Annotated in this window: 51 protein-coding genes (1 of these 51 running past the window's edge); 25 read left to right on the top strand and 26 right to left on the bottom strand. The window is 44.9% G+C overall.

Annotation, left to right across the window (positions count from 1 at the left end):
• A protein-coding gene (gene ppk1 / locus BMX95_RS17400; RefSeq protein ID WP_081202946.1) for a polyphosphate kinase 1 crosses the window boundary here: on the bottom strand, positions 1 to 1,789 show its 5' portion. It extends 332 nt beyond the left edge of the window; only the first 1,789 of its 2,121 coding nucleotides appear in the window; its start codon is at positions 1,787 to 1,789; its stop codon lies off the left edge, out of view.
• A 490-nt stretch (positions 1,790 to 2,279) separates the two neighbouring features.
• Here ppk1 and rpmB point away from each other — a divergent pair, with 490 nt between their 5' ends.
• The 4 genes from rpmB (at position 2,280) to ftsY (ending at position 4,105) form a co-directional block, all read left to right on the top strand.
• A complete protein-coding gene (gene rpmB / locus BMX95_RS17395) occupies positions 2,280 to 2,516 on the top strand; it encodes a 50S ribosomal protein L28 (protein ID WP_014218836.1) in 237 nt (78 codons plus the stop codon).
• A 23-nt stretch (positions 2,517 to 2,539) separates the two neighbouring features.
• Entirely contained in the window at positions 2,540 to 2,722 is a 183-nt protein-coding gene (gene rpmG, locus BMX95_RS17390; RefSeq protein ID WP_014218835.1) for a 50S ribosomal protein L33, read from the top strand.
• 95 nt (positions 2,723 to 2,817) lie between these two features.
• Positions 2,818 to 2,991, top strand: a complete 174-nt coding sequence (locus tag BMX95_RS17385; protein ID WP_014218834.1) for a DUF4295 domain-containing protein — start codon at positions 2,818 to 2,820, stop codon at positions 2,989 to 2,991.
• A 151-nt stretch (positions 2,992 to 3,142) separates the two neighbouring features.
• Positions 3,143 to 4,105, top strand: coding sequence for a signal recognition particle-docking protein FtsY (gene ftsY / locus BMX95_RS17380; protein ID WP_081202764.1), 963 nt, complete (start codon positions 3,143 to 3,145; stop codon positions 4,103 to 4,105).
• Positions 4,106 to 4,172: 67 nt separating this feature from the next.
• On the opposite strand, the gene BMX95_RS17375 is transcribed toward ftsY, so the two are convergent.
• The gene (locus BMX95_RS17375) at positions 4,173 to 4,658 is read right to left on the bottom strand and encodes a hypothetical protein (RefSeq protein ID WP_081202765.1); all 486 of its coding nucleotides are present in this window, start codon (positions 4,656 to 4,658) and stop codon (positions 4,173 to 4,175) included.
• Between the two features lie 221 nt (positions 4,659 to 4,879).
• Here BMX95_RS17375 and rimO point away from each other — a divergent pair, with 221 nt between their 5' ends.
• From rimO to bshC, 7 genes are all read left to right on the top strand, one after another.
• On the top strand, positions 4,880 to 6,190 hold the full coding sequence (rimO, locus tag BMX95_RS17370; protein WP_081202766.1) for a 30S ribosomal protein S12 methylthiotransferase RimO: 1,311 nt from the start codon (positions 4,880 to 4,882) through the stop codon (positions 6,188 to 6,190).
• An 803-nt stretch (positions 6,191 to 6,993) separates the two neighbouring features.
• Positions 6,994 to 8,475: an aldehyde dehydrogenase (NADP(+)) gene (locus tag BMX95_RS17365; RefSeq protein ID WP_081202767.1), complete on the top strand. Its 1,482-nt coding sequence runs from the start codon at positions 6,994 to 6,996 to the stop codon at positions 8,473 to 8,475.
• A 173-nt stretch (positions 8,476 to 8,648) separates the two neighbouring features.
• On the top strand, positions 8,649 to 9,650 hold the full coding sequence (locus tag BMX95_RS17360; protein ID WP_081202768.1) for a 4-hydroxyproline epimerase: 1,002 nt from the start codon (positions 8,649 to 8,651) through the stop codon (positions 9,648 to 9,650).
• Positions 9,651 to 9,662: 12 nt separating this feature from the next.
• Positions 9,663 to 10,910: an NAD(P)/FAD-dependent oxidoreductase gene (locus BMX95_RS17355; protein ID WP_081202769.1), complete on the top strand. Its 1,248-nt coding sequence runs from the start codon at positions 9,663 to 9,665 to the stop codon at positions 10,908 to 10,910.
• A 57-nt stretch (positions 10,911 to 10,967) separates the two neighbouring features.
• Complete coding sequence (locus BMX95_RS17350) at positions 10,968 to 12,044, top strand: acyltransferase family protein (RefSeq protein ID WP_081202770.1); 1,077 nt, start codon at positions 10,968 to 10,970, stop codon at positions 12,042 to 12,044.
• A complete protein-coding gene (locus BMX95_RS17345; protein ID WP_081202771.1) occupies positions 12,041 to 12,871 on the top strand; it encodes an SMP-30/gluconolactonase/LRE family protein in 831 nt (276 codons plus the stop codon). Before BMX95_RS17350 ends, BMX95_RS17345 begins: the two co-directional genes overlap by 4 nt.
• Positions 12,872 to 12,949: 78 nt before the next feature.
• Positions 12,950 to 14,545: a bacillithiol biosynthesis cysteine-adding enzyme BshC gene (gene bshC, locus BMX95_RS17340; RefSeq protein ID WP_081202772.1), complete on the top strand. Its 1,596-nt coding sequence runs from the start codon at positions 12,950 to 12,952 to the stop codon at positions 14,543 to 14,545.
• A gap of 52 nt (positions 14,546 to 14,597) precedes the next feature.
• Here the strand turns inward: bshC and BMX95_RS17335 are convergent, their stop codons facing one another.
• The 6 genes from BMX95_RS17335 to BMX95_RS17310 form a co-directional block, all read right to left on the bottom strand.
• Complete coding sequence (locus BMX95_RS17335) at positions 14,598 to 15,464, bottom strand: DUF6929 family protein (protein WP_081202773.1); 867 nt, start codon at positions 15,462 to 15,464, stop codon at positions 14,598 to 14,600.
• A gap of 35 nt (positions 15,465 to 15,499) precedes the next feature.
• The gene (purE, locus tag BMX95_RS17330; protein ID WP_081202774.1) at positions 15,500 to 16,012 is read right to left on the bottom strand and encodes a 5-(carboxyamino)imidazole ribonucleotide mutase; all 513 of its coding nucleotides are present in this window, start codon (positions 16,010 to 16,012) and stop codon (positions 15,500 to 15,502) included.
• 103 nt (positions 16,013 to 16,115) lie between these two features.
• Complete coding sequence (locus tag BMX95_RS17325) at positions 16,116 to 17,444, bottom strand: TolC family protein (RefSeq protein WP_081202775.1); 1,329 nt, start codon at positions 17,442 to 17,444, stop codon at positions 16,116 to 16,118.
• Between the two features lie 91 nt (positions 17,445 to 17,535).
• A complete protein-coding gene (locus BMX95_RS17320) occupies positions 17,536 to 20,628 on the bottom strand; it encodes an efflux RND transporter permease subunit (RefSeq protein WP_081202776.1) in 3,093 nt (1,030 codons plus the stop codon).
• A gap of 13 nt (positions 20,629 to 20,641) precedes the next feature.
• Positions 20,642 to 21,700: an efflux RND transporter periplasmic adaptor subunit gene (locus BMX95_RS17315; RefSeq protein WP_081202777.1), complete on the bottom strand. Its 1,059-nt coding sequence runs from the start codon at positions 21,698 to 21,700 to the stop codon at positions 20,642 to 20,644.
• A gap of 204 nt (positions 21,701 to 21,904) precedes the next feature.
• A complete protein-coding gene (locus tag BMX95_RS17310) occupies positions 21,905 to 23,026 on the bottom strand; it encodes a 5-(carboxyamino)imidazole ribonucleotide synthase (RefSeq protein WP_081202778.1) in 1,122 nt (373 codons plus the stop codon).
• Between the two features lie 75 nt (positions 23,027 to 23,101).
• Here BMX95_RS17310 and BMX95_RS35685 point away from each other — a divergent pair, with 75 nt between their 5' ends.
• The 6 genes from BMX95_RS35685 (at position 23,102) to BMX95_RS17285 (ending at position 30,829) form a co-directional block, all read left to right on the top strand.
• The gene (locus BMX95_RS35685) at positions 23,102 to 23,233 is read left to right on the top strand and encodes a hypothetical protein (RefSeq protein WP_262493609.1); all 132 of its coding nucleotides are present in this window, start codon (positions 23,102 to 23,104) and stop codon (positions 23,231 to 23,233) included.
• 94 nt (positions 23,234 to 23,327) lie between these two features.
• On the top strand, positions 23,328 to 24,455 hold the full coding sequence (gene hppD, locus BMX95_RS17305; RefSeq protein WP_207631666.1) for a 4-hydroxyphenylpyruvate dioxygenase: 1,128 nt from the start codon (positions 23,328 to 23,330) through the stop codon (positions 24,453 to 24,455).
• 362 nt (positions 24,456 to 24,817) lie between these two features.
• On the top strand, positions 24,818 to 26,008 hold the full coding sequence (locus BMX95_RS17300; protein WP_081202780.1) for a L,D-transpeptidase family protein: 1,191 nt from the start codon (positions 24,818 to 24,820) through the stop codon (positions 26,006 to 26,008).
• Between the two features lie 479 nt (positions 26,009 to 26,487).
• A complete protein-coding gene (locus BMX95_RS17295; protein ID WP_081202782.1) occupies positions 26,488 to 29,175 on the top strand; it encodes a 4-alpha-glucanotransferase in 2,688 nt (895 codons plus the stop codon).
• Between the two features lie 72 nt (positions 29,176 to 29,247).
• The gene (locus BMX95_RS17290) at positions 29,248 to 30,270 is read left to right on the top strand and encodes a mandelate racemase/muconate lactonizing enzyme family protein (RefSeq protein WP_081202783.1); all 1,023 of its coding nucleotides are present in this window, start codon (positions 29,248 to 29,250) and stop codon (positions 30,268 to 30,270) included.
• A gap of 31 nt (positions 30,271 to 30,301) precedes the next feature.
• Positions 30,302 to 30,829 (top strand): hypothetical protein, encoded by a 528-nt coding sequence (locus BMX95_RS17285; protein ID WP_090519492.1) that lies wholly within the window; start codon positions 30,302 to 30,304, stop codon positions 30,827 to 30,829.
• 746 nt (positions 30,830 to 31,575) lie between these two features.
• On the opposite strand, the gene BMX95_RS17275 is transcribed toward BMX95_RS17285, so the two are convergent.
• The gene (locus BMX95_RS17275) at positions 31,576 to 31,911 is read right to left on the bottom strand and encodes a DUF6686 family protein (protein WP_081202785.1); all 336 of its coding nucleotides are present in this window, start codon (positions 31,909 to 31,911) and stop codon (positions 31,576 to 31,578) included.
• A 233-nt stretch (positions 31,912 to 32,144) separates the two neighbouring features.
• Here BMX95_RS17275 and BMX95_RS17270 point away from each other — a divergent pair, with 233 nt between their 5' ends.
• From BMX95_RS17270 to BMX95_RS17255, 4 genes are all read left to right on the top strand, one after another.
• Entirely contained in the window at positions 32,145 to 32,678 is a 534-nt protein-coding gene (locus tag BMX95_RS17270) for a hypothetical protein (RefSeq protein WP_081202786.1), read from the top strand.
• 87 nt (positions 32,679 to 32,765) lie between these two features.
• The gene (locus BMX95_RS17265) at positions 32,766 to 33,179 is read left to right on the top strand and encodes a hypothetical protein (protein WP_133053992.1); all 414 of its coding nucleotides are present in this window, start codon (positions 32,766 to 32,768) and stop codon (positions 33,177 to 33,179) included.
• Positions 33,180 to 33,212: 33 nt separating this feature from the next.
• Positions 33,213 to 33,686: a hypothetical protein gene (locus tag BMX95_RS17260; RefSeq protein WP_081202788.1), complete on the top strand. Its 474-nt coding sequence runs from the start codon at positions 33,213 to 33,215 to the stop codon at positions 33,684 to 33,686.
• Between the two features lie 29 nt (positions 33,687 to 33,715).
• Complete coding sequence (locus tag BMX95_RS17255; RefSeq protein WP_081202789.1) at positions 33,716 to 34,189, top strand: hypothetical protein; 474 nt, start codon at positions 33,716 to 33,718, stop codon at positions 34,187 to 34,189.
• A 62-nt stretch (positions 34,190 to 34,251) separates the two neighbouring features.
• Here the strand turns inward: BMX95_RS17255 and BMX95_RS17250 are convergent, their stop codons facing one another.
• Positions 34,252 to 35,097, bottom strand: a complete 846-nt coding sequence (locus tag BMX95_RS17250) for a sigma-70 family RNA polymerase sigma factor (RefSeq protein WP_081202790.1) — start codon at positions 35,095 to 35,097, stop codon at positions 34,252 to 34,254.
• Positions 35,098 to 35,209: 112 nt separating this feature from the next.
• Here BMX95_RS17250 and lepA point away from each other — a divergent pair, with 112 nt between their 5' ends.
• Together lepA and BMX95_RS17235 are read left to right on the top strand one after the other, a co-directional pair.
• Positions 35,210 to 37,003 carry a translation elongation factor 4 gene (lepA, locus tag BMX95_RS17245; RefSeq protein WP_081202791.1) on the top strand — a complete coding sequence of 598 codons (1,794 nt, stop codon included), beginning with the start codon at positions 35,210 to 35,212 and terminating at the stop codon, positions 37,001 to 37,003.
• 721 nt (positions 37,004 to 37,724) lie between these two features.
• Positions 37,725 to 38,360: a PH domain-containing protein gene (locus BMX95_RS17235; RefSeq protein WP_081202793.1), complete on the top strand. Its 636-nt coding sequence runs from the start codon at positions 37,725 to 37,727 to the stop codon at positions 38,358 to 38,360.
• A 3-nt stretch (positions 38,361 to 38,363) separates the two neighbouring features.
• On the opposite strand, the gene BMX95_RS17230 is transcribed toward BMX95_RS17235, so the two are convergent.
• From BMX95_RS17230 to BMX95_RS17185, 10 genes are all read right to left on the bottom strand, one after another.
• Positions 38,364 to 39,404, bottom strand: a complete 1,041-nt coding sequence (locus BMX95_RS17230) for a hypothetical protein (RefSeq protein ID WP_081202794.1) — start codon at positions 39,402 to 39,404, stop codon at positions 38,364 to 38,366.
• Between the two features lie 95 nt (positions 39,405 to 39,499).
• Positions 39,500 to 40,057 carry a D-glycero-alpha-D-manno-heptose-1,7-bisphosphate 7-phosphatase gene (locus BMX95_RS17225; RefSeq protein WP_081202795.1) on the bottom strand — a complete coding sequence of 186 codons (558 nt, stop codon included), beginning with the start codon at positions 40,055 to 40,057 and terminating at the stop codon, positions 39,500 to 39,502.
• A 12-nt stretch (positions 40,058 to 40,069) separates the two neighbouring features.
• Positions 40,070 to 40,774 (bottom strand): nucleotidyltransferase family protein, encoded by a 705-nt coding sequence (locus tag BMX95_RS17220; protein ID WP_081202796.1) that lies wholly within the window; start codon positions 40,772 to 40,774, stop codon positions 40,070 to 40,072.
• A gap of 6 nt (positions 40,775 to 40,780) precedes the next feature.
• Positions 40,781 to 41,359 carry a D-sedoheptulose-7-phosphate isomerase gene (locus tag BMX95_RS17215; protein WP_081202797.1) on the bottom strand — a complete coding sequence of 193 codons (579 nt, stop codon included), beginning with the start codon at positions 41,357 to 41,359 and terminating at the stop codon, positions 40,781 to 40,783.
• 25 nt (positions 41,360 to 41,384) lie between these two features.
• Positions 41,385 to 42,404: a GHMP family kinase ATP-binding protein gene (locus BMX95_RS17210; protein WP_081202798.1), complete on the bottom strand. Its 1,020-nt coding sequence runs from the start codon at positions 42,402 to 42,404 to the stop codon at positions 41,385 to 41,387.
• A gap of 41 nt (positions 42,405 to 42,445) precedes the next feature.
• The gene (locus BMX95_RS17205) at positions 42,446 to 43,564 is read right to left on the bottom strand and encodes a glycosyltransferase (protein WP_081202799.1); all 1,119 of its coding nucleotides are present in this window, start codon (positions 43,562 to 43,564) and stop codon (positions 42,446 to 42,448) included.
• Between the two features lies 1 nt (position 43,565).
• A complete protein-coding gene (locus BMX95_RS17200) occupies positions 43,566 to 44,510 on the bottom strand; it encodes a glycosyltransferase family 2 protein (RefSeq protein WP_081202800.1) in 945 nt (314 codons plus the stop codon).
• A 3-nt stretch (positions 44,511 to 44,513) separates the two neighbouring features.
• Positions 44,514 to 45,059 carry a DUF4199 domain-containing protein gene (locus tag BMX95_RS17195; RefSeq protein ID WP_081202801.1) on the bottom strand — a complete coding sequence of 182 codons (546 nt, stop codon included), beginning with the start codon at positions 45,057 to 45,059 and terminating at the stop codon, positions 44,514 to 44,516.
• A 12-nt stretch (positions 45,060 to 45,071) separates the two neighbouring features.
• Complete coding sequence (locus tag BMX95_RS17190; RefSeq protein ID WP_081202802.1) at positions 45,072 to 46,334, bottom strand: dihydroorotase; 1,263 nt, start codon at positions 46,332 to 46,334, stop codon at positions 45,072 to 45,074.
• A 126-nt stretch (positions 46,335 to 46,460) separates the two neighbouring features.
• The gene (locus BMX95_RS17185; protein ID WP_207631668.1) at positions 46,461 to 47,411 is read right to left on the bottom strand and encodes a D-2-hydroxyacid dehydrogenase; all 951 of its coding nucleotides are present in this window, start codon (positions 47,409 to 47,411) and stop codon (positions 46,461 to 46,463) included.
• 145 nt (positions 47,412 to 47,556) lie between these two features.
• On the opposite strand from BMX95_RS17185, the gene BMX95_RS17180 reads away from it, so the two are divergent.
• Together BMX95_RS17180 and BMX95_RS17175 are read left to right on the top strand one after the other, a co-directional pair.
• Positions 47,557 to 47,790: a hypothetical protein gene (locus BMX95_RS17180; RefSeq protein ID WP_081202803.1), complete on the top strand. Its 234-nt coding sequence runs from the start codon at positions 47,557 to 47,559 to the stop codon at positions 47,788 to 47,790.
• Positions 47,791 to 47,885: 95 nt separating this feature from the next.
• Complete coding sequence (locus BMX95_RS17175) at positions 47,886 to 48,875, top strand: NAD-dependent epimerase/dehydratase family protein (protein WP_081202804.1); 990 nt, start codon at positions 47,886 to 47,888, stop codon at positions 48,873 to 48,875.
• Between the two features lie 71 nt (positions 48,876 to 48,946).
• Here BMX95_RS17175 and BMX95_RS17170 read toward each other — a convergent pair whose 3' ends face one another.
• From BMX95_RS17170 to BMX95_RS35315, 6 genes are all read right to left on the bottom strand, one after another.
• A complete protein-coding gene (locus tag BMX95_RS17170) occupies positions 48,947 to 49,360 on the bottom strand; it encodes a hypothetical protein (protein WP_081202805.1) in 414 nt (137 codons plus the stop codon).
• Between the two features lie 144 nt (positions 49,361 to 49,504).
• Positions 49,505 to 51,145, bottom strand: coding sequence for a DUF5689 domain-containing protein (locus BMX95_RS17165; protein WP_081202806.1), 1,641 nt, complete (start codon positions 51,143 to 51,145; stop codon positions 49,505 to 49,507).
• 25 nt (positions 51,146 to 51,170) lie between these two features.
• Positions 51,171 to 52,757 (bottom strand): SusD/RagB family nutrient-binding outer membrane lipoprotein, encoded by a 1,587-nt coding sequence (locus tag BMX95_RS17160; RefSeq protein ID WP_081202807.1) that lies wholly within the window; start codon positions 52,755 to 52,757, stop codon positions 51,171 to 51,173.
• 42 nt (positions 52,758 to 52,799) lie between these two features.
• Positions 52,800 to 56,282 (bottom strand): SusC/RagA family TonB-linked outer membrane protein, encoded by a 3,483-nt coding sequence (locus tag BMX95_RS17155; RefSeq protein WP_242673199.1) that lies wholly within the window; start codon positions 56,280 to 56,282, stop codon positions 52,800 to 52,802.
• Between the two features lie 83 nt (positions 56,283 to 56,365).
• Positions 56,366 to 57,214, bottom strand: a complete 849-nt coding sequence (locus BMX95_RS17150; protein WP_081202808.1) for a FecR family protein — start codon at positions 57,212 to 57,214, stop codon at positions 56,366 to 56,368.
• Positions 57,215 to 57,467: 253 nt separating this feature from the next.
• The coding region (locus BMX95_RS35315; protein ID WP_244898114.1) for a sigma factor-like helix-turn-helix DNA-binding protein at positions 57,468 to 57,671 on the bottom strand (204 nt) is incomplete at its 5' end.

Below are 57,671 nucleotides of genomic sequence, written 5' to 3'. Positions count from 1 at the left end.
GAAAAATAAACACCCGGGCATGTTCAAGGTACTCGTCGATTATACTAATAGCCTTTACGGGTTTTACGAATTTGGTGCTTTCTGAATACATACAGAAGATACCCCTGATGATGAGTTTCAATTCAACACCCGCCCGGGCTGCCTCATACAGTTTTTCAATAAGCGCTTCATCGCTCAGCGAGTTCATTTTTAAAATGATCTCAGCCGGCTTTCCTTCTTTGGCGAATTTTATTTCCCGGCCTATCAGTTTCAGCAATTCCTTGCGCAGATCGGTGGGGCAGGGGATGATCGTTTTACACGCCTTCAGGAAGCGCATACCAGTCTTGGGCGATTCCAGGAAGTTAAAGATGCGGTTCACGTCGGCCATAATATGCCGGTCGCTCGTTAACAAACAATGATCACCGTAGAAATTGGCCGTTTTTTCATTCAGGTTACCGGTACTGATAAAACCGTAATGAATGGTGTGATTAAGCACCCGCTTTTTTATAAGGCAGGCTTTGGCATGCACCTTCATGTCGGAAATGCTGATCAGTACTTTAACGCCTTCTTCTTCCAGTCGCACTTTCCACTCCAGGTTGGCCTCCTCGTCGAACCGGGCCCGCAGTTCCAGCATCACCGTTACCTGTTTGCCGTTTCGCACGGCATTGATAAGGGCGTTCACTATTTTTGAATTGGTGGCCAGCCGGTAGGCCGTTATTTTAATAGCCGTAACATCGGGGTCAATGGCCGCTTCACGAAGCAGCTCAATTACAGGGTTGAAGGAGTGGTAGGGGTAATTCAGCATGATGTCTGTATACAGCACCACATCCGTTACCCGGGGTGCATTTTTCAGCATCGGGTGCATAAATGGCTTTTTCCGGTGCCCCTTCTTTTCAAATACATCCGGAAAATCCATAAAATGCCTGAAGTTATGGATGCGGCCGCCGGGGATCAGACTGTCCTTGCGCGACAGGTTCAGTTTCCGGATCAGGTAATCGAGCAGACCAGCATCCATTTGCTTGTCAAATACAAACCGCACTGGTTTGCCCTTGCGACGGTTTCGTACGCCCTTTTCAATTTTTTGAATAAGGGTGGTTGAAATGTCGCTGTCCATATCTATTTCGGCGTCCTTGGTTATTTTAAATACCCACGACTCAAAACGGTCGTACCCGAAATAGGAGAAAATGCTTTTCAGGTTAAACCGGATCACATCTTCCAATAATATAATATGGTGTTGCCCTTGCGGCGATGGTAATATTTTAAACCGGCCGATGGATTTGGCAGGGATTTCAATGATGGCATATTTGCGTTTCATGCTGCCGTCTTTCCGCGATAGCACCACGCCCAGGTAAAGTGACTTTTCGCGGAGGTAGGGGAAATGCGGAATACTTTCCACCATCAGCGGAATGGTATTCATGCGCACATCTTCCTCAAAAAAAGTATGAACAAACTTTTGCTGCTCTTTATTAAGGCCTTTTTCGGAAACCAGGAAGATCTTTTCCTTTTCCAGTTCTTTATTTATGCCTTCCCATATACGGTTGAACTGGCTTTGCTGGTCAAGCACGATCTGTTGTATTTCGTCGAGGATCTTGTTGGGCGCCACCTCCATGTGCATGTTCTTTTTACCCACTTCGGTCATGCGTTTAAGGGTAGCCACCCGAACCCGGAAGAACTCATCGAGGTTATTGGAGAAGATGCCTAAAAACTTTACCCGTTCCCGTAATGGTACACTGGGATCGGCGGCTTCCTGCAATACACGGGCATTAAAAGATAACCAGCTAATGTCCCTGGCGATTGTCTTTCGTTTCATCTGTGTGCTCAAATTTGTATTGGCAGAATTCACCGTGATACTCCTTTTTTAAGGTTAAAGAAACAGTTTCCATTTCTGTGCCCGGATCATGCCTTCATACAACTGGGTATGAAGAAGTTCTGCCAAAGGTGAGAAGGCGTAAATTAAAATTAAATTAAGTAATTATTAAATCGGTTGGCCAGAAAGTATCAAAAAGCCTATCATACTTACCAAAACACCCGTACCAACCCAATACGAACCCGAATGAGGAAGTTTTGTCGGCAATTTAATTTATGGATTAGCCATGGAGACCGAACTTTGGTGGGACTGATTTGTCATTAGTGATGCCAGAGCGGCCCGAAAAATGTGAATAACTGCCCATTTTCGCCTGTTTTACACATTTCCAAACCCATAATATCCACAGATGTTGAAAAGTGGCTAAAAAAAGTTTGGTATTAGTTTGTGAATTACCTAGATTTTCCGACCTTTGCCGTCCTAAATTTTATGCGTCATGTCAAGAGTATGTTTGGTGACAGGTAAAGTTCCCGTAACAGGACACAAAGTATCGCATTCCAATATTAAGAGCAAACGTAGGTTTTTACCGAATTTGCAAACTAAGCGTTTTTACCTGGCCGAAGAAGATAAATGGATCACCCTCAAGTTATCAACTGAAGGTATTCGTACAATTAACAAAAGAGGTTTATTGCCCGTAGTGAAAGAACTGCGTGCAAGGGGTGAAAAAATCTAATTAACTTTTAAAGCGTTATAACAATGGCAAAGAAAGGTAACCGTGTTCAGGTAATCCTGGAATGTACTGAGCACAAAAACAGCGGCCTGCCTGGTACCAGCCGGTATATTTCTAATAAGAACAAAAAGAACACTCCAGAACGTCTGGAGCTGAAGAAATACAACCCGATCCTGAAAAAGGTAACGGTTCATAAAGAAATTAAGTAAGGTTGACAATTAGCAAATTTGCCATTGTGCAATTGCTAAACGCAGCTTGTATTAATTTTGGAATTTGCTAATTATCACATTATCAATTTAGAGTCATGGCAAAAGCAGCTTCAAAGAACGCGAAAACCAAAGATGCTAAGGCAGCCGCTGAAGCAAAGAACTGGACGAAAGTAATTCGTGCTGTACGCAGTGAGAAGACTGGTGCATATACTTTCAAAGAGAATATCGTACACAAAGACAAGGTTAAGGATTTCTTAGCCGGTAAATAATTTGGGTAAGGAAGTATCTTATCAAAAGCTCCGATCTATTGTCGGAGCTTTTTTGCGTTCACTGAAGTGAAACACCCAATAATGATGCTTTCCTATTTGATGTTCGGGTTTCACGATTACATCGTTATCTTTAGTCTTTAAAATCAGGAACATGAGTTTTTTCGGGAAGTTGTTTGGCAAAAAAGAAAAGGAATCGCTCGATCAGGGATTACAGAAAACAAAAGAGGGATTTCTATCAAAGATCACCAAAGCCATTGCCGGTAAAAGTACCGTAGACGAAGAGGTACTCGATAACCTCGAAGATGCCCTGGTGAGCGCCGATGTAGGCATTGACACCACAGTGAAGATCATTGAGCGGATAGAAGAGCGCGTAGCAAAAGATAAATATCTCACTACCAATGAGCTGAACAAGTTATTGCAACAGGAAATTGAGGCCGTATTGGTAGATGCACCGGAAAATAACAGCTATAATTTCGGCAGCGAACTGCCCGCCAAACCATTTGTGATATTGGTGGTAGGCGTAAACGGGGTGGGCAAAACCACTACGATTGGCAAGCTGGCCTATAACTTTAAAAAAGCTGGTAAATCAGTTTTGCTGGGTGCCGCTGATACCTTTCGCGCAGCCGCGGTTGATCAGTTAACCATCTGGAGCGAACGCGTAGGTGTTCCCATCGTAAAACAGGCCATGGGTTCAGACCCGGCTTCCGTTGCCTTCGATACCGTACAAAGCGGATTAGCCAAAGGCGTTGATGTGATCATCATCGATACAGCCGGTCGTTTGCACAACAAAGCTCACCTGATGGATGAATTAGGAAAAATTCGCCGGGTTGTTCAGAAACAGATCCCTGAAGCACCGCATGAAGTTATGCTGGTGCTCGACGGTTCAACAGGACAAAACGCCCTGGAGCAGGCGAAACACTTTACCGCCACTACCGATGTATCGGCCCTTACCATTACGAAATTAGATGGAACCGCCAAAGGTGGGGTAGTGCTGGCCATTGCCAACCAGTTTAAAATACCAGTGAAATTTATAGGCGTGGGAGAGAAGATGGAAGATCTGCTGGTATTCGATAAACATGAATTTGTGGACAGTCTTTTCAAATTAGGCAACTAAGAACAACTTCAAAATAAAAAAAGCGCCCCGATCATATCGGGGCGCTTTTTTATAATATGATTCTTCCTTAGAATGCGAACTTAATACCTAAGCCACCCCATACGTCAACGTATGCACCGTGGAGGATTTCCAGGTAAGGATTTACGTCAAGGCTCAATGCTATAGGAGCGCCTTTGATCTTATAATCCAAACCTAATACGCCATCAACACCCAAAGAGGCTGATCCTTTATCATAATAATGATCTCTATCGCGATAGTAGTAATCATTGTACCAGCCAATGTGAGCACCGGGTCCTACATACCATTTTAAACCAGGGGCGCCATTGATATCACCATGAAACTCATACAATCCGGTAAAACGGAAACCGTGGTTCCAGAAGTTGAGCAAACCTTCCAGAGCTGCGTCATCTTTAATAAAATGTTTAATTGTTAAAGCACCAGGCCAGAACTTTACACCTACAGCGGTGCGATAATCAGAGCCTAACGCCTGGGCTTGGGTACGATTTACCGTAAACAGTGCCAGTAAACCTAGTACAACTACGATTTTTTTCATAAATATTCCAATGTTTGGTCTAATACAATTTTAAAAAACTATGCCAAACTCGCATAGCTGGATAAGATTCTAAATAATTAATTCTCAATTCTTTTTTGTAAAAGAACCGCAATATTACGGCTAAACACCTAAAACACAAAGGCATTAACAATTGTTAGGCCACATGCAGGGTATCAGAAGCTTGTAGCTTGCAGCTTTTTACAGTACCTTTGCGCCCTTATATGAAAGTTAGATCCCATAAAAAAGACAAGGTAAATATCATTACCCTGGGTTGCAGCAAGAACATGGTAGACAGTGAAGTATTGAGTGGCCAGTTGCAGGCGAATGATATCAATGTGATACATGAGAATGAAAAATCTGATCACAATATTGTAATTGTAAATACCTGTGGCTTTATAGATAAGGCCAAAGAGGAATCTATCAATACCATTCTTGACCAGGTAGAACTCAAGCGCCGCGGTAAACTCGACAAAGTGTATGTGACAGGTTGTTTGAGCGAGCGCTACAAGAATAACCTGGAACAGGAGATCCCTGAAGTGGATGCCTATTTCGGTACCATGGAATTACCCCTGATCCTGAAAGCATTTGAAGCTGATTATAAAGCAGAATTGTTGGGCGAACGCTTACTGGCAACGCCTCAGCACTATGCCTATTTGAAAATATCGGAAGGTTGCAACCGCACCTGCTCCTTTTGCGCTATTCCGTTGATGCGCGGACAACACGTAAGCCGGTCAATTGAAGACCTGGTAAAAGAAGCGGAAGGCCTGGTAAAGAAAGGCGTGAAAGAAGTAATGCTGATTGCCCAGGAACTGACCTATTACGGTTTGGACATATACAAAAAACGGATGCTGGGCGATTTAATGAACCGTCTGGCTGATGTAAAAGGACTGGAATGGATCAGGCTGCATTATGCGTATCCTTCTAAATTTCCTTTAGACGTCCTGGATGTAATGCGCGAACGGGATAATATTTGTAATTACCTGGATATGCCGCTGCAACACGCCAGTGACAATATGCTGAAGGCTATGAAGCGCCAGATCACCCAGTCAGAAATGAATGAGCTCATCAGTGCTATTCGTGAAAAAGTTCCGGGTATTGGCTTACGTACCACGCTGATTGCCGGTTTCCCCGGGGAAACAAGAGAGGATGTGGAATCGTTAAAATCATTCCTGCAACAACACCGCTTCGACCGCGCCGGTATCTTCACTTACTCACATGAAGAGAATACCACCGCCTACGATCTGGAAGACAATATTCCACACGAAGAAAAAGAAGCCCGTGCACAGGAGATCATGGAAGTGCAGCAGGAGATCAATTTTGAAAAGAACCAGGAAAAGATCGGTAAAACTTTCAAAACGCTGATCGATAAAAAAGAATCGGGCCGTTACCTGGGCCGTACAGAATTTGACAGTGTGGAGGTAGACAATGAAGTGATCGTTAACAGCAGCAAAAAATTACCTATCGGCGAATTCGTAAATGTAACGATCACCAAAGCATACGATTTCGATCTGGAAGGGGAAGTAGTTGAATAATATCCCTATATAATAAGATTTTTACCTATAAATAAATACGCTGTTCGCTATAAACGAACAGCGTATTTATTTATACGTTAGTCATAAAATCAATTACCACAAAGTTGTATTGCCAGCCCCTTCTGCAAACAATACCTTTGTGTCGATGATATTGTCATTTTTTTTCATTGACAACATCGTTTACTCCTTATCATTCTTTCCAACAAAACATTCATCAGTCGGCTTAATAATAAATTGGCTCAACGGAGGCAATGGCAGATGTGGATAGCACTGAGCGATCGGGGCTATACGCATCGTGGATAATTAGGTAGTGCGACAAAATTTACTGATTATTATCCACTCTGGCAGGCACACAACCTCTTGTGCCTGCTTCTTTCTTTACATACGTGCTAAATATTGTTTGCATTCCTAATTAATTAAATAAAAACAACATACCAGTAATAAAAAAATCTAATAAACAGGCTGAGAATGTGTACAAAATCATCTAATTGCCGGTAAATTTGAAACAGGTTAATGGTAGCAACTCTCAACACGAGGGTTTAGGTTCTGATTATTCTAATGCTGCGTTGCAGCATTTACCGGAGGTAAATAACAGCGAAAGAAAGGACCAACTTTCTTTCCTGTTAGATCCGGCCCTGGCCGCGGAAGCCTCGGCGTAGGCGGTCAAAGAACCCAGATTTTCCCCACAGAAACAACCACTTAACCATTATTATCAAATAATCCTCAATATTTCACGCAGGTATATCGGTTAACGGAATGTATAATACCTTTGTTACCCAATACAACGGTAAAAACATTGACCTATGTTTAAAGATGCAACTTCACAGGAAATTGACCAGGTTTTGAATACCTCATGGCAGGCTTTTCACCAATACCGGAAGTATTCGTTAAAAGACCGCGCCCAATTCATGCGCAGCATTGCTGCGGAGCTGGAAAATGCAGGCGATGAACTGATTCAAACCGCCATGCGGGAAAGCAACCTGCCCGAAGCCCGGCTTCGTGGTGAACGGGCCCGCACCATGTTTCAACTAACCAGTTATGCCGATGCCTGCGAAAGAGGAGAGTGGCTGGAGGCAAGGATCGATACAGCCAATTCCACCAAAACACCCCCCAAACCCGATATACGCAAAATGCTGATCCCCCTGGGTCCTGTTGTGGTATTTGGGGCCAGTAATTTCCCATTCGCTTATTCAACGGCTGGTGGCGATACGGCCTGTGCCCTGGCAGCCGGTTGTCCGGTCATTGTAAAAGCACACCCGGCCCATGCTCAAACATCTGAAATGGTAGCGCAGGCCATTTTAAAAGCCGCCGCCAAATGCAATATGCCCAACGGGGTATTTGCGCATGTACATGGCGCTTCCCAGGAAGTAGGCAAAGCCCTGGTAACCCACCCCCATACAAAAGCGGTTGGTTTTACCGGTTCGTATTTAGGCGGTAAGGCCCTGTTCGACTGGGCTAACCAACGCAAGGAACCCATACCGGTGTTCTCTGAAATGGGAAGTGTGAACCCAGTGTTCCTGTTCCCTGAAAAATTGAAGCAGTCGGCCGTGGAAGTGGCCAAACAATATGCCGGCTCTATTACGCTGGGGGTTGGTCAATTCTGTACCAATCCGGGTTTGATCTTCGGGATCGATGGCGACGATCTGCAACAATTCATAGACACATTAGGTAGTGAAATAAAAGCAGTGAACCCGGGTACCATGCTGCACCCCGGTATTGCAAAAAATTACCTGGAAAACAAAAACAAGGCCCTGGCACAGGCACAGGTACAAACCATAGCAGAAAGCAATACACAGCCGGCCGCCAACCAGGGCGTGCCCACCATTGCCTCTGCCACCGGCGAAGCCTTCCTCAACAATCCGGTTTTACACCAGGAAGTGTTTGGTCCTTATTCATTAGTGATTCGTTGCAAAGACCTGAATGAATTGCTGGAAGTGGTTCGTCACCTCGAAGGACAACTGACCGCTACACTGATGGCCACCGACAACGACATCATTAACAATGATGACCTGGTAGAAGCTGTAAAAAACATCTGCGGCCGCTTTATTGTAAATGGCGTACCTACCGGGGTGGAAGTATGTTTAAGCATGCACCATGGCGGACCATTCCCGGCCACTACCGATTCGCGTTTTACTTCGGTTGGGGCTGATGGTATTAAACGATTTGCCCGTCCCATGGCCTATCAAAACTGGTCAGATAGTCTGTTGCCGGATGAGTTGAAGAATGGGAATCCGTTAGGAATATGGAGAACGGTTAATGACGTGTTAACGAAAGACAAGATCTAAATAAGCGAAAGGTGAGTTGTCAGTGGTGAGTAGTGAGTGGGTTCGCGATTGTTCGGAATACTTGAATTTTGGCGTGCATACTCACAACTCACAATTCACTACTCACAATGCTGTTTTCTGCGGCATAGTTAATTATTCCCGTCTATAATTTTTTACTACTTTACCCGCGATTCATGAAAAAAACCTTTTTCTGCATCGATGCACATACTTGCGGCAACCCGGTACGCCTGGTAGCCGGTGGCGGTCCTGTACTGGAGGGAAAGAACATGAGTGAAAAACGCCAGCATTTCCTGAAAGAATATGACTGGATCCGTAAAGGACTGATGTTTGAACCCCGCGGCCATGATATGATGAGTGGAAGTATTTTGTATCCGGCGCACGATCCGCAGCATGATATGGCAGTATTGTTCATTGAAACAAGCGGTTGTTTACCCATGTGTGGTCATGGTACTATTGGCACCATTACCATTGCCATTGAAGAAGGTTTGATAGTACCCAAAATACCAGGCACGGTTCGGCTGGAGACACCGGCCGGACTGGTAATGATCAACTATAAACAGGAAGGCAAAAAGGTAACAAGCGTAAAGCTCACCAATGTGCCGGCGTACCTGGCGGCTGAAGAGTTACAGATAACCTCGCCTGATCTGGGTGAGTTGACCATAGATGTAGCTTATGGCGGAAACTTTTATGCCATTGTAGATGTACAGCCCAATTTCAAAGGACTGGAACATTATGGCGCCGATCAGCTGATTGCCTGGGCGCGTACATTACGTAAACAAATAAACGCGCAATACCAGTTTGTGCATCCGGAGAACCCGACCATCAACGGTTGTTCGCATATTTTATGGACAGGTGCTGTAATAGATCAAAACGCTACCGCCCGCAACGCAGTGTTTTATGGCGATAAAGCCATCGACCGGTCACCCTGCGGAACCGGTACCTCAGCGCGCATGGCCCAGTGGTATGCCAAGGGAAAATTAAAAAAGGGCGATGCCTTTGTGCATGAAAGTATTATCGGATCGCAATTTGTGGGCCGTATTGAGGAAGAAACAACGGTAGCCGGAAAGCCGGCCATTCGCCCCAGCATTGAAGGTTGGGCTAAAGTGTATGGTTACAATACCATCACTATCGATCCGGAGGATGATCCGTATGCATATGGGTTTCAGGTTCTTTAAAAAACACATCACATGAGTAAACAGGTTACAATCATTGGCGGTGGCGTTATTGGCCTCTGCAGTGCTTATTACTTGCAAAAAGAAGGTTATGAAATTACGGTTATTGAAAAGGGGGACATTACCGATGGTACCTCTTTTGGCAATGCCGGTTATGTATCGCCCAGCCATTTTGTACCGCTAGCATCACCCGGCATAGTAGCCCAGGGTTTGCGTTGGATGCTCAGCTCAACCAGTCCGTTTTATATAAAGCCCCGCCTCAACCTCGATCTCATCAAATGGTTAATGACCTTCTGGAAACAGGCAAACGCCCAAACCGTAAAACAGAACGTACCGCCATTAAACGATATCCTGCACCTTAGCCGGGCATTAACAAGTGATATTATGCACGATCTCGGCAACCACTTCCGCATGCAGGAAGTGGGGTGTTTTATGTTGTATAAATCAGCCGCCACAGAAAAGCATGAAATAGAACTGGCCAAAGAAGCGGCCGGTCTTAACATAGAAACAAAGATCCTGAACGCACAGGAAGTACAGGCCATGGAACCCGATGTACAGGTGGATGTAAAGGGAGGCGTGTTATATCCCATCGACTGCCACTTGCACCCCGGTGATTTTATGCGCACCCTGAAGACCCATTTGCAAAAAGTGGGCGTAAAACTACAACTGAACACCATCGTAACCGGTTTTGAGAAAAAAGGCAATACCGTTTCGGCTGTTATCACCAACCAGGGCAAATTCGAATGTTCGCAGCTGGTACTGGCCAGCGGAAGCTGGTTGCCGGTTGTAAGTGATAAGCTGGGCATATCCCTGTTGTTGCAGGCTGGGAAAGGCTATAGCATGACGTATGAGAATGTGCCCCGCAACCTGCGTTACCCGGCTATACTGGTAGATAAAAGAGTGGCTATGACGCCAATGGGCGCAGACCTGCGCATGGGCGGCACCATGGAAATAAGCGGGCTGAATTCACCCGTACTGGAAAAGCGCGCCCAGGCTATTTATAACGGCGCTAAAGCCTATTATCCCGATCTGCAATTAAACATGATGCCCAAAGAAAAGATCTGGTATGGGTTACGTCCGCTCACTCCCGACGGACTTCCCTATATTGGCCATCATAGTAAATATACCAACCTGATTATTGCGGGTGGTCACGCCATGCTGGGCGTATCACTGGCTGCCGCAACGGGAAAATTGGTAGAAGAGCTGGTTGGTAAAAAGAAGACTTCACTTGATGTAGGGGCTTTTAGTCCTGAAAGATTCTAATAGTTAATCAGTTATTAAGTTTTTAGGTTATTTAGGTTCGTAGGTTGGGAAGAACCTATGAACTCAGTCACTTATGCCCTATATTTAGGGCAAATTGTTGCAGTGCAGGTAAAGGCTGATCTAACCTCTAAAAGTATTCCGGTTATAAATGGTTTACGCGGACTTGCGGCATCGATGGTTTGCATTTTTCACTTCGTTGTACCTGCCGGCTATATCCACAATACTGAGGTCAGGGATTTTTTCGATTATGGCAAGCTCGGTGTTTATATCTTCTTTGTCATCTCAGGCGTTGTGATCCCGCTTTCCATGATCCGGAACGCATACGGGTATCGCAACTGGGGAACGTTTATGATGAAACGGACGGTGCGGTTAGAACCGCCCTATCTGGCCACCATTGTATTGGCGCTTATTTATTTCCAGGTAAGGAAACTGGCGCCTACTTCAGTGGCATTGGAGGTGCCCCTGTCACTAAAAAACGTCCTGCTTCATTTGGGCTATTTAGTACCGTTCTTTAATGGGGAATGGATCTTAAAACACTTCTGGACCCTGGGCGTGGAGTTTCAATACTATCTGATTTTGTCACTGCTGTTGCCTTTCGTATCGGGTGGCAATAAAATTTACCGGTATTGCTTTTACTTAATTTTTTTAGGGGCTCCGTTTCTGTTGTCGACCTATTTGTTTATTCCGGTATATGCCCCTGTATTTCTGGTTGGCATACTATACGCATTATGGAAAACTGATCTTATTGAAAGCAGGGAATATTTTATACTGACGCTGCTTTGCATAGCCGTGGGAATAATGACATCGCCCATGAGCCGGAGTATAACCGCCTTATTAACCATTCTGGTCATTAATTTCTTTCCTTACGTTACCAATAGTGTTTTTGAATTCCTGGGAAAGATCTCTTACTCGCTGTACCTGCTGCACCCCTTAACCGGCAAATCGTTGATCAATGTATTGTCGTATAAATATAAAGCCGGGTACCAGGTAACTGTACTGATTATAGCCGGCTATATATTATCGGTAATTTCAGCCTATGTATTTTACAGAATTGTTGAAAAACCCTTTCAAAGACTATCGGGAAAGATAAAATATAATCGCACCTTTATACCCGTCAAAAAACAACACATATGAAAAAATCGGCCATTGCCTTTTCTATCCTTATGGCGGCTGGCACAGTTGCCTTTTCACAGGAACACCAGCTCGTAAAAAAATGGGAGACTGATACCCTGTTGAAGGTCCCTGAATCGGTATTATACGATGCAGAAAATAAGGTTTTATATGTTACCAACATAGATGGACAACCCTGGGAAAAAGACAATAAAGGTTCTGTTGGAAAAGTAGGACTCGATGGCAAGATCATTACCGTTGACTGGGTAAGTGGTTTCAATGCGCCCAAAGGAATGGGTTTATATAAAAACAATCTGTATGTAGCCGACGTTGACAAAGTGGGTGTGATTGATATCAAAAAAGGTGTACTTGCCCAGGTTATACCGGTAGCAGGCGCCGAAGGCCTGAACGACCTTACTGTTGATAATAAAGGCGTGGTGTATGTATCGGATTCGAAAACTAAAAAAGTGCACCGCATCGAAAACGGGCAGGTAACCACCTGGCTGGAGAACCTGAAAGGTCCTAATGGCGTGTTAATAGAAGGCAACGACCTGTACATTCTGGATGCCGGGTCTTTAAATAAAGTGGAAAAAGACAAATCGCTGACCAAACTGGCCGATGGCATGGAAACCAGTACCGATGGCCTGGAACATGTTAGCGGTAAAGATTATATTGTAAGCTGCTGGATTGGTACCGTGTATTATGTAAAAGGGGACGGCACCAAACAGCTGCTGCTCGATACCCGTGAGCAAAAATCGAACACCGCCGATCTCGGGTACGACGCCAAAAACAGGATCGTATATGTACCCACTTTCTTTAAAAATAAAATAGTGGCATATGAACTAAAGTAGCAATGGAACGTTAAAATTGACGATCAGTTATGGCAAACGTGCCGTTGATAGTACTTTTATGTTCGCATTCGCTTAATTATGGATTGTACTTCTACCAATTTATCAGTAGGGCAGACCGGTTATTTTTCGAGGATCATCCTGGATTATTTGAACCAGTCGCCTTCATTACAGCCTTTTTACAAGCATCCAGTATCTATGGAAGGGATAAAAGCCGCCATACAGGCCCGGCAATCTGTGCAACCCGACCGTAACTTACTGGTGAAGGAATTACAGCAGCAATACGCAGGAGTGAACACTTCTACCCGGGTACAGCAAAACATTCAACAACTGCTGCAGCCCAACACGTTCACCATTACCACTGCACACCAGCCGGCTATTTTTACCGGCCACCTGTATTTTATTTATAAAATAGTGCATGTTATAAAGCTGGCCGACCGGTTAAAAAAGGAATTTCCCGATAAACATTTTGTGCCGGTGTTCTGGATGGGCAGCGAAGATGCTGACCTCGATGAACTGGGCCATGTTTACCTGGGCGACGAGAAACTGGTGTGGGACACCAAACAAACCGGGGCAGTCGGTCGCATGACCACCAAGGGGCTCGATAAACTGATCCATCGCATAGATGGCGAATTATCGGTTCAGCCCCATGGCAAAGAATTGATACAACTGCTGCGCGAAGCTTATTTGGAAAGCCCCGATATACAGATAGCCACCTTCAAACTGATAGATGCCTTATTTGCAGACTATGGTTTGATAGTGATACTGCCCGATAATGCAAACCTGAAAAAGGTGATGGAACCGGTTTTCCGCGAAGACCTGTTGCAGCAAAAACCTGCCGGGATTGTAGGCAATACCATTAAACAGCTATCGCTGGAACATAAAGTACAGGCCTCACCGCGGGATATCAATCTGTTTTACCTGAAGGATAATATCCGCGAGTTGATTGAAGTAAAGAATGGCCGCTACGAAGTAAGAAATACCGCCATTCATTTTTCGGAAGAAGAAATACTCGCCGAACTACACGATCACCCGGAACGGTTCAGTCCAAACGTGATCTTACGCGGTTTGTACCAGGAAACGGTGCTTCCCAATATTGCGTTTATTGGTGGTGGTGGCGAAACAGCTTACTGGCTGGAGTTAAAAGGCCTGTTCGATCATTACAATGTGCCATTCCCGATGCTGGTTCTGCGTAACTCGTTTTTGATTGTAGAAAAAAAGTGGCAGGAAAAGATCCACAAACTGGGTTTGCAATCGAAAGACTTTTTTCAATCAGAACAGCAGTTACTTACGCAATTGGTATCGCGTCATAAGAACGGTGAATTGAAACTAAAACAGGAACTGGAAGCTGCCATGAACGTATATGAGCAGTTAAAAAATAAAGCGGCGGCCATCGATCAATCGTTGACCCAACACGTGGAAGCCTTACAGGCACGTACACTAAAGCCGTTGCAGGAACTGGAGAAGAAATTATTGCGGGCCGAAAAAAAGAAATACGAAGCCGAACAACGGCAGATCCAGGCCATTCGCACTGCCATCTTCCCGCGTAACGGGTTACAGGAGCGGGTTGATAATTTTATGCCCTGGTATGCGTTGTGGGGGAGGGAGTTTATTCAAAAAGTATACGAACACTCACCCACGTTAGAACAGGAGTTTATTATTCTCGAAGAGAAATAAAAAAAGGGTCCCGATGGTTAGTCGGGACCCTTTGTATTTGAAATAAGATCAGTTATTCTTTTATGCGAACGGAGAAGATACCATTCTTACCCGCTGTTTTATTATCGGCCAACAGGTATAATTTCACCCGCCGCGATTTATCGGCACGAATACAAACCGACTGCATATTGAAACCGGTAAAACTGTTGTTGGCTTCATTTAAATGAAACAGGGAGTTTACTTTCATTTTTTTACGCACCACCTTGCGGGATGCGTTTTCAATAACGGCCAGGTAACTATCACCAGTAGTTTGATGATCCTTATCAGCACTTTCTGAAAGCAGGCTTACTATCAGCCAATCGTTTTTATACGAATAGGCGAGGCCAGACAGTCCAACCACCTGTTTGGGGGTTTGTGGCAGATCAAAACTTACCGTAGTGATCTCGGCATTGGCCTGGTTTTTCCAAAAATCAGCATCGGTAACAATGATATGTTTTTCGGGAGCCGATTTATGATCGCGGTTACACAAAATGAGTTTACCCAGCACAATGGCGGCAGACTCAATATTGATGACGCCTACGGTTTCTTTCAATCGGTTATAAAAAACGGAAATGTCGTATTCTTCCTTGGTGAGATCATCCAGGTTAACGAGGATGGCTTTGTGGTGTTGGTCTTTTATATCGAAACCCATTACCAGCAGGCGGGGAATGCTATTCACCACTACAATGGTCGTTGCTTCAAAGTCGGATTTTGTTCCTGGCAGGATTTTGGGATCATCATAGCCCAGTAACCGATGCTTTGCCTGCACCTGCCACTTTTTAAGGGTGACAAGGTCACTGGCGTCATCATCAACCAGGTACAGGGTGTCATTAAAAAATTCAACATTTGAGCCAACGGGCAAATCCGGAACTTCTCTGTAGTCGAGCAATTTGAGTTTCATACCGCGCGCAAATTACAAGGATGAAATATATTTGCCTAATCAAATTTGTTTTCCCACCCTTGTTTTTTTAGATTTTCAATCTTTACCAATACCTCTTCTTCCAGTTTCTTTTTGTAGGCAGCTACCTGATCCCCAATATGTTCATCAAAAGAACCAATTATCGAGGCCGCCAGGATCCCGGCGTTTTTAGCAGCATTTAGCGCCACTGTTGCAACTGGTATGCCATTTGGCATTTGTAAAATGGATAATACAGAATCCCAGCCGTCTATTGAATTGGAAGATTTAATAGGAACGCCGATCACCGGTAAGGGGGTAAGCGATGCTACCATACCTGGCAAGTGGGCTGCCCCGCCTGCTCCGGCTATGATCACTTTTAACCCCCGTTCGCGGGCCTTTGTAGCATATTCCACCATCCGCATAGGCGTACGATGCGCGCTTACCACCGTTAATTCAAATGCAATATCAAGGCCCTTCAATACCTCTGCTGCTGCCTGCATAACCGGCAGATCGCTATCGCTGCCCATAATTATTCCAACCTTTGGATCCATATTAAGAGTAAGTTATATGGCAAAGAAAAGAAAATATTTGCGCACCCGCAAAGGACGGCAAATATCAAAAGGTTGTTTATGGAATATTGGTCCGTGTTTGTATCTATTTCAAAATATCGCCTTTCAATCGTAACAATTCCGTTTCGGCCATTTTGGTATTGTACTTGGCGGTGATCAGGCGAATATAAGCGTCCTGCTGACTTTTTTGCGCCTCCCGTAATTCAAGGGAAGTAGTTACCCCTTGTTTTAACCGTTGCAGGGCAATATTCACGTTCTCATCGGCCAGTAAAATGTTGTCGTATTCTACATCGAGCAGTTTTTTCTGCAATTCATAATCCTTGAAAGAATTGCTGATGCCTACATCGATCAGCGAGCGTTGTTTTTCGTAATTCACCTGCTGGTACTGCACATTCAATTGCGCCTGTTTAATAAGGCGACGGGTATTGAAGCCGTTCAAGATGGGAACGTTCAACCCAAAACCGTAGTTAAACCCTGTGTTCTGGTTATAGAACGGCTGGTTCTGGTTTACCACCACGCTGTTATTTGTTTTGGCAAAGTTGTAGGCTGAATTGAAAGAAAGGGTAGGCCACATGCCCGCTTTTTGTTCCTTTACGCTCAGGTTAGCTACATCGATGCCCTTTTTAGCAGCCAGCAACAGCGGGCTCGATTCTTCAAATTTCTGGGCAAACTCACCATACTGTAATGTGGTGTTCAGCGGTATGCTGTCTTCTACCTCGTATACAGAGCCTTGTTTAAAACCGATCAACTGGTTTAACTGATCACGCAATTGGGCCAGTATTGATTGCTGTGTTAACTGAAGGGTTCTTTGCGCATTGAAGTCAACCTTTGCCTGCAGCAGTTCGGGTTTACTGCCCAATCCTACTGATAATTTCTTGTCGGCCAGTTGTATCCGTTCCACATACACGGTATCCTGGTTCTGGAGCGCTCGCAGTAATTCTTTCTGGCGAACAATGCCATAATAACTATTGATCACCGCCGCCACACTGTTTACTACCTGTGCTTTCAGGTTCAGGGCGCCCAGCGCTTCCTGTTCCATCAACCTTTCCCGGGTAGCAAACATTTTCAACCCATCGAACAGGGTCCAGTTCAGGTTTACACCATAGTTCAGGTTGGAAGTGCGTACGCCATTGCGGGTGATCAAACTGTCTTTACCATTTACGCGGCTGGCAAACTTCAATTGTTGATTATTGGTATTCCAAACCGTGGAAGCCGTTGCATTCAACTGCGGCATAAAGGCGCCGAATGAATAATAACGGTCCAGTGCATAGGAGGTGGAGTCGTTACGGCTCAGTAAGATGTCGTAGTTGTTCTTCAAAGCAGCCGTGATAGCATCCTGTAAGGTAAGCTGCTGTTGTGCGTTAACGAGTACGGAACTAAACAACCCGATAACTAATATTGAAACATATTTCATATATGAAGAAACTGTTTGTTAATCTTGAAAATGGTACAGGTTCCAGGTTACCCCGATAAGTCCGGAGAACTTGAAACCTGTAACCTGTATTTTAAGCTCTGTGGCCTTCTTTATCATCCATCAGTTCCATTTCGCTTTTGTGTTTTGGCCGCGACAGGAATGAGTAAACGGCTGGTACTACATACAACGTTAAAATCAGCGAGAACATAATACCACCCACAATTACAATACCCAATGGTATACGGCTGGTGGAGGCTGCTCCCAGCGATAACGCCAGCGGCAAGGCACCCAGGGCCATGGCCAGGCTCGTCATCAGGATGGGGCGTAAGCGTGCACTGGCTGATTCAATTACCGCATCCCGTTTATGCAAACCAGCATGTTGTTTCTGGTTGGCAAACTCCACGATCAGGATACCGTTTTTGGTTACCAGACCAATCAACATAATCATGCCAATCTGCGAGAAAATATTGATGGTTTGGTCAAACATCCACAAACTGAGCAAGGCGCCCGCAAAGGCCATTGGTACCGTAATAATGATGATGATGGGATCGATAAAGCTCTCAAACTGCGCTGCCAGTACCAGAAAAATAAGTCCAATTGCCAGAATTAAGGCGAAGGAAGTACCTCCGGAACTTTCAGCAAAGTCGCGGCTGGGACCTGAAAGCGAGGTGGCGAAAGACTCATCCAGTAACTTTTTAGCAATGCCCTGCATTACCTGGATGCCTTCACCCAGGGTATGTCCTGGCGCTACACCTGCGGAAACCGTAGCCGATTTATACCGGTTAAAATGGTACAGCGTAGGTGGGGTTGTAGCCTCGCGCATGGTAACCAGGTTATCCAGCGAAATAATCTCATTTCGGTTATTGCGCACATAAATATTCTTCAGGTCGGTAGGGTCGTCGCGGTCGTTCCGCGCCACCTGGCCAATAACAGAGTACTGTTTACCGGAACGGTAAAAATACCCCATCTGCAGGTTACTAAGGGCCAGTTGCAGGGTTTGCGACACATCGGCCACACTTACTCCCAACTGACTGGCTTTTATGCGGTCTACTTCAATGTTAACCTCGGGTTTATTGAATTTCAGGTCCACATCCACGCCCTGGAAAGCAGGGTTCTTGTTTGCCTCTTCCAGGAACTTGGGCAGTACCTCGGCTATTTTGTCAAAGTCATTGTTTTGAATAACAAACTGCACGGGTAAGCCGGCGCGGCGGTTTACCGAAATGGTTTGCTCCTGAATGGCAAATGCTTTACCATCAGAGAACTTATTCAGGTTGCGGTTGATAATATCAACGATCTTCTGTTGTGAGCGTCCACGTTCTTCGGGATCGTTCAGCGTGGTACGTACGTTACCGGTATTGGTAGCACCGGAACCACTGAACCCGGGAGCCACCATACTAAGAACGGTTTGAGCTTCTGGTACAGAGTCCATCACCAATTGCGACAACCGGTCAATGTAGGTATCCATATAATCATACGAGGTACCTTCCGGAGCTGTAACCTGTAAACGGAACTGGCTGCGGTCTTCCATCGGAGCCAGCTCGGATTGCAGGCTGCCACCGATAAAATAGATGATGCAGAAACAACCTGCCACAATAAGCCAGGCCGTCCAGCGTATGCGCATAAACCATTTCAGCGAATTAAAATAACTTCTCTCCATCCACTGAAAGAAAGGTTCGGTCTTATGATAGAACCAACTGTGTTTATGTACATCCCGGGTAAGCTTCACGTTCAGTACCGGGGTAAGCGTAAGCGATACCACGGCAGAGATCAATACCGCACCTGCTACCACAATACCAAATTCGCGGAACAGGCGGCCTACGAAACCCTGTAAGAAGATGATGGGTAAAAAGATGATCGCCAGCGTAATGGAGGTGGCAATAACCGCAAAGTAAATTTCCTTTGATCCTTCACGGGCAGCCTGGTATTTGTTCATCCCTTCTTCCATCTTTTTAAAGATGTTTTCGGTTACCACAATACCATCATCTACCACCAGACCGGTTGCCAGTACAATACCCAGCAGCGACAACACGTTCACCGTAAAGCCGCAGACATACATGATAAAGAAGGCACCAATCAGGGATACCGGAATGTCGATCAATGGACGGAAAGCAATCATCCAGCTGCGGAAGAACAGGTAAATGATCAGTACCACCAAAATCAGTGATACGATCAGGGTTTCTTCCACCTCTGTAATGGAACGCTTGATGAATTTGGTTTGGTCGAGCGCAATACCCAACTTAATATCGCTGGGCATTTCCTTTTCCAGTTGACCAAGACGCTTATAAAACTCATCCGAAATAGCTACATAGTTGGAACCTGGTTGAGGTACCAGGGCCAGTGCGATCATGGGAATACGGCTTTCCTTCAATACAGTTTCTTCATTCTCGGGACCCAGCACCGCTTCCGCCACATCCTTTAACCGGATGTCGCTGCCATTCACATTCTTTACAATAACATTATTGAAATCTTCTTCGGTAGTTAAACGACCGAAAGTGCGTACAGTTAATTCGGTTTTATTACCAGAGATCTTACCGGAAGGCAGCTCCACGTTCTCGCGTGAGATCGCATCCTGTACGTCGCCGGGCGTTAATCCGTAAGCACTCAGTTTGGCGGGATTGAACCAGATACGCATGGCATATCTTTTCTCCCCCCATATTTGAATAGCACTTACACCGGGAATGGTTTGTAACCTTTCCACCAGTACGTTGTTCGCATATTCGGTTACCTCCAGCTGGTTACGCGTATTACTTTGTACCGTCATGGAGATGATGGCATCAGAGCTCGCGTCGGCCTTCGACACTACAGGCGGGGCCGGAAGGTCGGTAGGCAAAGAACGCGTTGCCTGGGAAACTTTATCGCGCACGTCATTGGCGGCAGCTTCCAGGTCAATGCTCAGATCAAACTCTACGTTGATGCTGCTTACGCCCTGACTGTTGGTGGAGGTAACGTTTTTTACACCCGCAATACCATTGATGGATTTTTCGAGTGGTTCAGTTATTTGTGATTCTATAATGTCTGCATTGGCGCCGGGATAACTTGTTCGCACACTTACGTTGGGCGGATCAATGGCGGGATAGTCACGAACGCCCAGGAAGGTAAAACCGATTATCCCGAACAACACGATCAGGATGTTCAGTACCGTTGCCAATACCGGTCGCCGCAAACTCAGTTCCGAAATATTCATCTGTTAATATCGCTTATTGTACTTTAACAATTTTGATTTTGCTCTCAGGACGGATAGCTAATAAGCCTGTGGTGATAACTGTATCGCCTTCCTTAACGCCGTCTAACACCTGTACATACGATGAATCGCGAATACCGGTAGTAACCACCTGAAAGTTGGGTTTGCCGCCTTTATAAACGATCACACTCTTATTACGTGCCTGAGGAATTACTGCTTGTGAAGGAACGATCAGTGAATGGTCGTTCTTTCCTAATTGCAAGGCTACTTTGGCGAAAGCACCGGGCACCAGTAACTTGTGCACACCCTGTACCACCGTTCTTACTTTCAGCGTACGGGTAGTAGCTTCAATATTAGATTCGGTAGCCAGTACAGACGCGTTGAACTTTTGATCGGTGCCTGCTATGGTAAAGCTCACCTGACGGCCTTTATGCATGGTTTCACTGTATTTTTCCGGTACGGTGAATTCCATTTTTAATTGATTAACCTGGCTGATGGTAGTAACAAGGGTAGTGGGACTGATGTAAGCGCCATTACTGATATTTCTTAAACCGATACGACCGGTAAAAGGCGCCCTGATCTCTGTTTTGCTGATGCTTACCTGGTTAAGATCGATATCAGCTTTTAAATTGCTTACCTGTAATTCGCTGAGGTCGTATTCCTGCTGACTGATACCATTGATACTCAACAATTCCTTCTGGCGTTCAGCGGTTTTTTGAGCGATCTGCAATTGCACCTGTAATTTCTTTTGCTGTGCCTGCAGGTCGCCATCGAACAACTTAACCAGCAACGCACCTTTTTGCACAAAACTTCCTTCCGGAATATTCAATGCAACTACGCGGCCAGATATTTCAGGTCGGATCTCTGTTACTTCAAAAGGCAACAGCGTTCCGGGGATCTCCAGGTTTTCACTAAGGGGTTTCGATCTTACAATAAATGCTTCAGCCTGTACGGGGCGATTGCCACCTCCGGCCTTACCGCCGGCTTTGGGGGCATCATCTTTTTTCTCGCTTTTACAGGAAATAAAAATGAAGGACAGAATAAATCCAATTACAATCCTGCTGTTACGGTTCATCTGAGTTGTTATAAGTTTAAGTCGTGAATCGGTCCCGACTAAGTCGGAAAGAAACGTGAAAGAGTTGCAATTCGTATAATATGATTTTCTATATAAACTTTTTCACAGTTCCGATTCGCGTTTACGCTAGCATATCGCCCGCAAAATTAATGTTTTACCTAAGGTTGTATATTAAAAAGAGATGAACGGCAGGCAGAACGGGGGTTAACTAACTACTTTTAATATGTTTTTAATCCTGTTCGCTTTATACGTCAAATCCTGTTTGTCCCTACTGACGATAGTTATGTGTCCCATCTTGCGGCCAGGCTTGGTTTGTTTTTTACCATACAGGTGAACAAATACATTATCCATGGCCAGCACTTCTTCCAGCCCCTGGTATTTGGCTTCGCCTTCAAAACCTTCGGCACCTACCAGGTTTACAATAGCAGCTGGCAAAATAGCATCGGTATTGCCTAATGGATATTGTAACATCACCCGCCACAACATATCGAATTGCGAACTGTAATTAGCTTCTATAGTATGATGACCACTGTTATGAACGCGGGGAGCAGTTTCATTAACAAATACATCACCGCCTTTATCGACAAACAATTCAACGGCAAAAATACCCGGGCTTTTCAGTCCTTTTACAACCGCCAGCGCAATGGCTTCCAGCTTCCACAATGTTTTCTCAATTATTTCCGCCGGACTGATCTGATAATCGAGCAGGTTCAACCGTGGGTCTACTACCATATCAACGGGTGGGTATAATACGTTTTCGCCTTTATCATTAACGGCAATGATCATGGAGATCTCGCGGTGAATGGTTACCATTTTTTCCAGCACGGCAGGTGCATCAAAACCCTTATCCAGGTCTGCAGGTGAGTTTAACAGTTGTACGCCGCGGCCATCATAACCACCTACGCCTACTTTATGTACAGCGGGTAAAAAACCGGCCTGGGCTCTCAGTTCGGCCAGGTTTTTCGTAACCACAAATGCCGGGGAAGGTATTTGTTGTTCTTTATAGAACTCCTTTTGCAGGATCTTGTTTTTTATAGTGCGGAGGGCTGAAGGTTTGGGGTATACCCGTACGCCTTCCTGTTCCAGTTTTTCCAGGGCATCTTCATTCACAGATTCAATCTCAATGGTTATGGCATCCAGGCCTTTACCGAAATTGTACACATCATCAAAATTGCGAATATCGCCTTTTACAAAATGGTGGCACAAATGTGCTGCGGGGCATTGCTCATCGTTTTCCAGAATAAAGGTTTCAACAGGATAATTGGCCGCGGCCTGTAAAAGCATTCTGCCTAATTGTCCGCCGCCAAGGATTCCGATTTTTTGCATGGTTCGTGTTTAATTAAGCGGCAAAGATAAGGAAGTCAGCGGGGAGGCCTAAAAGCATCTACTAATTTGATTTTTATGCACTTTCATCAATTTTTCTATCTTTGTCGGGTAAACATGCAACCCGACTACGCACATAAGGTTTTTAACGACAAGCGCATGGGCTATTTTCTGCTGATGGAAGCATTGGCTATGGACAGTCATTTGTAGTATTTCCCCTCCCGTACAATCAATTTCCTGCTGCCAGTTATTTATTAATTGACTGATTGCGTTATTTCCTGAATACCATCTAAACTATAATAGTATGTCAAAGACATTAATGGCGGCTGCACCCGATACAGCTACCGATTTTCTTCCCCTCGAAGGAACCGATTATGTGGAGTTTTATGTTGGCAATGCTAAACAGGCTGCCCATTTTTATAAAACTGCATTCGGCTTTCAATCATTAGCCTATTCCGGCCCCGAAACCGGCGTAAAAGACCGCGTCAGTTATGTGATACGCCAAAACAAACTCACGTTTGTGTTAACTACGCCTTTGCGTTCCGGCAACCCCATGGCCGATCATATTTACAAACATGGCGATGGCGTAAAAGTACTGGCCCTGCGTGTACAGGACGCTACCAACGCCTGGGAAGAAACCACCAAACGCGGTGGTAAAAGTTATATGGAACCAACCCGCCTTAAAGACGACCACGGCGAAGTGGTATTAAGCGGTATTCATACCTATGGCGAAACCATTCACCTGTTTGTAGAAAGAAAGAATTACACCGGCGCCTTTATGCCCGGTTATAAAGAATGGAAAACAGTATACAACCCAACCGATACCGGTTTGCAATACGTTGACCATTGCGTGGGCAATGTAGGCTGGGGACAAATGAATAAATGGGTTAGTTTTTATGAAGAAGTGCTGGGCTTCCGCAACATCCTGAGCTTTGACGATAATGATATTTCTACGGAATATTCGGCCCTGATGAGTAAGGTAATGAGCAATGGCAACGGGTTTGTAAAATTCCCTATCAACGAACCCGCGGAAGGCCGTAAAAAATCACAGGTGGAAGAATACCTGGATTTTTATGATGGCGAAGGCTGTCAGCACGTAGCGCTTGCCACCAATAACATTGTAGAAACAGTCACTACCTTACGAGACAGGGGCGTTGAATTTCTCACCATACCTACAAGCTATTACGATGAACTGCTCGACAGGGTAGGGCATATCGATGAAGACCTGCAACCCTTAAAAGAACTGGGCATCCTGGTTGATCGGGATGATGAAGGGTACCTGCTGCAGATCTTTACGCGCCCCGTTGAAGACCGGCCCACGTTGTTTTTTGAGATCATTCAGCGCAAAGGCGCCAAAAGTTTCGGAAAAGGAAACTTCAAAGCCCTGTTCGAAGCCATAGAGCGGGAACAGGAACTGAGAGGGAACTTATAATAATTATTGAGAGAATCTGCCTGTTTGGAAGGCCTGGAAAAAGATGGGGTAACAAACATCTTTTCTCCGGGCCTTCAATTTTATGGAAAATTTGTATCCTTTATTTTTCCCCTTGGTAGTTAAATAAACATAAACCACAATTCTTTGTTGAATCACCTGAGAATGAACGGTCATAGGTGCTAAATTATAATTTAGCTACATATGGAACAATTATGGTGGCATACACCAGAACATGTATTTTCCACATTGTGCATAAGCCCAGGTGCTCGTTGCACGCTCGTTTGTATTAATTTTAACACCGATTGACGATAGTGTAGTAAATAATCATAACCTATTTAACGTTATTATCCCAGTTAACTTACATGAGATACGCTTACATATTATTACTGGGGGCCATAAGCCTTGTAAAAACAGCTTCCGCGCAAACCGCAACAGTTGCCAGTATTAATTTCATAGATTACCAACGTAGCTTCCCGCGCATCAATGATGCGATCAAAAAGAAGGAAGACACCTTGATGAAGCAGTTTGAGGAGAAGCGTTTAGCCTGGCCCGCCCGCTACATTTACATTCGCTCCTTTAAATACGACAGCCAGATAGAAGTTTGGGTAAAACAGGAACTGAACGATCAATTCGCCCTGTTTAAAACCTATCGCGTATGCGCTATGGCCGGCTCGCTGGGCCCCAAACGCATGCAGGGCGATTACCAGGTACCCGAAGGCTTTTATTATATCAATGAGTTTAACCCCAAAAGTAATTATTACCTGTCGCTTGGCTTGAATTACCCCAATGCCAGCGACCGGATACTGAGCGATTCCCTGATGCCGGGTGGCGATATTTATATTCATGGTAAGTGCGTTACCACCGGTTGCATTCCCGTTAATAATGAACAAATAGAGGAATTGTATATTCTGGCCGCACACGCCAAAAGCGAAGGGCAGGATTTTATTCCGGTGCATATTTTCCCCATCCGTTTTGACAATCCCCGCAGCAGCGAATACCTGAAGAAATATGTAAAGGATTTTCCGGAATACGTACCGCTGGTCGATGAGTTGAAACATGCCTACACCTATTTTGAAAAAACCCGCAAGCTGCCGGTGATCATGGTATCGAAAAAAGGGGAGTATGTAATAGATGGTATTATACCTAAGGATAAAGAGCCGGAACCAGTGGTAAAAAAAGAACGCCGCCCACTCAAAACCTATAACCAGGATGAGATCTCCAATGTGGTAGAACGCTTACCGGTTTTCCCCGGCGGCAATGATAAATTCCAGGCCTTTATTGATAAACTGAGCAAAGACATGGCGCCCTACCTGGGCCAGCAGCAGAAAACCTTTGCCATGGTTGAATTTGTGATCAATAAAGAAGGAAAAGTGATCTACGCCAACGTTATTAAAGGCGGCAATGACGATCTGAACGATCACCTGATTGAAGCATTTGAGAACATGCCGCAATGGACACCGGCCGTTAAGCACGACCAAACCGTGAGTGTGAAACTAAAACAGACCATTTTTATTGAAAAGCCCGAAACGCAGGTTGTCGGAGCCGTTCAGTAAGAATCGAAACATACTTAACAAAAAATGCCCCCGGTTGAGCCGGGGGCATTTCTTTTATATAATAGTCTCGTAAAATTAGATAATGTCCAAAGCCTTTACAAAGAAAGTACAAACGAAAGGCAGGATCAACGTCAAATATTCAAAATGTGTTGCAATTGCAAAAAGAAACGCCGCAGTTGATGCCAGGAACAGGATCCAGTACAAAAATTTTGAAGAACCATTAGCCATATTGGTAAAATTTTGATGCAAAAGTAGTGCGAAAGTTTTGAAAAAGGAAATGGGTGTGTATTTTTTACTATCTTTCAAATCTCAAACCTCCCGGTTGTGGCTCGCTGATTTGTCCTGAAATTTCCCGGACCATTAATTTCTTAATGGTATTTTATTGAACGCTTGCTTTAATTTTACATTGAGCATGAACATGTTATCAGGCTTTACCCACTTTTAAAAAAAAGCGGTTGCATGTCATTAAAAACACTATTATGACTATCCATTTTTATATAAGATTTTATACCCGGCCCGGCGAATCCATTTCAGTAACCGGCAATACCGATGAGCTTGGAAATAACGATCTTGAAAAGGCGCACCCTTTAACCTGGCTTAGTCACGACCTGTGGACGGGCACAGTAACCATTAACAATCCCCAAACGGACGTCATTCATTACAGTTACATATATAAGGGCATCGACGGCTTCCAGGTGCAGGAATGGGACGATCATAAAACGATCGACATCTCAAAAAAGCCCATGCAGGAGATCAGGGTAATGGATACCTGGAACGCTGCCGGGGAATTTGAAAATGCCTTCTATACCGATCCCTTCCAGGAAATTCTGCTCAAAGAGCATGAAACCCGTACGAAGGCCAAAGCAGTAAAAAATGCCACCCACTATTTTAAAGTAAAAGCACCGCTGCTGGAAAAAAATGAAGTAGTGTGCCTGCTGGGCAGCAACAAAGTGCTGGCCGACTGGGACCAGGAAGACCCGGTATTGCTGCACCGCGAAAACAACTGGTGGACGGTTAAACTAAATCTTCCCAAAGAATCGTTCCCCATTCAATACAAATACGGGATCTACAATTTAAAAAGCAAAAGCTTTGTAAGGTTCGAAACGGGGGAGAACCGCTGGCTGCATGGCGATGCCCTGGTAAATACGCTCACCATATTGCACGATGGTTTTGTACGGCTGCCCAATGCAACCTGGAGAGGTGCAGGAGTGGTGCTTCCGGTATTCAGCTTACGCAGCAAGAACTCATTTGGCACCGGTGAATTCACCGATCTGAAATTACTGGTTGACTGGGCCGTAAAAACCGGTATGATGATGATCCAGATATTGCCGGTAAATGACACCACCGCCACCCATAGCTGGGTTGATTCCTATCCCTACGCCGCTATATCGGCCTTTGCCCTGCATCCGCTTTACTTAAACATTAGTAAAGTGGCCGGTAAAAAGTTTGCCGACCTCATAAAACCGCTCAGGAAAAAGCAGGTACAACTGAACGAGCTGTCCGAAGTAGATTACGAAGCTGTGATGCATGTAAAGCAGGCTGCCATAAAAGAGTTGTACATGGTGCAAAAAGAAGAGTGGTTAAAAGACCCCGATTTCGCCAAGTTCTTTTACCAGAACGAACACTGGCTGGTGCCTTATGCGGTTTTCTGCAGCCTGCGCGACCGCAATGGAACAGCCGATTTTAATCAATGGAAGACGAATACGATCTACAATAAAGAAGCCATTTTAAAGCTGGCCTCACCCAAAAGCAAACAGTACGACGAGGTGGCTATTCATTACTTTACCCAATACCATTTGCACACTCAGTTACAGGAGGCAGCTGCCTATGCGCATAAGAATGGTGTTATACTGAAAGGGGATATAGCAATTGGCGTGTACCGTTATGGCAGCGATGCCTGGGTTGAACCGGAATTATACCACATGGAAATGCAGGCCGGTGCTCCGCCAGATGACTTTGCAGTACGCGGACAGAACTGGGGTTTTCCTACGTATAACTGGGACCGTATGGCTACCGACGGATATGAATGGTGGCACCAGCGGTTTGTACAAATGAGCAATTACTTCGATGCTTTTCGCATCGATCATATACTTGGGTTCTTCCGTATCTGGAGTATCCCCGTACACGCTGTAGAGGGCATTATGGGCTTTTTTGTGCCTGCATTGCCTGTTCATGTAGAAGAGCTGGAACAACGTGGTATCTGGTTCAGTCCGGTAAGGTATTGCCAGCCATTCATCAACGATACAGTGTTATGGGAAATGTTTGGCCCTAATAAAGAAAAGTTCTCCCCTTACCTGGATACTGTCGGCAACCAGTACACGTTGAAGCCGGAATTTGCCACGCAGCGTCAGGTGGAAACACATTTTGATGGCCTCGAACGCAGTGAAGAAAACCAGCACTTGCGGCAGGGGTTGTACGATCTGATATCGAATGTGATTTTGTTTGAACAACCAGGATCGAACGGAAGAGAATTCCATTTCCGGATCAGTATGGAGAACACCACTTCTTTCAAACACCTGGAAGGTTATGTGCAGGATAAACTGAAGGAACTTTATATAAATTACTTTTACCAGCGGCAGGAACATTTTTGGATGCAGGAAGGGTTACGTAAATTGCCGGCGCTGAAGCGGTCGACCAACATGCTTGTTTGCGGGGAAGACCTGGGTATGGTACCCAAATGCGTTCCGGTTGTGATGAAACAGTTGGGCATTGTGAGCCTGGAAATACAACGGATGCCCAAAGATATTCATAGTGAATTCTTCCATCCGGCACAGGCGCCGTATTTATCGGTGGTAACCCCCTCAACGCACGATATGAGCACTATACGAGGCTGGTGGGAAGAAGACCGCACAAAAACGCAACGGTTCTTTAATACGGTGCTGGGGCAATGGGGCGAAGCGCCGGCGACCTGCGAAGCATGGATCAACAAGGCCATTGTGATACAGCACCTGCAATCGCCCGCTATGTGGGCCACATTTCAGTTGCAGGACCTGTTAGGCATGAATGAAACCCTGCGCCGCGAAAACCCGCAGGAAGAACGCATAAACGTACCAGCCATACCCAAATATTACTGGCGGTACAGAATGCATGTAACATTGGAAGATCTAATAAAAGAGAAAGAATTCAATGCAGAACTGGAAGAGTATGTAAAGGATTCTGGCAGATAAGAAATAAGTTGACAGGCTGAAAAGTTAACAAGTTGATCAAAGTATAAAATTATTGCCCATTCACCATTCACGATGAAAGTAGCGTACAAGACAATCAATTTACCCTTCAGGTACCCTTTTACCATTTCAAAAGGAACCAAAACCCATCAGCCCTCGTTGATCGTTCAGCTCGAAAACAGAGGTGCGGTTGGGTATGGCGAAGCACCGGCGATCACGTATTACAATATTCCCGTTGAAAAAATGGTAGCCGACCTGGAACAGAAGAAGCAATTTGTAGAAAAATTCGCGTTTACCGATCCCGAACGTTACTGGCACTACCTGCATCATTTATACCCGCAAAATAACTTCCTGGTGTGCGCACTGGATATAGCCGCCTGGGATATGTACGGAAAGATCCGCAACCAACCCCTGCATAAATTATGGGGACTGGACGCTCAACATGGGCCAGCCACCGATTATACCATTGGCATTGATACCATCGATAAAATGGTGGCGAAAATGCAGGAGAAACCCTGGCCCATTTACAAGATCAAACTGGGCACCGACCAGGATATTGAAATAGTGACTGCCTTACGCAAACATACCGATGCCATCCTGCGCGTTGATGCCAATGCAGCCTGGACGGTTACCGAGGCCCTGGAAAAACTACCAGCCCTGAAAGAGCTGGGCGTTGAATTTGTAGAGCAACCACTGGCCAGGGACGATTGGGAAGGCATGAAACGGTTACACAAGGAATCTCCCTTACCATTAATAGCCGATGAAAGCTGCGTGCTGGAATCGGACGTACAAAAATGCCATGGCCATTTTCATGGTATTAACATCAAGCTTACCAAGTGCAGCGGCATTACCCCCGCCCGCCGCATGATAAAACAGGCCCGCGAGCTGGATATGAAAGTAATGGTAGGCAGTATGAATGAAAGTACTGTTGGTTCTGCTGCCATTGCCCACCTGAATCCACTCCTCGATTATGTAGATATGGACGGGCCGTTGTTACTGGCCGAAGATATTGCTACCGGGTTACAGTTTGAGCATGGAAAGGTAACGGTGAGTGAAACCCCGGGGCTGGGAATAAAAATAACCGAACCATTTTTGTAATTTACCGGTGTAAGCATAAAAGGGAATGCGCATGAACTCACCTATAAAATTGTTACTATTTACAGGCACGATCTATCTGGCTACAATTGGCTGTAAGTCGGAAATTGATTCAAATCCCATTCCTATGGGATCAGCCGCGACCGGAGCCGCGCAGTCCGGTACTTTTTTTAATGGTATCGGGCAGGCTTCCTTCAAATATACCCGCAATGATCTTTTTAAATCCGGAAAGGTATCAGCACCCAGTCTTGCACTCGCAGCAGATTCACTGATCCATTTCAGGGATAAAAAATACCGGGTCACCTTAAAACATTACAGGGTAGGGAATGCGCTATTCTCTATGGGATCCCTCACTACCAATAACACTACGGTTTTGTTATTCACCAATGAAAATCACCTTCAGACGTTGGAATTCAAAGGAACAGGTTCCCTTGAATTCAGGGGTGTTAAAGAAGACAAATATTATTTTCGCCTTACCCAAAACGATGTCATTACCAGTTTCTCTTTAAGCCTGAATCAACCGGATGTTGCTATCACTGCGTATACTGTTGAAGGGGAGTAGTATTAATAAAACACGCCCTGCGCAAAAACAGGGCGTGTCGCCGGAAGCTATGCTCCCATGTGCGTGCCGACTTATTGTTTATTCCTTATAACAATAACCAGTTTAGTGCTGTTTTCACACCATATATTTTTGAAATAAAATAACTATCCAGAAGCTTTACCGAAAATACACCGATTGGAGGAGTGGCTATAGGTATATCACTTACCTGAAACCGAAGTTAAGGATTCCACCTTGAATATAACAAATAAATAATCCGAAACAATAAAAAAATCCCCCTGATCCCGGCTTAGCCGGCACCGGGAGGATCAATCTCTTTGGATGGTTTCCAAAAGGATCATTGAACGGGGTCTTTCATTAAATTGGATTTCGCTACAAATTCAGTCTGAAGGATGGGTACGAAATACGGATTTACGGGTTACTGTTTCAAAGAGTACCTGGATTCGGGTACGGTTCAGTTTTTCTACGGATTTTTAGATACACTACAAATCAGGGCTACCAGGGTTGCTGTAAAATCAGGCCTTAACAGGTCAGGATTTAATTGCGATTATTTCAGGTCTTTTAAGGTCTACGTGCTACTGTTATAACGATGTAAAAATACACCGCCGGCGCACCCCTTTCCAAGTTTTGGCCAACCAGCTTCTACTAATTGATTATTAACACCTGAAAACGATAAGCACATATACTTATCGGTATGGGTTAGTACAGCATAAATAAAGGGTGTCATTTATAGGTTACCGTAACTATTGTTAATCGCCACTCAGCAGGCTCATCAACTCTTGCGACTGCAATTCGGTTTCTGCCATATCAAGCATATGATGCAGTTGTTGCAGCTCGCGGGTGCTCAATAAAATGCGCACCCCTTCGCAGGGAATGGGAATGGCTACTATTTTCCTATTGAATGCGGCGGCATCAATGGGTGTTTCGTTGAACATCCGCTTTATAAATTGAAAGAAATCATAAAAATCAGGCCGGTTCCAGGTTAGTAATAAATTACCAAAAGCCACTTGTATAGAGTCGCAGCCGCGGCACAGGATCACATAACCGCAATCGTCATTATGAAACAAGGTCTGGTATGAACACATAAGGCATTAATGATTTAATTATGAGTGAATATGGCCCTGATAATGCGTTTGTGAAAGCAAAAGTAGTTCCGTCCATTCTGTAGGGGTTGCAAAAAAGGGAAATCCGCTTTCGCAACAGGGAAAAGGTTAGGGATGCGCAAGCTTGCAACTTCAATTAATTATTTGTTTCTTGTTGACGCATAGGATACATAAGGATCCATTCCAATATGAAACAACCAAATACCACTCAATAAATGAGCCGAACCCGTACCCTTACCCCACAACAAAAAGACGAACTAAGACAATCATTTACCCAAGGCGGTTTTTCAGCAGAAGCTGCAATTTTAAAACTGGTAGCTGAAGGTTATGAGCCTGAAGAAGCAAAAGCGTTGATCGTAGCTGAGTTCAAAGAGTACAAAACAGAAGTGTTTAACAGGGTAGTGAACCGAAATAACAGCGAAGAAGCCCGTAAGGGTCTTACCATTCTTATTATGATGATATCAGTAATAGGGCCATTATTCGACATTACATCGCCCCTCTGGTATATTGTTGCCATTGCGGCTTCAGGCATAACAGGGTATTTTGCATTTAAGACCAAACCTATAGCCGGTGTCTTGGGGAGCATTATAATGCCTATTGTATTTCCGTTTGCCTATAATTTTTATTTTTCAGGTAGAACAAGTTTTATCAGGATCGAAATGCTGATCCCTATATTTATTGCAGCAGTTCCGGCCTTTATTATCTATTATATTATTTCCAAAACAGTATACGCCAAAGTAGAAGATTAAACTATGTACAATTTCAATCAAGCAACAAAAAGACTGGAACCCACAACTACGAAATGTCAGTATTGCAGAAGAGAAAATTCAACCAGTATGGAAGACAATTATTTCATACCCTTGTTTAAAGAAAATGACAGAACGAATGTACTTGTTTATCGGTCGGTAAAGTACAGTAAAATACCGGTAGGCATTCCAAGATGCAGAAGCTGCAAGGAGATCCATGATGCAGCTCACCGCAAAGCAGCCTTCATTGCCTGGGGCACAGCTTTGGCCATCGTGGCAGTGAGTTTTCTTATAGGATCTGCAGGTGGCGTGGGAGGCATTTTTATAGGTCTTATGATCGGGCTATTTGCAGGCTTTATGACAGGAACTATAATGGTAGACAAGTTGCAGGTTAAAATAGTTAATAGATACGGAATTCTTTCAAAATTAACCGGCGCCCATCACAATGATGCGGTGCAGGACCTGGTTATAAATGGTTGGTCGTTTTCCCAGCCAACTGCTTAAGCCAGCCAGCAAACAACCAAACCAATTAACCCTATGTATATTTTCAACAAACAAAAAAAACGGCTGGAACCAACCATCACGAAATGTCAATATTGTGAAACGGGCCATTCCACCAGCATGGAAGACAACTATTTCATACCGATGTTCAAAGAGAATGACAGAACGAACGTGATCGTTTACCGATCCGTAAAATACAGCAAGATCCCGGTAGGTGTTCCAAGATGCAGGGATTGCAAAAACATACACGTGCTGGCTGCCGGCCGGGCAGCACAAATTTCCTGGGCGGTAGCAATAGCAATAATAATATCGATTTTCGCCATCTGGGGCATTTGGGGCATCTTCGGCATTTTTCCCGGATTGTTCCTTGGCGCTGGAGGTACGATATTGCTTACCAATAAAATGATAAAAGATAAAGGAATATATACAAAATTAGATGGCGCAAAACAAAACGAAGCAGTGCAGGATTTAATTATACACGGCTGGTCGTTCACCCAGCCAACGGCGTAATACCCAATTAAACCAACCAATATCAATACATGTTTAATTATAACGAAGAAGAGGTAAGACTGGAACCGACTGATACAAAATGTAATTTTTGTAAAACGGGAAACTCCACCAGTATGGACGACAACCATTATATCCCGATGTTTAAAACAAAAGACAGCACCTATTTGATTGTTTACAGTTACGTCAAGTACCAACAGGTCGGTGTAGGAATTTCACGATGCGCAAGTTGCAGGTCAATACATGACAATGCATCCTCCCGGGCATCATTAATTGCCTGGATTACTGCAGTAGCTTTTGTAATCCTCACGTTCGCCATTTGGGGTATCTGGGGTGTAGTGGGTATTATAGGCGGTATAATCATTGGATTTGTAGGTACCTTTTTGGTACAAACCTATATAATATCAAATAAAGACATTTTGACAAAAGAAGAGGGCAGCAAAGATAATGCAGGCGTTCTGGAACTGAAGTTACATGGCTGGTCGCTCAGGAATCCGGCTGCATAGGAACAATGCAGGAAGCAGGAGGTTAGGGAAGACCCAATTTCTTACTTCCTGCTTTTTAACTTCTATAAGTCATTTTTTTCCTTACTCAGGGCAATCAACTTATCGGGATTGCGTACAAAGTAAACCCGTCTTATTTTTCCATCCTGCCATTCAAAGATCTGGCAATTCGTGAGCTGTCCATCCACATAATAGAACAGGGCAGGGTCGTGGTTTACCTTTCCCTGTACAATATGTCGGACATCGTAGTATTTAGTATACATCGCATACATGTATGCGGCCGCGCTTTCAATACCCTCCAGCGGTTTAATAGCAGCCCTGACCTTGCCGCCACCATCGGCAACTACCAGCACATCATCGCTCAGCAGTTGTTCCAGCTTTTTAATATCCCGGCTGTGAATGACCTCCATGTACTTATCGAGGAAATCTGCCGGCACTTTTACCACTTCGCTTATAGGCTCGTTATGAAGGATTGCCCGGGCACGACTCAGTATTTTTCTTGAATTTTCAACGCTGATGTCCAGTACTTCGGCAATCTCCTCATGCTCGTAATTGAATGCTTCTTTTAATATAAAAACAGCCCGCTGTTTGGCGTCCAGCCTTTCAAGCAGAACCATCAGGGAGTAGGAGAGAATGTCTTTCCGGTTCAGGTCGCCATCGGCAGTTTCAGCAGCCACCGGTTCAGGCAACCAACTGCCGGGATACCCTGATTGCATCTTTTGTAAGCGGTTACGCGCATTGATGGCGCGGTTGATCACCGACCGGGTCAAATACGCCTTTTCATTCTGAATATCAGCACCTGTACGATTGATCATCTCCAATAAAACATCCTGTACAATGTCTTTCGCATCCTCGTAGGAGCCGAGGATGTTATATGCGTAGGAAGTGAGTAAAGGTCGCAGGGAATCCATATGCAAATGTAGGGAAGGGCTAAAACCTTAACGTGAAATCACCCGACTTTCTCTCTGTAATCCCACTAAAATCAGTTACTTTTGCGGGTATTTAAAGGAGACAATCGACTTAATGAAGAATATCCGCAATTTTTGCATTATCGCCCATATCGACCACGGTAAAAGTACCCTGGCAGACAGACTGTTACAAACCACCAACACGATCAGTGAACGGGAAATGATGGACCAGGTACTGGATGATATGGACCTGGAAAGGGAAAAAGGGATCACTATTAAGAGCCATGCCATTCAGATCAATTATAAACATACTGATGGTCAGGAGTATATCCTGAACCTGATTGATACGCCCGGTCACGTAGATTTCAGCTACGAAGTTAGCCGCGCACTGGCCGCCTGTGAAGGTGCCCTGCTGCTGGTTGACGCCACCCAGGGTATTCAGGCCCAAACGATCAGCAACCTGTACCTCGCTATCGATAACGACCTGGAGATCATCCCCGTAATCAATAAAATTGATATGGATGGCGCTATGATCGATGAGGTAAAAGACCAGATCATTGAACTGATCGGGTGCAAACCGGAAGACATCCTGCTGGCCAGCGGACGTACCGGTATTGGTATTGAAGGCATTTTGCAAGCCATTGTAGAACGCATACCTGCCCCCGAAGGCGATCCGGCAAAGCCTTTACAGGCGCTTATCTTCGATAGCGTGTTCAACTCTTTCCGTGGTATTATCGTGTACTTCCGGGTATTGAATGGCACCATCCGCAAAAGCGATATCGTAAAATTTGTGTCTACCGACGCTGATTATGAGGCCGCTGAAGTGGGTATCCTCAAATTGAAGATGACAGAAAAAAAGGAAGTTGGTGCAGGCGATGTAGGATACCTCATTACCGGTATCAAAAATGCAAAAGAAGTAAAAGTGGGTGATACCATTACCCTCAAAAATAATCCTACCCAGGAAATGATCAAAGGTTTCCAGGAAGTGAAACCAATGGTATTCGCCGGGATCTTTCCGGTAAATACAGATGATTTTGAGGAATTGCGTGACTGCATGGACAAACTGCAGTTGAACGACGCTTCCCTTACTTATGAACTGGAAACCTCACAGGCCCTCGGCTTCGGTTTCCGATGCGGTTTCCTGGGAATGTTGCACATGGAGATCATCCAGGAAAGGCTGGAACGTGAGTTTAACCAAACCGTGATCACCACCGTTCCTAACGTAAGCTTTATTGCTTACACTACAAACGGTGCAAAGGTTATTGTGAACAACCCGACAGAATTCCCTGATCCTGTAAAAACAGACAGGATAGAAGAACCATACATCAAAGCCCAGATCATTACCAAACCCGAGTACATCGGTAATATCATGACGCTTTGCCTGGGCAAACGGGGTATCCTGATGAACCAAAGCTACCTGACCACCACCCGCGTGGAGCTGCAGTTCGAAATGCCCCTGACAGAGATCGTTTTTGACTTCTACGATAAATTGAAGAGCCAGACCCGTGGATATGCTTCATTCGATTACCATCCTATCGGCTACCGCGAAAGCGATATCGTGAAGATGGATATCCTGTTGAATGGCGACAAAGTGGATGCCCTGAGTGCATTGATCCACCGTGGCCGCTCCCAGGATTTCGGTCGTAAGCTTTGTGAAAAACTGAAAGAATTATTGCCCCGTCAGCAATTCCAGATAGCCATACAGGCCGCCGTTGGTGCCAAAGTACTGGCCCGCGAAACCATCAGCGCCATGCGTAAAGACGTTACCGCCAAATGTTATGGTGGTGACATCAGCCGTAAACGTAAACTGTTGGAGAAACAGAAAGAAGGTAAGAAGCGTATGCGCCAGATCGGTAGCGTAGAGGTACCACAGGAAGCCTTCCTGGCTGTATTGAAGCTCGATGATTGATCGGCAACCTTAACAGATAAACGAATTTCAGCCCCGATTTTACTATCGGGGCTTTTTTATTATATGAAATAATCGTAATATCGGGGGGGGGGGAGGAATCGTAACCTATGAGACTGCTATAGGTAACACAGGGGGATTCCAATAATTTAAAATTATTGGAACTATGTTAACTTAGACTATCAGGATTAATGGGGAATACTGGGAAGTGGAATCGCCAAAGTGGCCTTATAAATTTCTTAATATAGATACTAGAATTAGAAAAGGACAGGAACAAGCTGATTCATTAATTATCTTTTTTTCCAAAGAAGTTAATATCAAATTTGTAGAAGTAAATATTCAAGCTCGATTTAAAGAGCATAGGAAATTTAAAAAAGCAGAAATTTGGGTAGACTATAAGCGAATTGGTACCTATATAAAATAAAAAACCCGGTAGTCGTCACCACCGGTATGGTCCACGCCGCAGCCTGAGCCAATACGAATATACATCTTTTTCCCTGTATTCAAATTGTTTTTTTAACTACTGCCGGGTAATCAATAAACCGTCGAAGAGTATCGTTAGGCACCTTTATAAAATAAAAAGACCGGTAGCGATGACTACCGGGACGGTCCAATCCGCAGACTGATCCAACATAAATATACATTCTTTTTCCTATATTCAAAATATTTTTCCCATGTTTGGCCAGTCTGTATTTTTCAATGTTTATTGTTTCTAACTTACATTATGCGTACACCTCTTCAAAAAGGCGAACAGATCTTACTGGTTACCCATACCAGTTGGGTTAAACTCATTCTTCCGGTAATTATAGCATTAGCCGGTTGGGTAGGTGCTTTTCTTATTGGCTTTTTAGACAATTGGGGCTGGATAACCGCCGTCATAGGCTCCCTTTATTACTTAATAGTATACTTTTCCTGGAAAGTGAATATCTGGGTGGTCACCAACTTCCGGGTTATTGATGAAGCCGGTTTGCTGAACCATTTTGCCAAGGAAAGCCCGCTCGAAAAGATAAATAACGTCTCGTACGACCAATCGGTCTGGGGCCGTATCCTGAATTTTGGGCACGTTGAAATACAAACAGCTGCAGAGATCGGCGCTACTGATTATTACAATGTACATGGCCCTAAACGCCTGAAAGATACCATCACACTGGCACAGGCCGAATACAAGAACATTCAACTGGCCAACCAGGCCCAGCATATGGCTACAGCCATGGGAATTCAGGCCGGAGAGGTTAAATACTCGTCTGGTTCAACCAGTGGGGGCATAGCTTCTGAACTGGAGAAACTGCACCAGTTAAAACAACAGGGCATTATCTCCGAAGAAGAGTATATAAAAGCTAAGAATAAATTGCTCAGTTAATGGTTATCCTTTCTTTTTAGGCGCTGTGGCTTTTTTAGGTGCCGTTGCTGGCGAAGCATTTCCCCCGGCGCCCTTTTCCATATTCCTGCGGGATGCTTCTTCCAATCGCTGTTCATTGGCATTACCGGCGTCATCTAAAATGGCTGACTGGGTTGGGAAATCACCATCTTTCAGTTTAAATTCAAAGTCGAGGCGGGGTACGTGTACCCATTGGCCATTTTGCCATTTGAAAGCTTCAAAATCACCATCGGGGATATAAGTAGATTTTCTTTCCGGCTCATTGCTTTCCGAGATCAGGTGATCAAATACGATCATGTCTTTATCCGGATCATAATTAAAGAAGGTCTTTGCTTCTTTTTTGTATTCAATATTGAAGCGGTTCTGAACGGGTTTCTTAACCGAATCTTCTTTAAACGAGATCATGGAGCCACCAAAAACCGGTTCCCCACGTTCGTTGAAATGCATCACCTCCATCCATTTGCGGTTGCTGTTTACACTAAAATCATCAAAGCCCAGCAAGGTGTAATATTTCACGCCGTTGTATTCTTTGGCAATGATCTTGTAGTAGATGGCACCTATCCAGTTATTACGGGTACGTACACTATCCAGTGGTTTGGCGGTAAACATGGAATAATCGAACAGCGGAAATAATTTCAGTGAACCATCCGGCAAATTCATTTGAATGGCGCCTTTCTGCAAATACACATACTCATCCTTTTTCAGCTGCCAGGTAAAGATGCGAAAGCTACTATCAGGAGAATATAGCTTTGAGATATTCAATGAATCGAAGGGGAAATAGAACGAGTTCTTTATTTTCAACGCCCTTACAAAGGTGCGGGTAAACACGCTGTCTGACCGAAAACGATCAGCGGCCTGCTCACTGAACACCATATTCGCAGACAACTTTTGTAGCGTATCTTCTTTTTTCAGCAACTCTTTGGTATCGGCAGCAGCTATTTTCTGTTGGGCAAATGCCGGCACAATGCCCATCAGGCCCATTAACAGCAAAATGCTAACAAAATATTTAGTATAACGGTAATTCATATATTTAATTCAACGTGAACCGGGGTGGTCTTTGCAAAATTACAACCATACCCACCGGGTTTCCCCAACAGGAACGTGAAAGGGTTGGTAAAATTTTATTTAACGGGTAAAGCTTTTGCAAAATCGGGTAATGAATTAAATGCCAGGTCAATAGCAGGGTGGGGTATTGCCTGATCGGGGTGGGTGGTCTTTACAAATACGGTATGAATGCCACCGTTCCGGCCAAATTCCATATCGCTCATATTGTTCCCCACTATCAATGATTTTTGCAGGTCAATGGCCGGAAAATCCTTTTTAGCCTGGTAAATCATTCCGGGATTGGGCTTGCGATTGGGGTCATATGGGTCATTGGCTACACAGTAATAAATGTGATCTATGCGGCCGCCTGTGCCCACTATATCGCGGGTCATTTGGGTATGAATATCCTGCAGCGCAGCTTCAGTCATCAGTCCACGGCCAACGCCACGCTGGTTGGTGGTCAATATTACCAGGCCAAACAATGCTGACAATGCCTTTATTGCATCCTGTACGCCTTCATAAAAAATAAACTCATCGTAGGTATACACATAATCCTGGTACTTCTCAATATTTATTACACCATCACGATCGAGAAATAAAGTCCAGGATCTGTCAATCTTTTTAAGGTCTAACATTACGTTGGGTTATTACTTACCGGAATTTACCAGTTCGCGGTTTGCTTTTTCAAAATCTTCGGGTATGCCGATGTCAATAAAGTATTCGTCCTGTACAACGCCATACATGGGTCGTACCTTGTATAATTTTTCCAGGTAATCTTTTTCAAAAGAAAAGATCTCAGGTAAGCCTTCTTTCAAAAACGGTTCTACCTGTAATGCATAAATACCGCCATTGATCAATCCGCTTTCATAAAACTGCTTTTCCTTAAAGCTTTTTATGGCACCATTGTCGGCCATTTCAACCACTCCATAGCGATCGAAATGCTGCATTGGCTTTAAGGCTAAAGTACAATGGGCTTTCCGTTGCTCATGAATGGCAGTGAGGGCCGGTAATTGAATGGAGAACAGCGTATCTCCATTCAGGATCAGCACATTTTTTTCTGAAGCCTGCCGGCAGGCCAGTTGAATGGCGCCACCGGTACCCAGGGGATCTTTTTCAATTACATATTGTTTATGTAAAGCGGGGTATTCGGCTTCCAGGTAATCCTGTATCACTTCATGTTTATAGCCCAGGGAAAAGATGAATTTTTCAACACCCTGGTTCCGGAAATAACCGATAACATGCGCCAGGAAAGGCTTGCCGGCTACGGGTGCCATACATTTCGGCAGATCGGGAACCGCGCCGCGCAGGCGTGTGCCCAATCCACCGGCGAGAATGATACATTCTTTGATCATATTGCTTTATTTTCCGAAATACTGTTCTTCCACCAGCTGACAAATAATATGACCCAGCATAATATGACTTTCCTGAATGCGAGGGGTATCTGTTGAGGGAACATTCACCAGGTAATCACTAAGCGGTTTCATTTTTCCGCCTGTTTCACCGGTAAAGCCTGCAGTTATAATGCCTTTTTCGCGGGCAGCTTCAAACGCTTTTAAAATATTTCCTGAGTTACCGGAGGTTGATAAACCTACCAGTACATCGCCTTTTAAACCGATCCCTTTTATTAAACGGGCATATACAACATCGAAGCTGTAGTCGTTGGCCACCGCTGTTAAATACGAAGTGTTGCAATGCAATGCTTCTGCAGGCAATGCCTCCCGATCCGTATAAAAGCGGCCAGAGAACTCGGCAGCCAGGTGTTGCGCATCGGCAGCACTACCTCCATTTCCACAGAAATATATGCGATTACCATTGCGCAGGGCACTGGTAATGATGTTTGCCAGCTCATCGATAGTACCCAGCAAAACCGGGTCCTTCAAAATACTTTCTTTGGTACTGATAGATGCTTTTATAATGTCCGCAATCTTATTATTCATAGGTTCTTATTTTTTATATTAGGATTTAGATGGTCCAACTGGTTAACCCATGGTCAACAAACTGATAATTCCTTACAAACCCACCAAATTCGTTCAATTTCTCAATTACGCTGTACTTGGTATTGGCAGGGCAATAGAAAGTCATAAAACCACCACCGCCGGCGCCGGAGATCTTACCACCGGTAGCGCCCGCTTTTTTAGCGGCTTCATAAATTTCATCCATCAGCGTATTGGAAATCCCTTCAGCCATTTGCTTTTTTTGCTGGAACCCAAAGTCAAGAATCTCGCCAATTTCATGCAAACGGCCTTTTAACAGGGCTTCTTTCATTAATTGCGCCTGGCGTTTGAGCTGGTGCATGGCATCTATGGGTTTTTCTTTTTTCGATACCACGTTCTGGCTTTGCTTTTCAATGATCTTTGCCGATTCGCGACTGGTAGCCGTATAATACAACACCAGGTTGTTTTCCAGTTCGAACAAATACTGCTGTTTAATACGCAATGGGTTTACCACCACATTGTCTCCATAAAACTCCATATAGTTCACACCGCCAAAAGTAGCAGCATACTGGTCTTGTTTACCACCTGCCATTTTCAGGTCGTTGCGCTCAATTTCATAAGCAAGATGGGCTATATCGTATTCACCCAGCGGCAACCGCAGCATTTCTGCAAATGCGCCCACAATGGCTACCACCAGGGTAGAGGAGGTACCTAAACCCGAACCTGCGGGTGCATCTACAAATGTAGACAGTCTAAACCCGGTTTCGGGCATGCCGAATTGTTGTTGAATGCGGTTGTATACGCCTTTTAACAGATCGAGTTTGCCATCGATGGGCAGTTCGGTACACCAGTCATATTCCTGCACTTCATGCCTGTCAAGGGCCTGCAGCTGGATCTTTTTCTCCGAAACAGGCTCAATATTGGCGTAAGCATTCAACGACACCGTAGCATTGAGGATGGCCCCGCCATACAGGTCACTGTAGGGGCTAACATCGGTGCCGCCACCTGCCAAACCAATCCGTAAGGGTGCTTTGCTTCTATAGATCATTTAATAGGATGTTAAAATCAGATTAGCAATCAGGCTAATTTTCATATTTCCAGGATAGTCTTAACTAGATTATGCCAGGAATATTTCTCCTTTTCGCTGCGAAGATGCGGTATAAAATGCTGTTCTCCAAGTTCAAAATAGCGGGTAATAGCGGCCGCCAGCGAGGCTGGTTCGGGTTCGCATACCAGTCCAACCCGCTCATGTGGCACCTGAATGGGAAGGTTGCCTACATTGGTAACCACCATGGGCTTTTCGAAATGATAGGCCAGGGGCGTAACTCCACTCTGGGTGGCATTGCGATAAGGTTGTATCACCGCATCTGCCGCACAGAAGTAATATTTCACTTCACTGTCCGGAATGAAATCGGTACGCAGGATCAGGCTGTCTTTAATGCCTAAACGTTCTATTTGTTCCCGGTACTCTTTTTCACCTTCATAAAATTCACCGGCTACCAATAATTTTACAGGTTGTTCTTTTAGCAGGTTCATGGCCTCGAACAAAATATCAAGTCCTTTGTACTTTCTGATAAAGCCAAAAAACAGCATGATTCGCTCATTGGGATCCAGCCCCAGTTTTTTCCGGGCTTCTTCTTTGGAGATCGGTTCTCCAAAATTATCGTATAACGGATGTGTTACCTGTTGGGCTGGTTTTGTTTTTTCAAACGTGCGCAGATCATTCATTACTTTTTCACTCATGGTGATAAAAGCATCGCAGCTTTTTAGAAAATACCGCGTAAAAGGGGTATCGAAAGGTCTTTTTTCGTGGGGAATTACATTATCGGCAATGGCGACAATGCGGGTATGTTTATTCTTTTTTACTCTTCGTAATATGGAACCCAATGCCGGACCCATAAAGGGGATCCAGAACCGGACCACTATAACATCGGGCCGGATCCTTTGTAAGGCATTGCCTACCTGCACCCAGTTTAAAGGATGAACAGAATTGATCACCGGATATATATCAAGGTCCGTTGGTGCAGGGTCTGTTGAATACTGCGTGGTGCCGGGAAATAAGAAAGAAGGGTATTGCAGCGAAAATGAATAGATGCAACACGTATGGCCTTCATCAATAAATTGTTTACATAGCCGCTGGTTAAAGGTGGCTAACCCGCCCCGCAGCGGATGCCCGGGTCCAATAATAACAATCGTTTTGTGAGCCATATTACTCCACCCCCAATTTCTTCTCTATCAAATAATGGTTACGGCCAGCCGAATTGCGGGCAATCAGCTCGCCTAAAAATCCGGCAATGAATAACAGCGTACCAATTACCATCAATGTTAATGATATATAAAACACCGGCCGGTTGGTTAGTGCATATTCCGGTTCAATGATCTTGGAGGCAATCAGATATACGATCATCAGCAAACCTGATAACAATACAGCTGAACCGAACAGACCAAAGAAGTGCATGGGTCTTTTGCCGTATTTGCCTACAAATGTTATGGAAGCCAGGTCAAGAAAGCCGTTTACAAACCGTTCCCAGCCAAATTTGGTGGTGCCGTATTTGCGTTTGCGGTGCTCCACTACTTTTTCGCCGATCTTATTAAAGCCGGCCCATTTTGCCAGCACCGGTATATAGCGATGCATTTCGCCATACACTTCAATGCTTTTTATAACTTTATGCCTATAGGCTTTTAACCCGCAATTAAAATCGTGCAACTGGATCTTCGACATCCGCCGGGTAGCCCAGTTAAAGAATTTACTTGGAATATTTTTGGTGATGGTATTGTCGAAGCGTTTCTTCTTCCAGCCGCTAACCAGGTCAAATTTGTCTTCAACGATCATTTTGTACAATCCGGGTATTTCATCGGGACTGTCCTGCATATCGGCATCCATGGTGATCACCACTTTACCCATAGCTGCTTTAAACCCTTCGTTCAACGCGGCAGACTTGCCATAATTACGCTGAAACCGGATCCCTTTTATATGAGGATTTTTTACACGTAGTTGTTCTATTACCTCCCAGGAGGTATCGGTACTGCCATCGTCGATCATAATAATTTCATAGGTGAAATTATTGGCAGTAACTACCCGCTCAATCCACGCACACAATTCCGGCAGGGATTCTTCTTCATTCAATAAAGGAACTACAATGGATATATCCATAGTCTATTGGTTAAAAGAATTTTCAAACATAGGTCGTTTCTTTTTCATAATGGCGGAAACGATCAATGCCAGCACAAAATGCAGGATACACCTGATGGCAAAGGTCAACGCCTGTATTTTGAACGAGTGTTGATCAACAGTTCCAATTTTTTCTACCAGGTCATCAATTTTTTCCTGCGACATCTGTCCCTTCAAACTCCGCTCCATTTCTTCAGAAGTAGCCTGCATCAATGCCTGATTAAAAGCCACGTCAATGTAGTTAAATAAAATATATTCAAAAACCATTGACAGGGCAAGGCCTATTACCATGGCTTTGAAAATAGTCTTCAATGCTTCGGAAAACTCCAGGTAACCGCCCTGAATTTTCTTCTGTTGCCAGGCGGTTAGCACGGCAAAAGCAATGGGAACGATAATACCTAAACGGGCAACCGGGCTCATAAAGGTTTTAACCCCGCCTAAATATAAAAAAACCGTGAAGGCAATACTTGCAGCGCCATATAGCAAACCATATAGCAAGCTCGCACTTTTGCCCGAGGGTTCAGTTGACATAAAATGATGGTATTAATTTAGTAATAAGGTCTCTTTGTTGATGATGCCTTTCACTGCTCCCTGCAAAGCTCTGTTTATAAAGGCTGAATTTTTCGACATCGACCGGAAAGATGCCGTGGTAAAAGTTACCGGCACCCCAGGGTCAAACAGCGTAAAGCAGGCTGTTGCGTCTTTTTTAACAACCGGGCATTCCAGGCCAAAGATCTTCCTGGGATTAATACTCACCAACTCAACCCACCGGCTTTCGGTGATACCGGGCAATGCCGTTTTAACGGCGCTGTACGATGTTTCCAAACCGGTCATGCCATATTTGGCGTATTCAAATTCCAGCACCTTGCTGTCGTATTCATGTGGCAGGTGGTGCGTAGCTATGCAGTCGACGGTGCCATCGAGCACAGCCTGGCGCAGGATCTCCACATCACTTTTCGTACGCAGGGGAGGATACACTTTTAGATTGGTATCGTATTCCAGTAAATCTTCATCACTGAAAAAGAGGTGGTAAGGCGTAACCGAGCAGGTTACCGCCAGTCCCGCGTCTTTGGCGCGGCGAATGTATTCGAGCGATTTGGGCGCGGTTACCCCGGTGAAATGCAGTTTTGAATCGGCATAACGCACCAGTTTTATATCGCGGGCCACCTGTAGTTCCTCAGCCATCATGGGTTTGCCGGGTAAACCTAACCGGGTTGAAACAATCCCTTCATGCATAAGACCGTTGGCGCCTATACTTTTATCGTCGGGTATTTGTATTACAGTACCGTCGAAGGCTTTTACGTATTGCAACGCTTTCAGCAGTAAACCGGCAGACTGGATCGGGTTCAGGCCATCGCTGAAAGCAACGGCGCCACTACTGCGCATATCGTACATTTCGGCCAGGTCTTTTCCTTCGGCGCCTTTTGATATCGCGCCAATGGGGTGAACCGTAACCGGCAGCGATCTCGACTTCTGGCTGATGTATTCTGCCTGCGTTTTGCTGTCGACCACCGGTTTGGTATTGGGAATTACGAAAACATCGGTGTAACCGCCTGCCGCAGCAGCACGGGCACCCGTTTCCAGTGTTTCCTTAAATTCATAACCGGGATCGGCAAAATGGGCAAACACATCTACCCAGCCTGGCGATAAATGCAACTGGTTGCCTGTGATCACTTTATCTGCTTCCACTGAAATAGCAGGTTGAATATCCCTGATAACTCCTGATTCAATAAGGATATCCTGCTTGGTACCGTTAAATGGGGATGATGGGTCAGTAATTGTAACCTGTTGAATTAGAATCTTCATTCTCAAAAAGTTGAGCGAAGATAAGGATTTCTGTTTTAAGTTCTTAGTTGTTAGTTCTCAGTTCCTTAGTTCCCGCCATTTGTTCTCTGCTTCGCCCGCCGGAGCCTTGGCGTAGGCAGGCCCTTCCTAGCTCACCACATGTACCGGTTTGTTATTTAAATACCCGGCCACATTAGCCACCGTAGTAGCCATTACCCGCTCACGGGCTTCCTTGCTGATCCAGGCAATATGTGGGGTGAGGATACAGTTTTTGGCTGAAAGCAGGGGATTTCCGGCCGAAGGCGGCTCAACCGACAATACATCCAGGGCGGCCCCGGCAATACGGCCCTCATTCAGGGCATCGGCCAGGTGTTGTTCATTGATCAGCTGTCCACGGGATGTATTAATTATACAGGCACCGGGTTTCATTACCTTGAGTAGATCATTATTTACAAAACCCATATTATCCGGTTTCAGGGGACAGTGCAATGACACATAATCAGCCTTGGCAAATAATTCAGGCAGGGGTGCCCATTCGGCAAATGCATTTTCCTTTTTGGAAGGGGTATAATAAAGCAGCTCCATTCCCAACGCCTGGGCAATGCGCGCGGTTTGCTGACCGATGTTTCCCCAGCCAACAATACCCATCGTTTTGCCCGCCAGTTCGGTTAGGGGTGCCACCGTGTAACTAAAATCAGCCGACTTTGCCCAGTCACCGGCTGCCACCGAAGCGGCATGTTTGCCCACCTGATTGGTAAGCTCCAACAACAAAGCAATGGTGTGTTGCGCTACGGAGGCTGTACCATACGCTGGTACATTACTAACCACAATGCCTTTTTTTGCAGCAGCCACCACATCGATAATATTATAACCAGTAGCCGTAACGCCGATCATTTTTAATTGCGGCAATTGCGCCAGCGTAGCTTCACTAAAAGGTACTTTATTGGTAAGAACGACCTGGGCATCGCGACAATGGTCAACGATCTCCTCCGGTTTTGTTCTGTCATATACCTTTAACTCGCCCAATGCTTCTATCTGTTTCCAGCTTAAATCGCCAGGGTTCAATGTATAGCCGTCTGTTACTACAATCTTTATCATGTGTCTTTTGCTGATGTAAGTTTGAACGGCAAAGTAAAAACAAAAACCGCAATTAGTGCGCAAGGCAATTGGTACGAAGTATGAGTACTTCTTAATTTGATCTATCTTCGCTCTATTATAACTAACATTCACATTACCAATTACAATGGCAGATTATATTATAAATGTTGCTCAGATAGAAGAATACCAGATGTTGAACGACAGACAGTCGCTGGATGCCATTTTTCGCAAAGCGCAAAGCGCGGTAGTAGGCGGTGAAGTAGTGGCGCTGGTAAGACAAAACACCAATGGAACCGCTTACCGGTTTGAAGAAATTTCAACCCTGGAAGATTTGAATGCCTATAAAAAGAACGTTTATAAGTATGTGAAAGAAGATTAAATAAGCTTATTGATACCTGAACCTCCCCCAGCCGTGGGGGGCTGAAAGTCGGGAAACAAAATGGATTTTATTTCTAACGATTCAATGCAAAACATATGAAAGTACTGGTCACCGGCAGTGCAGGACATTTGGGCGAGGCACTTGTGCGCACATTTCGGGAGATGAACCATGAGGTAGTTGGCATCGATATACTCCCTACACCATACACCACCCATACCGGAACTATAACCGATCGTACATTTGTACAACAATGTATGCAGGGTGTACAACAGGTGTTCCATACCGCCACGCTGCACAAACCACATGTTGTAACACACAGTCCCCAACAATTTATAGATACCAATATTACCGGCACGCTTAATTTGTTACAGGAAGCCGTAGCGGCAGGGGTGGAGGCCTTTATTTTTACCAGTACCACCAGTGTTTTTGGCGATGCCCTGGTACCACCGGTAGGGGCACCCGCAGCCTGGATAACAGAAGAGGTTATGCCAGTGCCGAAAAACATTTACGGCGTCACCAAAGCAGCGGCAGAAAACCTGTGTCAGTTGTACTTCCGTAATGCCGGATTGCCCTGTTTGGTATTGCGCACTTCCCGCTTCTTTCCCGAGGAAGATGACAATCGGAAAATGCGGTCCATTTACCCCGACACCAACCTTAAAGCAAATGAATTCCTGTATCGCCGGGTAGAAATTGAAGATGTGGTGAGCGCCCACCTGGCCGCAGCCGGACGTGCACGCACAATTGGTTTTGGTTCTTATATCATCAGCGCTACCACGCCGTTTGTGCAATCCGATCTGTGGGACCTGCGGGTACAGGCCAATGATGTTGTAAAACGACTGGTACCGGAATATATTCCTGTTTACGAACAACGCGGCTGGAAAATGTTCCCCGCAATTGACCGGGTATATGTAAATGAAAAAGCCCGTAAGGAACTGGGCTGGCAACCGAAATACGATTTCCGGTATCTGATGCAGCATTTACAAACATCTAATGAACTGCGCAGTTCACTGGCGGTACAGATTGGCGCCAAAGGCTATCATACAGAAAAATTTATTGACGGGCCTTTCCCGGTAACGGAGCAATAATATAGCGGTGCCACGGTTTTGAACCGGGGCACCGCTATATTATTGGTTTTGAACCGTGGCACCGCTCTATTCTAGTGTCTTCCGTAATGATCGTTTCTATCGTTCCGGTCGTTTCGGTCATTCCAGTCATTTCTGTTATCTCTATCGTATTTATCGGTAGTAGTTTTAACCACCACTTTACCAGTACGATTGATATCGATATTGATCAACTGGGCAGGTGAAACATACATAGAACTGTTATAGATCACTGCGGTCTTTTTTCTGAAACCTGCGTTTTCAGTTTTATATATAGTGATGGAGTGATTACCGGTACGAATATTATCCATCACAAAGGTATTGTTCAGGTTATACATCTTCCCATCTATCTTCACCTGCATCATAGAACGATCACTATTTGAGATTGAAATTTTAGCGGTCTTAGGGGCAGGAGCAGCAAAAGTAGTAACACTAAATAATACGGCGATAAAGGTAAAAATCTGTTTCATATACTGTTTCCTCCATTGTTTTGTTTGTATAATAGATGGCTAAGGAGAACAGTTGTTTACTAAAGGAGTGTTAAAGGCCAATTAATAAAAAAAGGGTGAGCCCGCATAACGGACCCACCCGGGGGGAATCGCCCAGAAAATATTTTAGTCAACCAGTTTCGTTACGCTGGGATGTTTTTCCAGTGTGTCGATAGTAGCAGTAGTTTGAATCAATTCTACTATTACCTGTTTACGGGCGGTTGTCCATCTGCGAAGGGTAATATTATAAACACCACCCATCATGCTATACAGGCCGGCATCGGAAGCATCTTTACCATTATTCGGGTGTGCGTCATTAAATGGATAAGCAGTACTGGTAGTATTGCCAAGGGCCTGGAATTGCTGACAAGGGACTATAACAGGCTTATAAGTAACTGAATCTATAGCTACGGAGTTCATAGAGTACCAGTCGTTATTACAGATCCGGTAACCTAAAATGGGCGTTTTCTTCGGATCGTACACGGCGGCGCCTCCACCGGTAGCCATAAACAATACATCTTCGGGCACCGATGCTGCGCTGATAGTAGTTCCTTTAAAGATGGCTACACCACAGGTGTTTCCGCTATTAGCCCAGGGGCCCGATGTACCAAACTCACTTGGATGCGCCAGTCCGCCATCGCCAAGATTGGGCAGGTTAACGGCGCCTGTAACTGCATTGTTACCGCTGGTAAGAAAGTTCTTTTGATACCAGCTTGGCCCCGAGAATGAAGCAGTACCTGCAGAACCATTGATCTTTTTGCCCTGGAAACCAAAATAAAAGAATTGTCCTTTTTTTACGCTGCTCGATGTAATGTTCCATTTAATGGTACGCTGTCCGCCTGTTGCCCAGCCGGCGTCGAGTGGGGTAGCAGAACTGGCAGTACCTGCGTTATTACAGAACACAATACTGTAAGGCGTAACTGCAAAGTCTATATCTTTAGTAGCCAGCATTTGCACATATTCATAACTGCCGTCTCCGCCTTTGGGATCGCTTTGATAACCGGAGATAAGCAGGTCCTGTTCAGAAGACCCCATATCTATGATATCATATGCGTTTCTTGTTTTCAACTCCACAGTACTATCCGGTTTACCAAAAGGAATGCCTACATAAGCCGCCAGCGTATAAGGAGTATCATTGGCATAACTTACGCCCGGATCTGTATTAAGAATAAAGTTCCCGAAACCATCATTGACCACTTTAGCGCCACTGATCGTTTCTCCGGGTTTGGGAATTGGATAGAAACTTGATTTATTAAGGATGCAAAGCGAGCTCTCATAGTCATAATAATTGGTTTGCAGCTGTGCTGAATTTATTGCATTTATACCAACCGTTCCTTTACCCGCATTGGTAATGTCAGCTTCTGTTACGCCCGTAATAGTCAAAATACCATTTTTACGGGTTAAGGTTTTACCGGCAACAACGATCACTACCGAGTCGCCCGGATGGTATTTGGCAGCAGCATCACCCAGGTCTATAGAAATACCGCGCAGCGTTTGCACCCGGCGCATATCCTGCACCACCAGCAAATTTTTGGGTAAATTGCCCGCTGTATGGTCAGATATAACGACTGCATTCAGTTTAATACCACCATACATATTCTCTTTGGTAAGTGTTACATCTTTACCTTTATAAAGCGGGCGAACATCCAGAATAGAGATCACATCGTAAGGCACCCCTCCCGGATAATCTTTGTAGGTATCCTTCTTACAACTGCCTGTTACAACAGCTATGCTGATTATTAATAAAAGCTTTATTGAAAATTTCATCTTGATATTTTTTTATTTGACACAATTAAGGCTGCTGCCACCATACATTAGTAGATATTTCATCGTTCCCTTGTGCTACCACTGCAGCTTTATAGTTTACGGGGTTGGCAGCCTGTATATATACAGGATATACCATACGTGCAGGCATTACGCCTCCGTTCGACAAGCCCTGTCCTTTTGGTAAAACAGGATGTCCTGTGCGCCTGTATTCGTACCATTGTTGCAGATCGGTCAAAAACAGGGCATAGTATTTCTGCAGGTGGATCAATTCCATTTTCCCTTCAACAGTAAGCGATTCATCCCAGTTTTCACTGACATTGGCAAGATTTGAAACGTGCGTCTTAAACTGGCTTGCAGCAGTATCTTCGGGGAAAGCAGCTACCCAATAATTGATGGCAGATGCCATGCCCTGGTACCAGTATTTTTTTGTATCGCCGGCAGTACCAATCCATCCCTTTAACGCCGCTTCCGCCAGTATAAACTTTACTTCAGCAGTTTGCATCATGATGCCGGTTATCTTACTTTGCTGCAGCGACGCGGTACCACCACCTGAGGAAGCATCATAGCTTTGAAAATAACAACCTTTAGTTACCCCATGACCTGTTGCATAACCACTTTCTACACCAACCCATCCGCCGCCGCTGGCCTGGGCAATACCAAAAGCGCCAATACTACCAGTACCATACGGACTGGCTGAAACATAACGAGGGTCACTCCACGAAACCAGATGGTCTAAAAAGAAACTGCAAATAGCCGGACCTTTAAAATCAGACGTACGCACATTGATCACATAAGGATTGGTATAAGGATCGGTAGTACTGGTACCTCCGCTCCAAAGTAACCGGGCGCAGTCTGCATTGGTTTGAAAAATTGGATACTGAGTGGGGTTCTCTACTATCTGTTTTATTTTAGCAATACATTGTTGTTGTACATCTGCTTTACCGGAAATACGCAACAAAAGGCGCAGGTACAATGAATTGGAAAATCTCCTCCATTTATCAACATTTCCCTGGTATACAGGATCGCTGCTTGGCACAATTACATCGCCTTTGGCAAGCAGGGTATTGGCTTCTTCCAACCTGTCAAACATATCCAGGTAAATGTCTTTCTGCCTGTCGAAAGCCGCAACTACATTTTGCTGATCACCTTCCAGCGCATGGAAGTAAGGAATATCGCCATAACCATCCGTCAGGTTCGAAAACAGCCATACTTTGCATACTTTTCCAATACCCTGATAAGTGGCATTGGCAGAGTCTACTTTTGCGTGTTCACCGCCGCGTCCCAGACTGTCTACCTGTTTAAAGTTGGTCAGTTGCCCGTACCAGGCATTCCATAAATAATCCGATACGTTGGCCCTGAAAGCGTATCTGAATATGGTAGCGTCCCCATCACTTTGGGCCACGGTTACCTGCATCAATTCATTGGTAAAGCTCCTGTTCTTGTTCATACCGGGCCACACGGAGTTTACCAGTGCGGGCGCGAGTAACCTGCTTGGAGAAGTGCTGATAATATTGATAGGATCTACGTTCAGGTCCTGAAAACCCTTCTTGCATGAATAGAGTGCTGGCACAGCCATCAAAACCAGACATGCTATAAATAATTGCTTTCTCATCCGTTTAATCTTTTATTGTTGATCATCTCTTTTACACAATAATTAAAACCCGATTGACAACAGGAAACCCATAGTGCGGGTTGAAGGAAACTGTGCTGTTTCAAAACCCGTTACAATATCTGATCCCTGTATAGTACCAAACTCAGGATCGAATATTGGCCAGGGTGTCCAGATGAACAGGTCGCGCCCGTAAACACCAATGCTTGCAGCCGATAATCCTAATTTTTTGAGGAATGGCTGCCTGAGCGAGTAGGTTAAACTGGCTTCGCGGAATTTTATAAAATCCGTACTAAACGTGCTTCCTTCTGCATTGAAGCTACCCATGCTGTGCTGATAGTATTGATCGATATCATAGGCCACCACATCATTTTTACGGTAGCTTCCATCAGGATTTTGTACCACGCCGTTGCCAATAATACCATTGTACCGGCCCGGTATTGTACTTTTCAATTTGCCCTGCTCTGCCATTTTGTAATGGGTAAGCGAGTAAGCCTTGGCACCCTTCTGCGCATCGAACAGCACGTTTAAACTAAAATTCTTATAGCGGAAATTATTACCAAGACTGAATTTGAATTTAGGGATCGTGTTACCGAGCTTAATGATATTTGGTGTGATCAGCGGTACGCCGCTGGCAGCATCATACACCACTTGTCCATCCGGGCTACGCTGGTAACCCAAACCATATAAATCACCCATGCTGCCGCCTACAGCAGCCACAATCTGACCATTGGCTATATTACCTGCCCGCAGCAATACCGAACTATCCGGCATTGACAGGATCTTGTTCTTGTTGAAAGAGAAAGTTGAATAAACGCCCCAGTTAAATCCATTAGCGGTTGCAATGGGTTTGGCATTAACACTTACTTCCAAACCGCCGTTTCGTACAGTTCCCGCATTGATAATTGTATAAGGGTAGCCAGATGAAGCATCCACGGTTCTTGTCAGGATCTGGTTGCTGGTTTTTCCCAAATACCCCGTCACGTCCAAACTTATTCTGCCATTGAAAAACTGAACTTCCGTACCCAACTCAAATGTGGAAGTAAGCAATGGTTTTAAATTGGGGTTGGGCAATATGGTAGGGCTGGCCAATGCACTATCCGGATAAATACCGCCGTTTACCGCAACATGGTAGGTGTAAGCCGTTCTGTACGGTGTAGTACCACCGCTACCTACCTGGGCAAACGAGGCCCTGATCTTGGCATAGTTGATAACAGCAGGGAGTTTGGCTACTTCCGACAGTACAAAACCGGTATTAATAGAAGGATAGAAAAATCCTACATTATCCGTTCTGTCCTTAGTGGCCAGTACACTGTTCCAGTCCTGCCGGCCGGTAATTTCAGCAAACAGATAATTTTTATAACTCAGGTTGATAATGCCGTACATACTATTTATTGCATAACGGCTGGTATCGGGGAAATAAGTAAGCCCATACTCACTATTCTCCATGGTATATATGCCCGGCAGGTGTAAACCATCGTTCCTTACATCAAATTTGTCATATTTATTCTTCAGCTGGCTGCCTCCAAGGGTTACACCCAACTTTATGTCCGGATTGAGATCTCTGACATATTTTGCCATTACGTCGTAACTCTTTTCCTGGCTGTAAATGTTCTGTCTTCTTATAGAACCTCTTGGCAGGCGTGAACCGGCATCAAAAGGCCTGTCCTGCTCACGTTTATCGTTCATCCAGTCAAGGCTGCCGCGCAGCATAACGCTCAGGTCTTTGGTAACCTGGTAGTTCAGGGTTACGTTACCGGTTACGTTGTTTCTTCTTGTTTTGTTCAGGAACTCATTTACGATCGCAAAGGGGTTTTCGGGATAAGAAGAGAAAGGATATCTGATCCTGCGATACATACTATCGCTGCTGTATGCACTGCCCGGAGCACCCATCCAGTAATTTCTCAGCCAGTTATAATCGGCATTGGGCTGCCAGAAAATATACCAGTACATCAAAGACTGGTTTCCATATCCGGCAGCAGGCAGGTTATCACTGTTTCTAAAGCCGTAGTTTATTTTGGTAGAAAGCTTTAATTTTTTGGTGATGTCTGTATTGGTACTCAACCCTATGTTTTTACGTACGAAACCGGTATTGGGCACAATCCAGTGGTCGTTCTCTGTACCAAGGTTAATACGCATTCCGGTTGAACCCAGTCTGCCATCTATACTCACGTTGTTTTTGAGGTCCCGACCTCTGTCCCAAAAATCATCGATATTATCGTAGGCTCTCCATGGAGTGGGGGTTTTCCCTTGTATCTGGGTAACAGGATCATACTGGTAAAACAGTTGTCCATCGAATTTTGGTCCGTATGCAGAACTGGATGAACTATTGGTAGATTTTGAGAAACTATAATCTGTTTGTCCATCCAAACCAAGGCCATATTCATATTGCCGGTCAAGCTTTCTGTTTAACTCTTCTATGTTCCCGTTGCTGGTATAGCGAACGCTGAAATGTCCTTTCTTCTTTTGGGTAGCAGATTTGGTAGTGATAATAACTGCACCGTTAGCCGCACGCTGGCCATACAAGGCAGCTGCAGCAGGTCCTTTCAGTACAGATACACTTTCAATATCCTGGGGGTTAAGATCATTCAGGGTGCTGCCATAGTCAGCCGGCAGGTTGTCGGCATTGGTTTGATACACCGCATCGCTGCTGTTGGAATAACGTTTACCACTACTGTTGTTGATCACCACACCATCCACTACTATCAGGGCTTCATTATCGCCGGTAAGGTTGTTTTCGCCCCGGAGAATGATCTTGCTCGAAGCAGCGGGGCCGGCACCGGAACGGATAAGGTTCAAACCGGCTACTTTACCGGAAAGCGCATCCGTCCAGTTTAAACTGGTGGCTTGCGTAAGCTGCGTACTGTCTACTTTTGTAAGCGCATACCCCAGTGATCTTTCTGATTTTTTGATACCTAATGCTGTCACCACCACATTCTGCATCTGTTGATCATCCTTCTGCAGCACAATATTCAATGTTTGTTGCGCTTCGGCAGCGAATTTCTTTCTCAACGGCAGATAGCCTACAGCCGTGATCTCAACCGATCCGTCTGATATCACCGACAGGGTTTTGGAAAAACGGCCCATGTCATCGGCAATGGCTATCACATTCTTTTGTCCGTCCTGTTTAATAATTACGGTAGCACCGGGAAGGGGAATGCCGCCTTCGGTGATCATACCTTTCAAAACCATGGTAGGCGCCTTTGGGGGTGCATCGCTTTTTTTGATCACCCAGCTGTTGCCACTGGCGGTTGCCACAAAGCCACCCGGTTCCAATACTTTATTCAATAACTCACCCACACTGCCTGCTTCATAGGAAGCGCCGGGCACCTTTACTGCGGTCAGTTCATCAGTTGCATAAGCCAGTTTTACTTTAAATACACGGCCAAATTCTTCAGCAATTGCAGCCAAATTACCGGCAGCATGCCGGTAGTGCATTTGAGCCGTTTGCGCATGCAGGTGGATGAGTCCTGTCATCAGTATTACTGCAAGCGCGGTGAATGTTTTTCTTAGTTTAGCGTAGTCCATAATTTTCTGTTACATTAAAAACAATACAATGCCTGTCCGCCTTTCAGCAGAAAAATAAACCTGTCGGAAACGATAAGGAATGTTTAGTGGATATTTAGACCAGTCAATGTGTTCAGCACCGTTAAGTTATCCTGCAATGAAATCGTTAGGTCCCAGGTAAGCGTTACCTTTTTATTCTTGTCGATAGTGCCGTACATCAGCTTAACCTGGTAATATTTTTCAATGCGATTGATCAATTCTTCCAATCTGATATTTTGTAACCGCATCTGTTGTTGTAACCACCAGTCTGCCGCGCCCGGCTCCGTTATTTCCACCACACCTGTTTTTGCCTGTGAGGTAATAACCTGCTGACCGGCTGTTAACAGTAAATTGCCGCTGGGATTGTTCAATGCCACCTTACCTTCTTTAACGGTCAGTTGCAGATCAACCGAGTCCAGTTTATTAATGGTGAAGGCAGTTCCTACAACAGTGACCATTTGCTGGTTAACCCCAATGGTAAAGGGGTGTTCCGCATCTTTGGCCACACTAAAAAAGGCAGATCCTTTTGCCAGTATGGTGCTGCGTTTTTTGGTAAAATCCGCATATACCTTTACTGTTGAATAGGGGGCCAGCCATACTACCGATCCGTCTTCCAACTGGATCTTTTTTGCGCTGTCGGCGCTGGCCAGTTCCTGCCACGCATTGGCGTTTCCGGTAGCATCGATACCCGGCATTTTGAAAAAGATCGCCATCACTATGGCAGCTGCTGCACTCATTCCAATAAAGAACAATTGCTTTTTCTGGCGACGGCGGTTGTCGATCCGGTCATTGATGCTGTTCAGCAAAATCTGCTTTTTCTGCATGCCCATTTGATCGGGCGATTGCCATGCCTGTTGCCATTGCTCATCCTGATTACTGATATTCTTCTTATTGTGCCTTGATTTACGGGGCATGCAAAAAATAGCTTTTGTTAATAGACGGTTAAAGAAATAAACTGGTACTAGAGGGAAATTAGAAAAAAACGGGAGTTAACAATTTGGTCATATTGTGAGTAGTGAGTAGTGAGTAGTGAGTAGTGAGTGGGCTCCCGACATTCGGGAATTCTGTCCTATCTTGCGCCGCCCGAAATTCTCTGCCTTCTGCCTTCTGCCTTCTGCCTTCTGCCTTCTGCCTTCTGCCTTCTGCCTTCTGCCTTCTGCCTTCTGCCTAAAAGAAGATCTGCACCTGCCGCAACATTTTAACTATCCGTTGTCCGGCGGTGTGCAATTGGTTCTTTACGGTTTGTTCACTCAGCTGCAGTTCTGAAGCGATCTCTTTAACAGAAAGCTGTTCTTCATTTTTCATGGAGTAAATGCGGCGCATTTGTCCGGGAAGTTTGTTGGTAGCGTTTTTCCAGAGGTGATAGACCTG

Origin of the sequence: Niastella yeongjuensis (assembly GCF_900110245.1) — a bacterium.
GTDB lineage: Bacteria > Bacteroidota > Bacteroidia > Chitinophagales > Chitinophagaceae > Niastella > Niastella yeongjuensis.
Note: the sequence above shows the minus strand (reverse complement) of the source record. Positions and strands in the feature narration are given on the sequence as shown.

Bases quoted from the DNA above. Each gene is read 5' to 3' on its own strand.
- rpmB (WP_014218836.1), top strand. From the start codon at position 2,280: ATGTCAAGAGTATGTTTGGTGACAGGTAAAGTTCCCGTAACAGGACAC.
- rpmG (WP_014218835.1), top strand. From the start codon at position 2,540: ATGGCAAAGAAAGGTAACCGTGTTCAGGTAATCCTGGAATGTACTGAG.
- BMX95_RS17385 (WP_014218834.1), top strand. From the start codon at position 2,818: ATGGCAAAAGCAGCTTCAAAGAACGCGAAAACCAAAGATGCTAAGGCA.
- ftsY (WP_081202764.1), top strand. From the start codon at position 3,143: ATGAGTTTTTTCGGGAAGTTGTTTGGCAAAAAAGAAAAGGAATCGCTC.
- BMX95_RS17375 (WP_081202765.1), bottom strand. From the start codon at position 4,658: ATGAAAAAAATCGTAGTTGTACTAGGTTTACTGGCACTGTTTACGGTA.
- rimO (WP_081202766.1), top strand. From the start codon at position 4,880: ATGAAAGTTAGATCCCATAAAAAAGACAAGGTAAATATCATTACCCTG.
- BMX95_RS17365 (WP_081202767.1), top strand. From the start codon at position 6,994: ATGTTTAAAGATGCAACTTCACAGGAAATTGACCAGGTTTTGAATACC.
- BMX95_RS17360 (WP_081202768.1), top strand. From the start codon at position 8,649: ATGAAAAAAACCTTTTTCTGCATCGATGCACATACTTGCGGCAACCCG.
- BMX95_RS17355 (WP_081202769.1), top strand. From the start codon at position 9,663: ATGAGTAAACAGGTTACAATCATTGGCGGTGGCGTTATTGGCCTCTGC.
- BMX95_RS17350 (WP_081202770.1), top strand. From the start codon at position 10,968: ATGAACTCAGTCACTTATGCCCTATATTTAGGGCAAATTGTTGCAGTG.
- BMX95_RS17345 (WP_081202771.1), top strand. From the start codon at position 12,041: ATGAAAAAATCGGCCATTGCCTTTTCTATCCTTATGGCGGCTGGCACA.
- bshC (WP_081202772.1), top strand. From the start codon at position 12,950: ATGGATTGTACTTCTACCAATTTATCAGTAGGGCAGACCGGTTATTTT.
- BMX95_RS17335 (WP_081202773.1), bottom strand. From the start codon at position 15,464: ATGAAACTCAAATTGCTCGACTACAGAGAAGTTCCGGATTTGCCCGTT.
- purE (WP_081202774.1), bottom strand. From the start codon at position 16,012: ATGGATCCAAAGGTTGGAATAATTATGGGCAGCGATAGCGATCTGCCG.
- BMX95_RS17325 (WP_081202775.1), bottom strand. From the start codon at position 17,444: ATGAAATATGTTTCAATATTAGTTATCGGGTTGTTTAGTTCCGTACTC.
- BMX95_RS17320 (WP_081202776.1), bottom strand. From the start codon at position 20,628: ATGAATATTTCGGAACTGAGTTTGCGGCGACCGGTATTGGCAACGGTA.
- BMX95_RS17315 (WP_081202777.1), bottom strand. From the start codon at position 21,700: ATGAACCGTAACAGCAGGATTGTAATTGGATTTATTCTGTCCTTCATT.
- BMX95_RS17310 (WP_081202778.1), bottom strand. From the start codon at position 23,026: ATGCAAAAAATCGGAATCCTTGGCGGCGGACAATTAGGCAGAATGCTT.
- BMX95_RS35685 (WP_262493609.1), top strand. From the start codon at position 23,102: ATGCACTTTCATCAATTTTTCTATCTTTGTCGGGTAAACATGCAACCC.
- hppD (WP_207631666.1), top strand. From the start codon at position 23,328: ATGTCAAAGACATTAATGGCGGCTGCACCCGATACAGCTACCGATTTT.
- BMX95_RS17300 (WP_081202780.1), top strand. From the start codon at position 24,818: ATGAGATACGCTTACATATTATTACTGGGGGCCATAAGCCTTGTAAAA.
- BMX95_RS17295 (WP_081202782.1), top strand. From the start codon at position 26,488: ATGACTATCCATTTTTATATAAGATTTTATACCCGGCCCGGCGAATCC.
- BMX95_RS17290 (WP_081202783.1), top strand. From the start codon at position 29,248: ATGAAAGTAGCGTACAAGACAATCAATTTACCCTTCAGGTACCCTTTT.
- BMX95_RS17285 (WP_090519492.1), top strand. From the start codon at position 30,302: ATGAACTCACCTATAAAATTGTTACTATTTACAGGCACGATCTATCTG.
- BMX95_RS17275 (WP_081202785.1), bottom strand. From the start codon at position 31,911: ATGTGTTCATACCAGACCTTGTTTCATAATGACGATTGCGGTTATGTG.
- BMX95_RS17270 (WP_081202786.1), top strand. From the start codon at position 32,145: ATGAGCCGAACCCGTACCCTTACCCCACAACAAAAAGACGAACTAAGA.
- BMX95_RS17265 (WP_133053992.1), top strand. From the start codon at position 32,766: ATGGAAGACAATTATTTCATACCCTTGTTTAAAGAAAATGACAGAACG.
- BMX95_RS17260 (WP_081202788.1), top strand. From the start codon at position 33,213: ATGTATATTTTCAACAAACAAAAAAAACGGCTGGAACCAACCATCACG.
- BMX95_RS17255 (WP_081202789.1), top strand. From the start codon at position 33,716: ATGTTTAATTATAACGAAGAAGAGGTAAGACTGGAACCGACTGATACA.
- BMX95_RS17250 (WP_081202790.1), bottom strand. From the start codon at position 35,097: ATGGATTCCCTGCGACCTTTACTCACTTCCTACGCATATAACATCCTC.
- lepA (WP_081202791.1), top strand. From the start codon at position 35,210: ATGAAGAATATCCGCAATTTTTGCATTATCGCCCATATCGACCACGGT.
- BMX95_RS17235 (WP_081202793.1), top strand. From the start codon at position 37,725: ATGCGTACACCTCTTCAAAAAGGCGAACAGATCTTACTGGTTACCCAT.
- BMX95_RS17230 (WP_081202794.1), bottom strand. From the start codon at position 39,404: ATGAATTACCGTTATACTAAATATTTTGTTAGCATTTTGCTGTTAATG.
- BMX95_RS17225 (WP_081202795.1), bottom strand. From the start codon at position 40,057: ATGTTAGACCTTAAAAAGATTGACAGATCCTGGACTTTATTTCTCGAT.
- BMX95_RS17220 (WP_081202796.1), bottom strand. From the start codon at position 40,774: ATGATCAAAGAATGTATCATTCTCGCCGGTGGATTGGGCACACGCCTG.
- BMX95_RS17215 (WP_081202797.1), bottom strand. From the start codon at position 41,359: ATGAATAATAAGATTGCGGACATTATAAAAGCATCTATCAGTACCAAA.
- BMX95_RS17210 (WP_081202798.1), bottom strand. From the start codon at position 42,404: ATGATCTATAGAAGCAAAGCACCCTTACGGATTGGTTTGGCAGGTGGC.
- BMX95_RS17205 (WP_081202799.1), bottom strand. From the start codon at position 43,564: ATGGCTCACAAAACGATTGTTATTATTGGACCCGGGCATCCGCTGCGG.
- BMX95_RS17200 (WP_081202800.1), bottom strand. From the start codon at position 44,510: ATGGATATATCCATTGTAGTTCCTTTATTGAATGAAGAAGAATCCCTG.
- BMX95_RS17195 (WP_081202801.1), bottom strand. From the start codon at position 45,059: ATGTCAACTGAACCCTCGGGCAAAAGTGCGAGCTTGCTATATGGTTTG.
- BMX95_RS17190 (WP_081202802.1), bottom strand. From the start codon at position 46,334: ATGAAGATTCTAATTCAACAGGTTACAATTACTGACCCATCATCCCCA.
- BMX95_RS17185 (WP_207631668.1), bottom strand. From the start codon at position 47,411: ATGATAAAGATTGTAGTAACAGACGGCTATACATTGAACCCTGGCGAT.
- BMX95_RS17180 (WP_081202803.1), top strand. From the start codon at position 47,557: ATGGCAGATTATATTATAAATGTTGCTCAGATAGAAGAATACCAGATG.
- BMX95_RS17175 (WP_081202804.1), top strand. From the start codon at position 47,886: ATGAAAGTACTGGTCACCGGCAGTGCAGGACATTTGGGCGAGGCACTT.
- BMX95_RS17170 (WP_081202805.1), bottom strand. From the start codon at position 49,360: ATGAAACAGATTTTTACCTTTATCGCCGTATTATTTAGTGTTACTACT.
- BMX95_RS17165 (WP_081202806.1), bottom strand. From the start codon at position 51,145: ATGAAATTTTCAATAAAGCTTTTATTAATAATCAGCATAGCTGTTGTA.
- BMX95_RS17160 (WP_081202807.1), bottom strand. From the start codon at position 52,757: ATGAGAAAGCAATTATTTATAGCATGTCTGGTTTTGATGGCTGTGCCA.
- BMX95_RS17155 (WP_242673199.1), bottom strand. From the start codon at position 56,282: ATGGACTACGCTAAACTAAGAAAAACATTCACCGCGCTTGCAGTAATA.
- BMX95_RS17150 (WP_081202808.1), bottom strand. From the start codon at position 57,214: ATGCCCCGTAAATCAAGGCACAATAAGAAGAATATCAGTAATCAGGAT.